The following is a 54,581-nucleotide window of genomic DNA, read 5'->3' on the forward strand; positions in this document are numbered from 1 at the left end:
GGCAGGGGTAGATCTCGATGCCTGGATAGCGCTCAATCTTCGCCTGCCAGCGGCCAATGGCGAGCATGGCCTCATCCCGATCCTTGGCCTCGGGCACGCCCGGCACGTCGTATTGCCGCGAAAACGGCGGGCGCGACCGCCCGCAGGCCTCGACACAATTCTTGCCCAGAACCCACTTGGTGGCGGAGGCGATGACCAGTGCGCCCTTTGGCGGGAGCCCCCAGGTCACATGGCCGTCCGACTGGACGGCGATAAGGGTTGCGGCGTTCATACTGCACCCCCGCGGATCAACCGAAGGCGCGTCGACACCCGACTGCGGATCTCGGCCATGCTGGTGACCTTCGCGTCGAGCGCCAGCAGCGCAGGCGGCATGGGCGACTCCAGCGCCTGCACCTGGTCGGCCCAATAGGTCATGATCTCGACCAGGGTGATGGCGGTTTCCAGGCGCATCCCTGCGCCGTACTGCGACGGGTGCTTCGGGTCGAGAAATCCTGCAACCTTACGGATATCGTCACTTAGCGACATTGCTACCTCCCTGCTTGCGGTTGGGGCATGTGGGGCACCGGCGCGACAGCTTGACCTCGGTCGTATTGACTGGGCGGCGGGTGCGGTTCTGGTGGGACAGGCACTTGTCGCCGGCGATCTCGCCCAGCACGGGGCAGATCACGGTGTCGCGCATCAGCGCGGCACGCACGGCGCTCTCGACGTTGGGATAACTGCCCTTGTAGTCGCGGCGGATGACCTGCCAGACGACAGAGGCGGCATAGCCGATGCGGATGGCCGTCGCCTTCTCGGTGGTGGCGTCTGCCTCCGCCGCCAGGACCTGGACCCAGCGGGGCAGTTCGGTGCCCCAGGCCTCGCGCGCGGCCTGGGCGGCCGAGATCTTCACGCGGGCGGTCACGGCGCCACCTCGATCGCGTCCTGGCCGACAATCGGCCAGACGACTTCGCCGACGTTCGGGTCGAACACGACCTTGATGCTGGTCACCTGGGGCGCCTTCGGCCCGGTGAAGCGGCTCTCGATGAAGGCCAGCCTGGACACCTGGCCGGCGTGCTTGCTCTTGAGCCGATAAGCGAGAAAGCCTGCCTTCACCAGGTAGTTGATGTAGCTCTTGGCGTCGGTTTCAGAGATCCCGCTGGTGACATGCAGATCGCGGATGGTGAACACCTTGAGCGAGCGCATTGCCCGCCAAGCCGCGGCACGCAGATCACCCTGGGTGACGCGCTCACCGTCCTTGCCAATGCGCGGCACGGCGGCGCCGGCGTCCTTGGCAAGCTGGAAGCGCAGTTCCTTGGTGTCGGGGTTAGGGTCAAGCCGAACGAGATAGCCCGCCTTCTCCAGGCCGAACACGAAGGTGCGGGCCGACGAGCGGTCTACGCGAGCCGGCGTCGCAACCTGGTCGATGGTGAAGGTCTGCAGCTGGCGGATCTTTGCCCAGATGATCTCCCTCGGCGGTCGACGATCGTTCGCCGCCAGGGCCGCTGGGCTCTTCCGGCCGCGAAGATTGACGCGCTTGAGCGCCATGGGTGTCGTCTTCGCCATCACAGCCGCCTGGTCGGGGCTTCGCCGGTGTCGAGGCTGCGGTCGGCCCACCACGCGCGGGTGGCCTTGGTAACGCGCTCCCGGTCGGCCGTGATCTGGATCTGTTCCAGGTTCGTGACGATCTTGCGGATGCGGCCCCGGCGCTCGGTGACGATGTAACTCAGCAGATCGTCGGCGACCTCGATCCCGTCGACATACATCTCGGCCAATTGGCGGGCATCGGCCAGATTGGCGGGCTGTGCGGGTACCCAGGCCAGCACCCGGTTGTGGACGCGCTCGAACCGCTTCAGCTTGTTGGGAAGGGCCTCCTCGCCGACCAGGATGATCGGCGTCTCGCTGACCATGTGCAGTTCGCGCACCAGCTCGATCATGCCTTTCTCAACGAGGATATCGGCCTCGTCCATCAGCAGCACCGGCTGGTATTCGCGCAGGTGGTCTCCGACCGCTTGGGCCGTCCTCGCGATGGTCCTTCCCGGCATGACGCCGAGAGACAGGGCAACGGTTTCCAGAAACTCGCGCTTGCCCCAGGACGAGCGGGCCTCGATATGGATCGCGCCCTTGTTCGCCGCCGCGGTCGCGCAGGCTACAGTCTTACCAAAGCCGCTGGGGGCAAACATGCAGCCCAGGCCCGGCAGGTGTTCGGCGCGGCCCTGAAGGCGCTCGATCGCCTCAAGCAGGGCGCCTACGTTGTGCAGCATCGCTGCCGCCGGCTTGCCAATATTCGCGTGTCGTGTCACGTTCTGATCTCCTGAGTTGAATACCTGACCCCGTCCGACTGCCATCGGGCGGGGTTGTTCATGCCGACCGGCTGCCGGTTACCTTCCCCTCCGCTTCGAGACGCTCGATCAAGACCAGGGCTCTGCACTCGGCGTCGCGGCCGTAGCGCAGGTGCCACCGGGCATCGCCTTCGTTGAGTTCCTCGCCGGCCGCGATCCGCGCGCTAAGGGCCTTCCACTCCGCATAGCGGCGGTGCTTGGCGTCCTGCTCGGCATCGATCGCCGTGGGCGACCGGCCGAGGCTGATGATCTGGGCGGGCGCCAGGGGTTGCACGGCAACGACCGGGGCCGGTGCCGGCGCTTCGCCCGCCGCGTCAGCCGCGGCGGCCAGTGCCGGGGTGGTGTAGGTTTCGGTCGGGCGCGGGAAGGCCACGACTGGGGCCATCCGTTCGCGAGCGGCGTCGAGGGTGGCTTCCAGCAGATCCTTCTTGAAGCCCGCCTTGGAGCGACGTAGGGCGGCACGTTCCAGCTTGATTTTCTCGGCCTGTACGGCCTTGGCGCGGGCCGCCATCTTGGCCCTGTCGATGCCCAGGCGTTCGGGGTTCTCGGCCACGCAGACGAAGGCGTCGTCGTCGGCCGTGTAGACGTAGACCCGGCCCATATCGACCGGATCCAGGCGGACTCGAACCTTGTGGCCGACTTCCAGCCCTGGCCCCCAGAAGGAGGCGTTTTCCAGGCGAATGCCCTTTTTGCTGACCTTGCGGAAGCCCTCGCCGCCCGGCAGCTCCATCAACAGCATGTCGAGGGCGCGCTCGCTCTCGACCCGCCGCACGGTACCGGTGTAACTCGCGGCCTGCGCAAAGGGAGACAGGCCGTTCAAGCCGCCATGTTCGTCGCGGTCGTAGTAGATCTCGACCCAGTCGTTGATCCGGCCCTGCAGGCGCGCCTGGTCGAGTTCGACGCAGAAGGTCTCTTCGGGGGTTTCGCCCAGGCGGGCGGCGAAGCTCTTGCGGTTCTCGATCGCGGTGCGGTCGGTCACGTTGTGCCCGATGAAGCCGGGCAACTGAGGCATCAGATTGTGCTGCAGGGTGCCGATCGCGCGCTCGACATGGGCCTTGTCTTCGGGGGTGTAGGCCCGCGCGACGTCGTGCTCGATCTTGAGCATGCGAAGCACGCCCCGCACCCGCATGGCCAGGAAGTCCGACCCGTTGTCGGTCCTCACCTCGTTGGGAACGCCCCAGGCCAGGATCGCCGCCCGCAGCAGCGCGACGACGGCCTCGGCCCGCGGTGTCTTGGTCACCAACACCATCATTCGCCGCGACCACAGGTCGAGCAGCACATAGACCGAGTGACGGCCGTCGAGCAGTAGGATGTCGGCCGGACTGGCGTCGATCAGCCAGATATCGTTGAGGCCCTTTCCGGTCGGCTGTGTGCCGAAGGCGAAGCGATTGCGGCCCTTCCAGGCGTCGGGGTTGGTCTCGCGCAGGATCAGGCCGGCATGGTCTTCCTTCAGACGGTCGACGTACCGCTGAAACTGGCGCAGGCCCGGCAACGGCGCCCGTTTGGTCAGCTCGCCCTGGTTGGTGGCCCATTCGACTTCGATCCCGAACCGGGCGACGATCTGGGTGCGCAGGGTCTCGATCGACAGGTGCGGCTGCATCGTGATCATGGCCAGGATGGCGGTCTTGATCTCGCCGGCGGCACCCCGATCCAGCACGCCGCTGCCGGCGCGGTTGCGATAGGCGCCAGCCAGGCGCGCGACCTGGCCCTTGCGGATGTGTTCGCAGATGCGCCGGATCGTGGCCGCGGACATCTTCGGATGGGCTTCGAAGACCCATTTAGGCAGCTTTGAGATCGCCTCGGGGCCATCGACCGCTAAAGTCATTTTAACGGCCGCCACGGCATGGATGTAGAAGGCGGCGAACACCGGCCAAGCCTTGCGATCGGTATAGCCCAGGCTCGCCCGGAACCGCTCATAGGCTTCGAAGATCGCGACCTTCACGTCGCGCCGCTGCGCCGCCTTCGGCCCGGCGGAGAGTTCGCCTAGAACCGCGGCTGGGACCGGCGGGGCCAGCTTAAGGGCCAGATCGGCCCCCACCCGCCGCAGCGCCGCCGACGTGAGGGCGTCACGCACATCTGCGGGCAGAGCCTTTACGTCGTAAATACGGCGCCGGTTGCCGGTGGGAAGGGTCTGTTCGGAATAGGCCCAACCTGCTTCAGCCCGGATCTCGGCCGCACGCTTGCTAAGCCCGAGCGCCGATGCGATTTCGCCGATCGTTACCCAGGCTTTCATACGCCGCCCCCGAGGAGGTCGCGCAGGCGCTGCTTGTCGGCGCGGATCTCGCGTTGCAGGCGGCCGATCTCCGCGTCGCGGCCATCGCGTGGGGTCATGATCAGCGTGCCGCGCTTGCGGGCGAGGAGCAGTTGCAGGCACTGGCTGCCGGTCGCCACCTCAAAGGCAGGCGCAAACTCGAACGGGAACCGCCAGCCGTCATGGGCCTTGCTGGTCCAGGAATTCAGCATCGCCTCGGTGATCGCCTTGCCCGTCAGGTCGGACATGCGGGCGGCGATCTCCGCCCGGCTCAGCGGGCAATCCTTGATCGCCCGAGCCAGCGCTGCGCACAGCTCGGCCGCGATATCCAGGCTGCCCTCGGCCGGCCCGGGCGGCTGCCCGACAGCCTCGAATTCCACGAGCAGGCTGCCCTGTCTGGTATCGGCAGAACGAGCGCGTGGGGCCATGGTCAGGCCACTTCGCCGAAATTTCGCGGGGACTCCGCGAGGTTGCTCGAATCAGCTACACTAATATCTCTAGTCGTAGAGGGCGCTGAAACACCATGGTCCTGACCGAAATCGCAACTGGATTGAGCGTCGTGAATGGCGCCGTGACGGCCTTCAAGGCTGGCCGAGAGACCATTAAAGCCATCGGCGGCAAGCTCGATCGGGAGAACCGGCTCAAGATCGAGGCGATGATCGACGACATGACCGATAGGTTGAGAGAGGCGCAGGAGGCGGTTCTGGCGCTCACGGATCGATGCCGAGAGCTTGAGCAAGAGAACAACCGCTTGGTTCAGTTTAAGATCGATGCTCAAAACTATGAGCTTCGGCAGATTGCCCCGAACTCGTTTGCATACGCGGTAAAACCGGACGTCGAGCATCTTCAGCGCGACGCCCACCTCTGTGCAAATTGCTTCGACCAGTCCCAGAAATCGATACTCCAGCTTGAGAAGCAGGGGCCATTTGGGATGGACACGTTGAAGTGCCCGCGCTGCGAGACGCGCGTCATGTTCGACAGCGGGCGTTCGGGCGCGGCCGGCGTCACTATTGCGACAGTCAAGAGGTCCAGCAGGTTTGACGGCGACTGGTAGGTAGCGCGCGTCCTCATTGCCCGCCATGATCAGCGCTCTTCGCTGGCATGGTTGGCGGCGCCGGCCAACAGTATGTCCATCGTTTCGCCCATGGTCCGGATACCCACCCCCGCCATCGGCAGCGTGTTCGCGATATTGAAGGCGATCAGGTACCGAATTTCGCGCAGTAGGGTGATCACCTCGCCCTCGCTTTCTCGCTCAGCCGCAGTCTGCTTTGAGCGCCTTACCTGCGCCCTCTGGCCCTCGACCTTTTCGCGCTGGCGGTGAAGCACTTCGGCGCGGGCTTTGCCGGCCATGTCCCACGGCTTCTGGTTGTCTTCCATGTCAGGCGGCCTCCGTCTTTTCGACATTGTGTTGCGCCGCAGGGCGGCTACCCTTGCCAATGCGTTCGGTTGAACGTGCAAGCGGAAGCCGCCGGCCATTTTTGTCGTAGTGCTCGGGGAAGAGTTCCTGTTGGCGCACGCCAATTCTGGCTGCCAGGGCTAGCTCGATATGGCGCGACGGCATGCCGCCGGCGGCGATCGAGATGGCTTGGTGGCTGCACCCTAACTCCCGTGCCAGGGCACGGAAGTTCGAGCCCTTGCACTTCAGTCGGTAAAGGATCCACGCCCGCCTTTCGGCGGGATTTTTTGGGATGTCTAAAGTTGACGTTGCGATTGCCATGTCGGCGACGATAACAGGACAAAAACGGCTAAACAAGCCGGATTTGTCATTTCGCGATGCTTAGGCGCGCGAAGATGGCTGGACCCTTGCCTATCTCATTGCCAGATATGGCAAATCCGGGGCGGCGGGAGCATTGCGAAACGAGGTGGCATTGCGAAACATTTTTTCGCAATGCCGGTGGGGCCGACACATGACCGTGGGTGCGCGCCTAAAGCAATTTCGGGAGAGCAAGGGACTCTCGCAGGAGGAATTCGCCGACGCGATTGGCACTACCCAACGGTCGTTGAGCCGATACGAGGCCGACGAGACAGAACTCAAGGTTTCAGCCGTCCAGCGGCTAGCCGAAATTGGCTGCGACACGGCTTGGCTAGTCACCGGCGCCACGCCTTTGAGCCATCCGTCAGAGGTGTCGGCGGTGGGCTTGTTGTTGATCGAGATACCGCACTATGCGGTTGCATTCTCTGCCGGCAACGGGCGCTCAGCGGCGCCAGAGGATGAGGCTTTTCATAGCCTTACGGTACCGGAGGAGTGGGCGAGGAGAGTTACGCGGCGCAATCCAAAGCACCTGATCATGGCCCTGGCCGAAGGCAATTCGATGGAGCCGACGATCGGCGACGGCGCCACCCTTCTGATCGACAAGACCGACCAAGCCCTGTCCAATGGGCGTATCTACGCCTTGGTCGTGGATGACACGCTGTTCGTGAAAAGGGTCAGGCGCACCCTCAAGGGCGAGATCTTCCTAACCTCCGACAACAAGTCATTTCCTGAAGAGCAATTAGACAATGACGAGACCCGCGATATCCGCATAATCGGTCAGGTAGTGTGGAGCGGAGGGGCTCTAGCGTGACCAAGTCTCTAGTAGCAACAGCCTCACTTTTAGGCGTGATAGCCTTGTCCGGTTGCCAACTGGATGGCGGCGTTTCTGAATGCAAAGAGAAGGTCCGCCAAATGGCGGTCTCTCCTTCGTCGGTTGACTTTATTTCCGTCAAGCAGACCGCGGATGACCGATGGGCTCTGGGTCGAGATCTCCTCTACGAGATCACCTTCGACGCCAGCAACAGGATGGGCGTTCCGCTGCGGGCAATCGCTACATGCAAAGCGGCCCTCTATGACGACGGCCAGGTAAAGGTCTACGTCACTAAGATGGTCGACCATCAAGGCAACCCTATTTAGGTGCACCCCTAAACGTCGCGTCGCCCCTCTGCTCGTCGGGAATTCGCGGACCAATTTTTATTGATTGTCTATGTTTTCTGCGGGTTTAGGTCCCGCCTGGTCCCGTTATATCCCGGATAATCCCGGATCCCTGAGTGTGTTCATCCTATCGTTCACCTCACAACATGGCCATGCCGCGAAAAGCAAAAGGCCGCCTTGCGGCGGCCCAGTGCGTCGATCCAAAGGATCGATGTTGGTCGGAGTGAGAGGATTCGAACCTCCGGCCCCTAGCTCCCGAAGCTAGTGCTCTACCAGGCTGAGCTACACTCCGACCGGGAGGCGCGCCTTGTAGCATCGGCATGGGGCCGGTTCAAGCACTCACTTTGCCCATCCTGCCAAACAGCGCTTGCCCGATACGGCAGGGCGCCCTAAAGAACGCCCGCGACAGGGCATTGCCCGGTCGCCTTCAGCAATGGGAGGCCATCGTGTGCAAGGACAAATTCGAAGCCCGCTTCTGCTTTTGAGCCGCTGAGCAAGCGCCGGAGGGGCTTTCAACTCGGAAACCCGGGTCAAGCGGGGCATCCGCATCGTCCACGGCGATAAGGAACTCGTCGAGAAACTGGGCCGCAACGATCCCTGCCCGTGCGGCTCGGGACGCCGGTTTCAAGCGCTGCTGCCTGGCCAGTGGCCGGCGTGACGGCGTGATGCGCGACGACTATTTCCGTGATTGAGCCGGCGAAAAGCCATCCGCCCGCGCGGGCGGATGGCTGATCCGGGCGGAAGCCTCAGTAAGCCCGCTCGATGCAGAAATCGATGATGCCTTCCAGGGCCCGGCGATAGGCGCTGTCGGGGAAGATTTGCAGTGCCGCGCGGGCAAGGTCGCCATAGTGTCGCGCCCGGGCGATGGTCTCGGCCAGGGTGCCGTGGCGGGCCATCAGGGTGGTAGCCCGCACCAGATCGTCCTCGGTCTGCTCGCGGTCTTCCATGCAGCGGCGCCAGAACGCCTGCTCTTCCGCATCGGCGCGGGCAAAGGCCAGTACCACCGGCAGGGTGATCTTGCCTTCGCGGAAATCGTCGCCCACCGACTTGCCCAGGGTCTTCTCGTCCGCCTGATAGTCGAGCGCATCGTCGACCAGTTGGAAGGCGATGCCCAGGTTGTCGCCATAGGCTTGAAGCGCTGCTTCCTCGCGCTCGTCCCGGTCGGCCACCACGGCGCCCACCCGCGTCGCCGCGGCGAACAGGGCGGCGGTCTTGGCCGCGATCACCTTGAGGTAGGACTCTTCGGTGGTGGCGAGGTTGTTGGCGGTGGTGAGCTGCATCACCTCGCCCTCGGCGATCACGGCGGCGGCCTCGCACAGGATCGAGAGCACCTTGAGCGAGCCGTCCTCGGTCATGATCTGGAACGAACGGGTGAACAGGAAGTCGCCCACCAGCACGCTGGCCTGGTTACCCCAGACCACATTGGCGGTGGCCTTGCCCCGGCGCAGGGCCGATTCGTCGACCACGTCGTCATGGAGCAGGGTCGCGGTATGAATGAATTCGACGCAGGCGGCGAGGCGAATATGGCGGATCCCGCCGCCATAGCCGCACATCCGGGCCGCCGCCAGCAGCAGCACCGGGCGCAGGCGCTTGCCGCCCGAGGCGATGATATGGCCCGCCAATTCGGGGATCAGCGCCACTTCCGAGACCATGCGGGTGCGGATCTCGTGATCCACCGCGGCAAAATCGGCGGCGACCAGGGCAAGCAAGGTGTCGAGCGCGTTGGCAGATGGCGCATTGGCAGACGACGCCGCCGCCGGCCGGGCTGCCTGCCCGTCCTTGTTGCGCCCGTCTTCGAGTGTTACGACCACGGCCAAGCCCATACTCCTGCCGGCATAGAGTTGCGCGCAGCATATTGGCCCGGTCCAAGGCCGGTCAACCTAACCGATTGCGGCTCTCCGCCGCGTCACCGGCGCAACTGGGAGAATACCGACGTGGAAGAACTGATCCGGACCAACGATCTCGTGCTGATTTCCTTCGTCGAATCGATGCTGAAGGCCGAGGGAATCGTGGTCGCGGTGCTGGACGGCCACACCAGCGCCGTGGACGGGTCGCTGGGCCTGCTGCCCCGGCGGATCATGGTCGATGTCGACGACAAGGACCGGGCCCGCTGGCTGCTGGCCCAGGCCGGCGTCGGCCACGAACTGCGGCCATGAGCGATTTCAGCGTCACCGAGAATACCCTGCTGGGCGGCCGCGTCCGCCTGCTGCAGCCCGCCCAGGGCTATCGCGCCGCGATCGACCCGATCCTGCTGGCCGCCTTCGTCGCCGCGCCCAAGGGCGCCAAGGTGCTGGACATGGGCTGCGGCACCGGCGCCGCCCTGTTCTGCCTGGCCGCCCGCCGGCCCGACCTGCGCCTGACAGGTCTCGACGCCAATCCCGCCGCGCTGGAACTCGCCGCCCGCTCCACCGCCCTGAACGGCATGGCGGAGCGGGTGCAGTGGCAGCAGCGCGCGATCGAGGACGGCGTCCCCCGCCAGGGCTTCGACGCGGTCATGACCAACCCGCCCTATCTGGAGGCCGGCCGCGGCACCGTGCCGGCCGAGGACCTGCGCGACGCCCATATGGAAGGTGGTGCCGACTTGGGCACCTGGATCGACGAGGCGATCAAGGCGCTGAAGCCCAAGGGTCGCCTGCACCTGATCCACCGGGCCGACCGCCTGCCCGAAATCCTCTACCGCATCGAAGGCCGCCTGGGCGCCATCACCATCCTGCCCCTGTGGCCCAAGGCGGGTGCCGAGGCCAAGCGGGTGCTGGTGGCCGGCACCATGGGCCGCAACACCCCGGCCAGCCTCCTGCCCGGCCTGGTCCTGCACCAGGCCGACGGCGCCTTCACCGCCGCCGCCCAGGCTGTGCTGCGCGACGGCGGCCCCTTGCCGGCTCAATAGGGCTGGTCGCCCCGCACCGCCGCCTCGATCTGCGAGCGGTGCAACCCGATGTCGCGCAGCAGGTGGGCATCCATGTTCTGGAGGGCCCGCCGCGCCCGGCGCCGCTCCAGGAAAGCGGCCAGGGCAGGCCACAGGTGCTGCAACACCCCCGCGCGGGGCAGAGACGGCGACGAGACGGTACTCGACGGCGAACGCATGATTCCTCCTTCAGGCCCGCCTGAGCGCGCCCGCTGAACAGCACTGTCATGTCGATGAGTTCGACAAGGCGCAGTGAACCACATCCTGATTAATTGAAAAATTTTATTGTTTTTATGAAAACCATATTCAATTTTTATATATGCGAGATTTCAACCTGGACCAGCTCCGCAGCTTCCTTGCCGTAATCGAGCTGGGCAATTTCTCGGCCGCGGCCCGGCAGTTGAACCTCAGCCAGCCGGCGGTCAGCATCCAGGTCCGCGAACTCGAATCCCGGGTCGGCCTGCGCCTGATCGAGCGCCTGGGCAAGCGGGCCTTCCCCACCGCTGCCGGCACCGATCTCGCCGCCCACGCCCGCCGCATCCAGGCGGAGGTCGAACAGGCCGACCTGACCATGCACCGCCATCGCGACGGCTACCTGGGCAAGGTGCGCATCGGCAGCGGGGCGGCGACCTTGACCTACCTGCTGCCGCCGGTGTTGCGGCGCCTGCGCGACAGCCACCCCAACGTCGAGGTTTCGGTGGTCACCGGCACCACCTCAGGCATCGTCGAACAATTGCTGGCCAACCGGCTGGACCTGGGGGTGGTCACCCTGCCGGCCCAGCATCCGCTGATCGAGATCACCCCGATCAATACCAAGCAACTCGTTGCCATCCTCCCCGGCGACCGGCCGAACCTGCCCGACCGCCCGCGCCCGGCCGACCTGGCCAACATGCCCCTGGTGATCGAGGAACGCGGTTCCAACCTCACCGCCCTGATCCTGGAATGGCTGGCGGCCGGCGGCGTCCGCCCCCAGCCGATCCTGGAATACAACGGCCTGGAGGCGGTGAAGGCGATCGTCGGCGCCGGCCTGGGCTACACCATCATCCAGACCGAGGCGGCGATGGACGGCGTCGCCCGCGACCGCTTCGTGGTCCGCCCGCTCGACCCGCCGCTCAGCCGCGTCATCGCCCTGGCCCAGCGCCGCGACAAGCCCGACAGCCTGGCCCTGCGCCTGGTGCGCGACGCGGTGATGACGCTCGGCGCCGCCCCGCCGACGCTTAAGGCTTGAGACGCGGCCACCGCTACCCCATCTTGTGCCTCATCATGTCCTTCATCGATCGTCTTCGCCGCCTGCTGCCCGCCGCCCTCGGCGGCCAGCGTCCCCCTGTCGTCGCGGTGCTGCGCCTGGAAGGCGTGATCGGGGGGCTGGGCGGGTTGCGCCAGGGCCTGACTATTTCCAGCACCGCCGAACTGATCGAGCGCGCCTTCAGGGTGAAGCCGCTGTCGGCCGTGGCCCTGGTGATCAACTCGCCCGGCGGCGCCGCGGCCCAATCGGCCCTGATCTACCAGCGCATCCGGGCGCTGGCCGAGGAGAAGAACATCCCCGTCTTCGCCTTCTGCGAGGATGTGGCGGCCTCGGGCGGCTATATGCTGGCGATCGCAGCCGACCGCATCTATGCCCATCCCATGTCGATCGTCGGCTCGATCGGCGTGGTCTCGGGCGGTTTCGGCTTCGAGAAGGCGATCGAGAAGCTAGGGATAGAGCGCCGCCTCTATACCGCCGGCGAGAACAAGCGGCGCCTCGACCCGTTCCTGCCGGAAAAGGCAGAAGACATCGAGCGGCTGAAGGAATTGCAGGCCGACGTGCATACCGGCTTCAAGGACATGGTCACCGGCCGGCGCGGCGGCAAGCTGACCGCCGGGGCCGACGTCCTGTTCAACGGCGATGTCTGGATCGGCCAGCGCGCTGTGGACCTGGGGCTGATCGACGGTGTCGGCGAAATCCGCACCACGCTCAAGGCCGAATACGGCCCCAAGGTGCGCCTGGTGCCGATCGCCCATCGCGGCCGCCGGCTGTTCCCCTTCGGGCCTCGCATCGGTGCCGAAAGCGCCCCCGGCCTGGGCGAAGGCCTGGCCGGCGGCCTGATCGCCACGGTCGAAGCGCGCGGCCTGTGGTCGCGTTTCGGCCTCTGAGGAACCGGCGGTGGGCCTGCTCCTCAAAATCGCGGCGATCCTGATCGGCCTGGGCCTGCTCTATGTCTCGATCAAGCGGCTGATCCTGGGCAACGCCCCCAGGAAGCCCGAAGTGCCGCCGGCCAAGCCCAGCCGCCCGGAAAGCCTGACCGCCGAGGACCTGGAACGCTGCCCCCGCTGCGGCGCCTACGTGCCCAAGAACCACGTCTGCGAGCGGTCCTGACCAAACCCCTCTCCGCCGCTTGCGGGGGAGAGGGCGAGGCCCGACGCGCAAGCGGCGGGAGGGTGAGGTGGTGGACCGGGCGAAAGCCTGCTTTACGCCGTCAACCCACCTCACCCAACCCTCTCCCCCTGAAGGGCGGAGAGGGCTCTTAGCGACTCAAAGCGCCGGAATGCGCAGGTTCTGGCCGGGATAGATCTTGTCGGGATCCTTCAGCATCGGCTTGTTGGCCTCGAAGATCACCGTGTACTTGCCGCCCTTGCCCTTGCCGTAGTGGCTCTCGGCGATCTTCCACAGGGTGTCGCCCTTGACCACGGTATAGAAGGTCGACGCCGCCTCGCCGTCGGGCGTCGTGATGCTTTCGCTGACCCGGGCCACCCCGGCGATGTTGCCGGCGGCCAGAATCGCCTTCTCCCGCGCCTCGTTGGACGCGGCCGTGCCGGACACCTCGACCGTGTCGCCGTTCAGCTTCACCTGAATGTCGTCGACCGCCAGGTTCAGCTTGGCCACCAGCGCCTGGACCTGTTCGGCCGTCGGCGGCGGGGTCACTTCCTTGCTTTCCGAGGTCGCCGGCGCCCCGCCGATCCCCAAACGCTCGCCCGCGGCCTTGATGAAGTCGAAAACGCCCATTGCTGCTCTCCTGAACCAGTTGCGAATCCCGGTAAGCCATACAGGGCCCACTCTAGCCACCGGCGGTGACAGCACAAAGTCCAATGACCCTGCGGCAGGCGGCGGGGTTGACCCGACCGGGGCCGGCTTCTACTTTCGCGGCCACCTTCACGCCTTGGCCCAGGTAGTACAGTCTCATGTCGGCGCAATCGGCGGCGAAAGCCCCGCCCTTCCAAGAACTGATCCTCACGCTTCAAACCTATTGGGCTCGCCAGGGCTGCGTGCTGATGCAGCCCTATGACATGGAAGTGGGCGCCGGCACCTTCCACCCCGCCACCACCCTGCGCTCGCTGGGCCCCAAGCCGTGGAACGCGGCCTATGTCCAGCCGTCGCGCCGGCCCAAGGACGGCCGCTATGGCGAGAACCCCAACCGCCTCCAGCACTACTACCAGTTCCAGGTGATCCTGAAGCCCAGCCCGGCCGACGTGCTGGACCTCTACCTGGGCAGCCTGAAGGCCTTAGGGATCGATATCGACAACCACGACATCCGCTTCGTCGAGGACGACTGGGAAAGCCCGACTCTGGGCGCCTGGGGCCTGGGCTGGGAAGTCTGGTGCGACGGCATGGAGGTGAGCCAGTTCACCTATTTCCAGCAGGTCGGCGGCATCGATTGCGATCCGGTCAGCGCCGAGATCACCTATGGCCTGGAGCGCCTGGCCATGTATGTCCAGGGCGTGGACAGCATCTACGACATCGAGTGGAACGGCAAAGGCGTCAAATACCGCGACGTCTACCACCAGGCCGAACGCGAATTCTCCGCCTTCAATTTCGAACACGCCAACACCGATCGCCTGTTCCAGCACTTCAAGGACGCGGAGGCGGAGTGTCAGTCGCTCCTCGCCGTGCCGCTGGCCCTGCCCGCCTATGACCAGTGCATGAAGGCCAGCCACCTGTTCAACCTGCTCGATGCCCGCGGCGTCATCTCGGTGACCGAGCGCGCCGCCTATATCGGCCGCGTGCGCACGCTGGCCAAGGGCTGCTGCGAAGCCTGGGTTGCCTCTCAAGTGGAGGCCCAGTGATGCCCGAGTTGCTGATCGAGATCCGCTGCGAGGAAATTCCGGCCCGCATGCAGCCCCGCGCCGTCGAAGACTTCAAGCGTCTCATCACCGACGGCCTCAAGGCCGTGGGCCTGAACTTCACCCAGGCCCGCGCCTTCGTCACCCCGCGCCGCCTGGCCCTGGTGATCGACGGCCTGGACGCCGCCCAGGCGGATCTCAAGGAAGAACGCCGCGGCCCGCGCGTCGGCGCGCCCGAGCAGGCGATTGCCGGCTTCTGCACCTCGGCGGGTATCGCCCGCGAGGCGCTGGAAGTGCGCGAGACCGACAAGGGCAGCTTCTATATGGCGACGATCGAGCGGCGCGGCCGCCCGACCACCGATGTGATCGCCGAGCTGCTGCCCCAGGTCATGTGGAGCTTCCCATGGCCTAAGTCGCTTCGTTGGGGCGGCTCGGAGAACGGTTTGAGTTCGAAATTTAAGTGGGTCCGCCCCATCCATTCGATGATCGTCCTTTTCGATGGATCAGCGGTGCCTGTGAAGACCTCGCCAGGGATCGGTCAAGCGGCCATTGGATCTTCCATGGTGGTGGGCGATACCGGTCACAATATATCCTCGGGCAGTGTCACGGCCGGCCACCGCTTCATGGGCGGCGCGCCGTTCGAGGTCTCGTCCTTCGCCGATTACGAGGCCAAGCTTCGCCGCGCCTATGTCATGCTGGACCCGGAGGAGCGCAAGCGCGCGATCTGGCAGGACGCGGCCCTGATCGCGGGTCAAGCGGGCCTTGAAGTGACGCCCGATCCGGACCTGCTGGACGAGGTCGCCGGCCTGGTCGAATGGCCGGTGCCCCTGATGGGCAGGATCGACGACGAATTCATGACCGTCCCGGCCGAGGTCCTGACCTCGACCATGCGCGCCAACCAGAAATACTTCGCCCTGCGCGACCCGCAGACGGGCAAGATGGCCCCGCGCTTCCTGACCGTCGCCAACCTGCTGGCCAAGGACGGCGGCACCGCCATCGTGGCTGGTAACGAGCGCGTGCTCCGCGCCAGGCTGTCGGACGCCAAGTTCTTCTGGGACAACGACCTGAAGGTGCGCCTGGAAGACCGTGTGGCGTCGCTCGATGGCATCGTGTTCCACGCCAAGCTTGGCACCGTAGGCGCCAAGGTCGCCCGTGTCCGCAACTTGGCACATGCAATTGCCCGTGAGATCGAGGCCGATCTCGCCTTGACCGATCGCGCGGCCCTCCTCGCCAAGGCGGATCTGGTTTCGGGTGTCGTCGGCGAATTCCCCGAAGTCCAGGGTGTCATGGGTCGTTACCTGGCCGAGAACGACGGCGAACCCGGTGAGGTCGCTGCCGCCATCGCCGACCATTGGAAGCCGCAAGGTCCAGGCGACGATTGCCCGGTGGCGCTGGTCTCCATCGCGGTAGCGCTTGCAGACAAGATCGACACGTTGACGGGCTTCTATTTTATCGGGGAAAGGCCAACCGGATCTAAAGATCCATTTGCACTCCGCCGCGCGGCCCTTGGCGTTATTCGGTTAGTGCTCGAGAACAAAATTCGAATCAATCTTGGGACAGTGATCAGAGAGGCATTTGTGCCTTTCAATGAAACAATGGTTTCCCCAGATACGCGGTCATCGGAGACATTCACCCTGAGTCAGAGTGGGGCAACCGGTTCGCAACACATTACCGTTCCACCAGCTTCAATAGTCGCAATCAGATCTCAACTCCTGCAGTTCTTAACTGACAGGCTGAAGGTTTCCTTGAAAGAACAGGGCACTGCGCACGACCTTATCAACGCTGCCTTGGGCGACGGCACGGAAGATGACCTGACGCGCCTAGTGGCGAAGGTCGAGGCGCTGAAATCCTTCCTCGACACCGAGGACGGCAAGAACGTGCTGGCCGCCTATCGTCGGGCGTCCAACATCCTCCGCATCGAGGAGAAGAAGGACGGCACCGCTTACGCCGGACCGGCTGATCGCGCCCTGTTCGCCGCCGATGAGGAGCGCGCTCTGGGCGCCCGGCTGGACGAGGTGCTGCCACTGGCCCGTGCCGCCCTGGCCAAGGAAGGCTTTGCCGAGACGATGCAGGCACTGGCCCTGCTGCGCAAGCCGGTCGATGCCTTCTTCGAGAAGGTCACCGTCAATGCCGACGATGCGGCCCTCAGGGTCAATCGTCTGAAACTTTTGGCCGAGATCCGCGCAACCTTGAGCGAAGTCGCGGATTTCTCGCGTATCGAGGGATAGGAGTGGCGTCATGACCAAGTGGGTCTACACCTTCGGCGACGGCAAGGCCGACGGCCGCGCCGACATGAAGAACCTGCTGGGGGGCAAAGGCGCCAACCTGGCCGAGATGAGCCACCTGGGCCTGCCGGTGCCGCCGGGCTTCACGATCACGACCGAACTCTGCACCCATTACTACGACCACGGCAAAACTTACCCTCAGGAACTGGCCGGCGACGTGGCCCAGGCGGTGGCCGACATCGGCACCAAGGTCGGCGCCAGCTTCGGCGATGCCGCCAATCCGCTGCTGGTCTCCGTCCGTTCCGGCGCCCGTGCCTCCATGCCCGGCATGATGGACACGGTGCTGAACCTCGGCCTCAACGACGAGACCGTGGTGGGCCTCGCGGCCCAGGCCGGCGACGAGCGCTTCGCCTATGACAGCTATCGCCGCTTCATCCAGATGTATTCCGACGTGGTGCTCGACGTCGGCCATCACCATTTCGAGGAAATCCTCGAGATCCAGAAGGAAGAAAAAGGTTACACCCTCGACACCCAACTGACCCCCGACGACCTGAAAGCCCTGATCGCCGCCTACAAGGCGCGTGTCGAGGAGGAACTGGGCCGTCCCTTCCCGGCCGATGTGAACGAGCAGTTGTGGGGCGCCATCGGCGCCGTCTTCGGCTCGTGGCGCAACGCCCGGGCCGAGACCTATCGCCGCCTGAACGACATCCCCGAGAGCTGGGGCACCGCGGTCAATGTCCAGGCCATGGTCTTCGGCAACATGGGCGAGACCAGTGCCACCGGTGTGGCCTTCACCCGCAACCCGTCGACCGGCGAGGCCGAGATCTACGGCGAATACCTGATCAACGCCCAGGGCGAGGATGTGGTCGCCGGCATCCGCACGCCGCAATATCTCTCCAAGGTGGCGCGGGTCGCTGCGGGCGACGACAAGCCGTCGATGGAAGAGTCGCTTCCCGAGGTTTACGGGCAACTGGTCGAGGTCTTCGGCAAGCTCGAGACCCACTACCGCGACATGCAGGATATCGAATTCACGGTCCAGCGCGGCAAGCTGTGGATGCTGCAGACCCGCTCGGGCAAGCGCACCGCCAAGGCCGCCCTGAAGATCGCGGTCGAACTGGCGGCGGAAGGCCTGATCGACCGCGAGACCGCGATCGGCCGCGTCGACCCCGCCATGCTGGACCAGTTGCTGCACCCCACGCTGGACCCCAAGGCCAGGCGCGAGATCCTCACCCGCGGCCTGCCCGCCTCGCCGGGTGCCGCCAGCGGCATGATCTGCTTCACCGCCGACGATGCCGAGCAGATGGCCGGTGAAGGCCGCAAGGTGATCCTGGTCCGCGCCGAAACCTCGCCGGAAGACATCCACGGCATGCACGCGGCCCAGGGCGTGCTCACCTCGCGCGGCGGCATGACCAGCCACGCGGCGGTGGTCGCCCGCGGCATGGGCCGGCCCTGCGTCTCGGGTGCCGGCGCCCTGAAGATCGATGCGGCGGCGCAGACGCTGAGCGTGATGGGCACCAAGCTGAAACGCGGCGACATCATCACCATCGACGGCTCCAACGGCGAGGTGATGCTGGGTGCCGTGCCCACGGTGCAGCCGGAACTCTCGGGCGACTTCTCCACCCTGATGGGCTGGGCCGACGCGGTGCGACGCCTGAAGGTGCGCACCAATGCCGAAACCCCGCTGGACGCCGAAACCGCCCGGCGCTTCGGTGCCGAGGGCATCGGCCTGTGCCGGACCGAGCACATGTTCTTCGAGGCCGACCGGATCCTGGCCGTGCGCGAGATGATCCTGGCGGGTGACGAGAAGGGTCGCAAGGTGGCGCTGGCCAAGCTCCTGCCCGTTCAGCGCGGCGACTTCGTCCGCCTGTTCGAGATCATGGCCGGCCTGCCCGTCACCATCCGCCTGCTCGATCCGCCCTTGCACGAATTCCTGCCCCACACCGATGCCGAGCTGGCGGACGTGGCGGCGGCAGCCGGCGTGCCGGCCAGCGTGATCAAGACCCGCGCCCATGAACTGGCCGAGTCCAACCCCATGCTGGGCCATCGCGGCTGCCGCTTGGGGATAACCTATCCCGAGATCTACGAGATGCAGGCCCGGGCGATCTTCGAGGCGGCGGTCGAGGCGGGCACCAAGGCGGGCTCCACGGTGGTGCCCGAGATCATGATCCCGCTGGTCGCGACCAAGGCCGAGCTGGATATCCTGAAAGCCAAGATCGCCAATATCGCCGCCGCGGTGACCAGGGAGAAGGGCCGCGCGATCCCCTACCTGGTCGGCACCATGATCGAACTGCCCCGCGCCGCCCTGCGCGCGGCCGAGATCGCGGAATCGGCGGAATTCTTCTCCTTCGGCACCAACGACCTGACCCAGACCACCTTCGGCATCAGCCGCGACGACGCCGCCCACTTCCTCGACGCCTACCTGCGCGCCGGCATCTTCCAGAAGGACCCCTTCGTTTCGATCGACGAGGAAGGCGTGGGCGAGTTGGTCACCATCGCAGTGGAACGCGGCCGCAAGACCCGGCCGGCCCTGAAGCTCGGCATCTGCGGCGAACACGGCGGCGACCCCGCCTCGATCGCCTTCTGCGAAAAGGTCGGGCTCGATTACGTCTCCTGCTCGCCCTACCGCGTGCCGATCGCCAAGCTGGCCGCGGCCCAGGCAGCGCTGAAGAAGGGGTAATCCCACCACGGCCGTCATCCCGGCGCAGGCCGGGATCCATCGTGGTGGCACGCATGGTGTGGCAAACGGGGCAAGATCTCGCCCCGCGGCGCAATGGATCCCGGCCTTCGCCGGGATGACGAGGTGGCAGGCATGACCCAGATCGATTTCATCTTCGCCATCGGCAGCCGCTATTCCTACCTGGCGCATCGCCAGCTCGACGGCATCGCCCGCGACCACGGCGTCAGCTTCCGCTGGCGGCCCGTCACCTCGATCGCGCTGATGCGCCAGGCCCGCGGCGGCACCTCGCCCTTCGATGGCCCGCCGCCGGCCAAGCAGTATGATTTCACCTGGCGCAAGCAGGATGCGGAAGCCTGGGCCGAGCTCTACGGCATTCCCTTCCGCGACCCCCACCACCGCCTGAAATACGACAGCGCCAAGGCGAACCACGCCTGCGTCGCGGCCGACCGCCTGGGCAGGGGCGAGGCCTATGCCCGTGCCCTGTTTCCGGAAATCTTCGTGGCCGACAACCCCTCGCTGGACCGCGACGATTACATCGCCTTGGGCGAAAAGCTCGGCATCGACGGCTTCGCCGCCGCGCTCGACGACCCGCAGACCGCCGCGACGGCCCAGGCGATCCAGGACGAGGCCGTGGCGCGCGGCAGCTTCGGCGTACCCACCTTCCTGATCGACGACCGCATCTTCTGGGGCAACGACCGGCTGGTCCTGCTCCGCCACTATCTCGCGGGCCGCGCCTGATGGACCTCGCGGCCCTGCGCAGCGGCGGCAAGGCGGCCATGGCACGCGCGCTCGCCCGGATCGAGCGCGATCCCCATGGTGCCCAGACCATCGCCCTGCTCGATGCCGCCTGGAATGACCCGCGCGCCCAGGTCATCGGCCTGACCGGCCCGCCGGGGGTGGGCAAATCCACCCTGACCTCGGCCCTGCTGGCCCGCTGGCGCGCGGCTGGCCTGAGCGTGGGGGTGATCGCGGTCGATCCGTCGTCCCGGCGTACCGGCGGTGCCCTGCTGGGCGACCGCACCCGCCTGGTGCTCGACCCGGAAGACCAAGGCATCTTCGTGCGTTCCATGGCAGCGCGTGATCGGCTGGGTGGCCTCGCCGCCCTGACCTTCCCCGCCATGGTGCTGATGCGCGCGGCCTATGACCGGGTGCTGATCGAGACCGTGGGCGTCGGCCAGTCCGAGACGGATGTAACCCAGGTCGCCGATACGGTGGTGTTCTGTGTCCAGCCGGCGTCGGGCGACTCGCTGCAGTTCATGAAGGCCGGCATCGTCGAGATCCCCCACATCGCCGTGGTCACCAAGGCGGACCTCGGCATGCCCGCGATCCGCGCCCGTGCCGACCTTGCCGGCGCCTTGAGCCTGGCCGAGGATCACACCGGCTGGAAAGTGCCCGTCATCCTGGTCTCCTCCACCGCCGGCGACGGCATGGACAGGCTGATGGAAGCGCTCGACTCTCACGCCGCCCACCTGGCGACCGGCGCCGGCACCGCCCAGCGCGCCGAACAGGGCAGCGCCTGGCTGGCCGAGGCGGTGCGCGACGAATTCGGCAAGCAGGGCTTCGCCCGCGCCGGCAACGCCATCCTCCTGCCCCCGGCACCTCCCCCTTCGGCCACGCCGCCGGCGTGCTGGAGATGCTCAGCAGGCCTTGACGATTATACATCTAAAGATATAATTTTTAGCGATGCCTGAGACCAGCTTGGTTGCGTGGTTCGACAGGCTCACCATGAGGAAAGTCTTTTTGCTACAAAGATTCTCCTCATCCTGTGCCTGTCGAAGGACGCAGGATGGCTCTGCCAGCATCGCCGCTTGGCATAGGCCCGCGGTGAGGGCGTGGGGATGACACAGACATGCGCGATATGACGAAAGGTGAAGCAGGGCTGCTCGGCGAGCGTTTCGGCAATGTGTGGGATGCCATCTGCAAAACCCCGAGGAAGCCGCCGTGATGACCCTGCGCAGCAATCTCATGACCGCCCTGCGCCATGAGGTGAAGCGTTGGAATGTAACCCAGGCCGAAGCGGCTGCCCGGCTGGGCATTTCGCAGCCGCGCCTGAACAAGCTGGTCAAGGGGCGCTTCAACGAATTCCGCCTCGACACGCTGGCGGAACTTGCCAGCAAGGCAGGGCTGACCCTGCGCATGACGATCGCCGCGCCGAAACCGCCGCCGAAAAAGAAGCGGGCTGCCGAGAAGACCCCGGTTGCAGCGTAACCCTGTTCAGCGCAGGGCGTTGATCACCGCGCCGACGCCGATCGCGGCCAGGACAAACAGCGCGACGCGGCGATAGTGGGCGGAGCCGTGGCGCTCGAACAGGCCAAAGCCGATCCAGTCGCCCAGCAGCAGGCAGGGCAGCGCCCAGACGAACAGGACCAGGGAGGTTCCGTCGACCAGCCCGGCCACGACATAGCCGGCGATCGACAGGAGCGAGGTCAGGGTGAAGAAGGCCATCAAGGTCGCCCGCGCCCGCTTGGGGTCGCGTTCCGTGCCCAGCAGGAAGACAATGATCGGCGGCCCGGGGATCGCCAGCGCACCGCCCAGCAGGCCGGCAGAGAAGCCCACCGGCAGGGCATAGAGGCGCCGCACCCCTTCCATGATGCCGGTCCGCCACAGCAGCACGGCCGAGCCCAGCACGCCGAAGCCGATCAGGAATTTCATGGTATCGGCGGGCAGGTGATCGAGCAGGGCGATGCCGATCGGGGTCCCGATCAGGCTGCCGATCAGCAGGGGCTTGAGCAGGCCGCGGTCGCAGTGGGCCATGGAATTGCGGGCCGAGCGCAGGCCGCCGGCGACCGACAGGAAGCCGCACAGCACCACCGCGTGCACCGGCTCGATCACCAGCACCAGCAGGGGCATGGCGGCCAAGGCAAAGCCGAAGCCTGAAAAGGCCCGCAGCACCGCCGCCGCCACGATGGTCGCGGCAAAGACACCAAGCCCGACCGCGTCGAGGCCGCCGGCCCAGATACTCAAACCACCGGTGTCGATGTCGGCCCCCTCTAAGCAGCCCGCGTGCCAAGCCTTACCAAACGGCCCGGGCGGGCGCCAGTGAGGCGATCGTCCTCGACCACCACCACGCCGGCTACGATGGTGGCGCGATAGCCCACCGCCTCCTGCAGCAGGCGCTGGCCGCCGGCCGGCAGGTCCTGGACCATGTGCGGTGCCTTCAGGTGCAGATGATCGAAATCGATCACGTTGAGATCGGCCCGCTTGCCGACCGCAATGGTGCCGCGGTCATGGAAGCCGCCATGACCGGCATTGGCCCCGGTCAGCATGTGCACCGCCTGCTCCAGTTGCAGGCGGTCGCCACGCGTGCGGTCGCGGCACCAATAGGTCAGCAGGAAGCTGGAGAAGCTGGCATCGCACACCGTGCCGACATGGGCGCCGCCGTCCGACAGGCCGGCCAGGGCCAGCGGGTGGCGCATCATGGTCAGCACATTGTCGAGCGAGAAGCCGACGTAGTTGGCAAAGGGGAAATAGAGCAGCGCCCGGCCCTCGTCCTCCAGCAGCGCATCATAGACCGCTTCCAGCGGGGTGACACCCTTCTCCTGGGCTTCCGCATAAAGCGAGCGCTCGAACGGCTGTTCGTAATCGGGTGCATCGCCCAGCCGGAACAGCATGGTCGAGACGAAATCGATCATGCCCAGGAATTTGTCGACCATCGGCGGCACCGAGGAACCGTCGGCCGCCAGCTTGTCCGGCGTCTCGGCCAGCAGCCGCGCCTTCATCGCCGGATCGCGCAGCAGCGCCACCCGCTCGCCCAGGCGCAGATGCGCGATCTTCTTGTAGCTGGGATGGCCCATGAACAGGTGGAAGGTGCATTGCAGGCCGACCATGACGCCCACCGCGCGCGGCGCCGTCTGCAGGCGGATGGTCAGGCCCTTGTGCTGCGCGGCTTCCGCCCGGGTCACGATGCGGCGCCATTGTTCGGGCGCCAGCGGCCGTTCCATCAGGGTGATCGAGGTGGGATGGCCAGGGGCCGCGGCGGCATAGGCCTCGATCACGTCGAACTCGCGGTCGAATTCCTCCGGCCCCTGCTCCATGTCGAAATCGGAGACGGCCTGCAACACGCCATGGTTCAGGCCCTGAAGGGCCTTGGCGATGCCGGTCAACTCCTCCACCGCCGCCTCGGCGGCCGGCGTGCGGTCGCCGTCGGCGGTGCGGTGGGTTTCGCTGCGCCCGGTGGCAAAGCCCATGGCACCCGCCTCCATCGCCTCGCGCACCAGGGCGCGCATGGCCGCGATATCCTCGGGCCTCGCCACCTCGCCCGCCGCCGCCCGCTCGCCCATGACATAGACGCGCACGGGGTCGTGGGGGATCTGCACGGCGAAATCGATCGCATGAGGGAAATCGATCGCCTTCATGTAGTCGGGGAAACTCTCCCAGTTCCATTTCAGGCCCTCGGCCAGGGCGACGCCGGGAATGTCCTCGACCCCTTCCATCAGGCGGATCAGCCGGTCGTGGTCGTGCAGGCGCACGGGGGCAAAGCCGACGCCGCAATTGCCCATGACCGCCGTGGTCACGCCGTGATCGACCGAGGGGCGCAGGTCGGCGTCCCAGCTCACCTGGCCGTCGTAATGGGTGTGCAGGTCGACAAAGCCCGGCGTCACGATGCAGCCCTGTGCATCGACGATGCGCAGGGCCCGGCCCGGGCAGGCGCCCACGGCGACGATCACCCCGCCCTTCACCGCGACATCGCCCTTGAAGACGGGCCGGCCGGTGCCGTCGACGATGGTGCCGCCGCTGATCTTCAGGTCGTATTCCATGGCCGCCCTCCTCTTTTGTTCTTGTTCAGTGCATTCCCTTCATCGGCGCCATCATTCGCCGCATCAGCCCAGGGAAGAGTCCGCCCAGGCGCAGGCCCCAGCGCACTTGGGCATTGCCCGGCCAATGGCGCCGGTCGCCGTTCGCCGCCTTCCACACGAGCCCCGCGATCTCGTCGGGCGTGTGCTCGATGCCACCCATCTTGGCGACCGCCTGCTCCGCGGCGGCCCCCTGTGTCTCGACCATGTTGGTGCTCACGAAGCCAGGCAGGACGTCGGAAACCTTGATGCCCAGGGCTTCGAACTCCTGAGACAGCGCCTCCGTCAGTGCGCGCACGGCAAACTTGGTCGCCGAATAGACGGCAAGGCCCGGCGTGCCGTAGGTCGCCGAAGCGGAGCACAGCGACACGATATGGGCACTGGGCGTTTGCTTGAGATAGGGCAGTGCCGCGTGGATCCCGTTGACGACACCGTTGATGTTCACGTCCACAATCTTGGCATGCAGGGCCGGGCTGTTGCCCGTGAAGGGCCCGAATTTGGCGATGCCCGCATTGTTCACCAGGACGTCAAGCCGGCCGGCCGCAGCAATGAAATCGGTCATCACCCGCTCGTAGGCCGCATAATCGGTCACGTCGAGGACGGCGGAGAAGACGCGGTTGGCGCCGATCTCCCCGGCCATCTTGGCCAGATTCGCCGTGTCCACGTCGGTGATGCCGACGAACCACCCCTCGGCCGCGAAACGCCTGGCGATACTGGCGCCGATGCCGCGCCCGGCACCGGTGACAAAGACTGCTTTGGTCATAATGCCTTTTCCCCCCACAGGTTGACCGGCACCTCGAAGGGCTGATTGACCCAGGACGAGCGCGACGGCCCCATTTCGACGACCGCGTCGACCAGCCGCCCGTCCAGCCCCAGCAGCCCGTCGGCCAGTTGGATGATCCGCCGGTTGGGCGAGGCGACCGGCGATTGCAGGCGGATCGCGGCGGCGGCCTGGCGCTCGCGCCCGGGATTGTGCAGGCTGAGCGCGATCAGCGCCGTCGCGGTCGAGCGCGAGATCCCGGCCCAGCAATGGATCAGGATCGGCGTCCGGGCATCCCAGCCGCGCAGAAACTCGATCAGGCCGCGGACATGATCCTCCTCCGGCACCACCAGGCCCGGCACCCGTTCGGCATAGTCGTAGACGCCCACCCGATGGTGGCGCTCCGCCGGCACGCCCGCGGGCGTTTCCGGCCAATCCTCGGGATCGAGCAGCGAGACCACATGGCTGGGCCGAACCCGCCCGGCGACGGCCTTCAACTCGGCCCACGGGCATACATGGACGACCGGCATCACTTCCCCCTAAACGCCCTCTTGGCGGGCCTCCCGCGGCAATCTAAAAGCATGATGGATAAGTAACAAGGTTTGCCCGATCAAAGGGCACAACGCCGGGTGGGGGAGAAAGCCATGGACATGGTGCTGCAGTTCGGCTTGCCGATCGTCGCGACGGCCATCCTGATCGGGGCCATCTATCTGGTCGCCGGCAAGCGCGGTGCCCCGGCCCTGGACGAGGCCCTGGCCCGCCGGCGCCTGCTGGAAGACTGGCAGGATTTCGAACCCGACGAAGTCTGGATCGCCGCCGACCGCCGGGCGGCCCTCGCCACCGACAAAGGCAGCGCGCGCCTGGGCCTCATCTTCGCCTTCGGCGACAAGCTGCCCTCGCGCATCCTGGGGCCAGGCGACGTGGTGCGCGCCGGCCTGGAAGGCGGGCGCCTGATGGTCGAGACCAGGGATTTCACCAGGCCGCGCTTCGCCATGACCTCCACCGGCGAGGTCACCGTGCGCCCCTGGGCCGAGCGATTGACCAAACTGGCCGCCTGACCGCCGCCAATGTGACGATCGGCACGGCGGCACGCGGCCGCCCGTGCCATGGTTTGACCGCCCGCTGCGTCGGGCCACCGCCTTGGGAGATTCGCCTTGCCCGGTCAAACCCGCATCACCTTCCGCAATTTCACCGGCCTCGACCTCAGCAGCGGCCGGCGGATCACCAGGCCGCGCTACAAGTCGCCGGGCTTCGGCGAAGAAACCCTGCTGCGCGGGGCGATCTCGGCCCTGGGGGCGGTGTCGAACGTCGGCAAGCTCCTGGGCGGGGCCGCCGGCATGGCGACCAGCCCGCCCGGCAGCCTCAGCCTGTCGGGCATCATCCCCGGCGTGCGCATCCGGGTGCCCAACCCGGACTTCACCATCACCTATGGCCTGACCGCCAGCGCCGGCGCCTCGGTCGCCGTGGGCGTGGGCGGCGGCGTCTATTTCTGGCGCAAGGCCAGCGGCGGCGAAATCGGCCTCTACGGCAGCGTGGCGGCCGGGCTGATCACCAATGCCGGCGTCGGCGCCGGCTATGCCCTGGGCTTCCTGTTCGACGCCGCGCCGACCGTGCTGGCCGGCGACTGCATCACCCTGTCGGTCGACGTCGGCATCGACATCATCACCGTCAGCGGCCAGTTGATCTTGAACGCGCCGCCCGTCTCGCTGGGCTGGCCGCCCAGCATCACCGGGGTCTGGAACCCCGAGATCGTCGGCATCGGCTTTGCCCTCACCGCGGGGATCAGCGCCCTGCCGGCCAATATCTCGGTCATGCCCAGCCGCACCTGGACCCACCCGGTCGCGACCTTCTAGGTCGCTCGACAAAGACCGTTTCCCGCACTTACAATGCAGGAAACGAGGAGGAGACGGGCGCGCCCATGGAAATGCTCGAACTGCTGCAATTCGCCATTCCGGGCTTTGTCGTGGCGATCCTGGCGGAACTGGCCTGGATGAAGTGGCGCGGCGGCGTGGCCTATGACCTGCGCGACAGCACCGCCAGCCTGACCATGGGCCTGGGCAATCTGGTCGACGGCGCCCTGCTCGCCCTTGCCCTCTATGCCCTGTTCGGCTGGCTCTACGGCTTTCGCCTGGTCGACTGGGGCCCGGCCACCTGGTGGACCCTGCCGCTGGCCATCGTGATCCAGGATTTCTGTTTCTACTGGAGCCACCGGCTCAGCCATGAATGGCGCCTGTGGTGGGCGGCCCATGTCAATCACCACTCGTCGCAGCACTACAATCTCTCGACCGCCCTGCGCCAGCCCTGGACCGGCTTCTTCGCCCTCTCGTGGCTGCCCTACGCCCTGATGCCCCTCGTGGGCATCCCGGTCGAGGTGATCGCGACCGCCCACGGCGTCTCGCTGGCCTACCAGTTCTGGATCCACACCGAGGCGATCGACAAGCTGCCGCGCTGGTTCGAGGCAGTGTTCAACACGCCCTCGCAGCACCGGGTTCACCACGCCACCAACCCGCGCTATCTCGACCGCAACTATGCCGGCACCCTGATGATCTGGGACCGCCTGTTCGGCACCTACCAGGCCGAGCTGGCGGAAGACCCGCCGCGCTACGGCATCATCAAGAACCTGGGCACCTTCAATCCGGTCAAGATCGCCTTCCACGAATGGGTGGGGATCTTCAAGGACCTGCGCACCGCCCGCACCTGGCGCGGCCGCTTCATGGCCCTGTTCGGCCCGCCCGGCTGGCGCGAAGACGGCACCGGTTCCACCTCCGCCACCATCCGCGCCGCCTGGCAAGCCCGGCAGGTGGGCGGCGCGATCCGCGACAAGGGCGCGCTGCCCCAAGCGGCGGAATAGGCTTACCGCGTCCGGTCCTTCTGATACTGGATCAATTGGGCGGCGGTCTGGCGTGTTTCCTCGTTCTCGATCCAGGCAAGATCGTCCGCAGTCAGCGACAAGCCCTCCAGGACTTCCGCCACCAGTGCCTTGATGTCCGAAGCGACAATGTCGGCGCCATCCAGATGGATGTCGGGGCCTTGTGCCCCCAGGTATTTGCGCGCGTGCTCAAGCTCGCGGATCAGCACGATACGATGCGAGGCCAGTTCGAAGAGGCCGCCACGCGCGGTGCCCAGCCCTTCTTCTTCCCATTCATCGAGGTCGAACCCTCTCAGGCGCTCGATCTTCTCGAGCCCGATCTTCAAACCAGCAATGGGAAGCTCAAAGCCGCTGGGGAATCTGTAGTGGCGTATTTGCCGCATTTCATCGCCTGCCCGCACGGTTAGCCACCGGATGCTAGCACAAGCCCTTACTGTTGCAGAACAACACCGATACCCCACGCCGTCATCCCGGCGCAGGCCGGGATCCATCGTCGGGCAGCGCGAGATGTCGCAATGGATCCCGGCCTTCGCCGGGATGATGATAGTGGTTACGCGTGGCTTTCGCTCAATCGCTGCACACTGGCTCCAGCGTACTGTTGCGCCAGTCGCTCGAGGAGATCGGCGCGGTCCGCGTAGACTTCGATCCAGGTCGTATCGAAGGCGTGCAACTCCAACACCGACCCGCCTACCAACTTTTCGGATACACCATCAGCAGTTACATCTCCCATCTCGGGCAGTGCCGAACCGTCCGGCATCGCGATCACGACGCCGCCGAGCAACTGGTTCACTGACCGGATCCTCTCGACCAGATCGGCGATAGCCTCGACAACGTGAAACCGAGGCGTATGCCAGGGCTCCAAGGGTGGGCCGAAAACATCGATCGCCGCGGCATACCAAGTCCAGGCAGCGGCTTCGGGCAGGGTGAGGAGGACGTCCAGCACTGCCGCTATCTGGGTTCCGGTGCACGAGAACCCACTGCCATCTATCTGATCGCCGCCTAATTGCAGCAGGTACACAGGCAAGTCACCGGACATCGAATCCCCCATTTACTCCCGGCTCAACCGCCAGGCCGCGGCGACGCCGATGGCGGCGATGGGCAGCATCAGGATGAACAGCCAGGTGCCGATGACCTGCGCCACCGCGGCCGTGGGGGCATCGCCCATGCCCAAACTGTTGGCGATGATGCCGGCCGCCGCCGCCCCCACGGCATAGCCCATGAGCTGGGTGGTGGGGATCACGGCGGAGGCGAGCGGGCGCTCGGCCTCGCTCACCGCCTGCACCACCCGCCGGGCGATGAAGGCCCAGGACAGGCCGAAGCCCAGGCCCTGCATCACCGCGAAGATCACGATCAGCGCCATCGGGCCCGCCGGCACGGTGAAGGCGAGGCCGGCCACGCCCGTGGCAATGACCAGGGCACCGCCCACGATCAGCCAGGGTTCGTGGCGCGGGCCAGCGCCGGCGACAGCCAGGGCCGCCACGGTCCAGGCGACCGACTCGGTGGCCATGATGTAACCCACGGCGAGCGGCCCCACCCCGTGCAGCAATTCCATGATCAGCGGCGCATAGACCGTGAAGGGCATGGTGGCGATCGACAGGGTCAGCACCATCAGCAAGCCCGCGGCCACCGGCCCGCGCGCGAAGGCGGCGCTGGGCAGGATCGGCTGTGCTGCCCGAGTGTCGAGGCGGATCGCCAGGGCGATCACGCCCAGGCCCCCAGGCCCAGGGGCAGCGCCTGGGCCGCATCCTCGACCACGCCGGCGGCGGCAACGCCCAGCACGCCGAGCGAGACCAGCGCCAGCCGGCCCCAGGGAACCCGGGTGGTGGCCTCGTCGGCGCCGGCGCCATCGGCCTTGGGGAGGTACAGCGCGAAGGCGGCCGCCAGCACGGCCGCCTGTGCGGCAAAGGCCCAGAAGGCGCCGCGCCACAGGTCGGCCTGGGCGAACAGCCCGCCGATCAGCGGCCCGACCAGGGCGGAGGCGCCCCAGATCGCAGCCAGGCAGGCCAACAGCCGCGGCCACAGTTCCGCCGGAAACAGGCGCGACATGGCGACATGGGCCAGCGCCACCAGGGCGCCGCCGCCCGCCCCCTGGAGGGTCCGGCCGACCAGCATCACGGCCATGTCGGGGGCCAGCGCGCTCATGGCGCAGCCAGCGCCATAGACCGCCACGCCGATCAGGATCGATTGCTTCAGCCCCAGGCGCAGGGCGAAGACCCCGGCCCCCGCCCCGGCCACGATCGAGGCCAGAACATAGAGCGCGGTCGCCCAGGCGATATAGGCGACGCCGCCGACCTCGGCGACCACTGCCGGCATCACGGTGGCGGTCAGCAGCGAGTCGGCCGCGTGCAGCCAGATGCCGATGCCCAGCAGCACGAATTGCGGAAAATGCCGCGCCGCCCTGACCTGGGCCCAGCTTGCCGGTTCTGCCTGTTCGACCACGCTCGTCATCGCGACACCAGTTTTCCAAGATTTTTCTTGCAAAACCCTTTTACGATCGCGCCCCTAATTTTGCAATCCAATACTTGCTTAATTCGCTCTATACTCTGCCCCATGCGCACCGCCGCCGACGACATTCTTTTTCACCTGAAGACCCACGGCCCCACCACGACCGAGGGCCTGGCGGCCAAGCTGGGCATCAGCCGGGAGGGCGCCCGCCAGCACCTGGAAAAACTCGCCGCCGACAACCTGATTACCCACCGTGACGAGCGGGCGGGCATCGGCCGGCCCCGCCGCTCGTGGTCGCTGACCCAGGCCGGCCACAGCCGCTTCCCCGACACCCACGCCCAGTTCAGTGTCGAACTGATTGCCACCATCCGCGAGGAATTCGGCGAAGCCGGCCTCGACCGCCTGATCGCCAGGCGCGAGGCCGCGACCCGCAACGCCTATGCCAGTGCCCTGGCCCGGGTCATGGACTGGCGCGAGCGGGTCGAGGCGCTGGCCGCCCAGCGCACGCGCGAGGGCTATATGGCCGCGGTCGAAGCGGGCGAAGACGGCAGCCTGATCCTGATCGAGAATCATTGCCCGGTCTGCGCCGCTGCCCGCACCTGCCAAGGCCTGTGCCGGTCGGAGCTCGCCGTCTTCGAGGACGTCCTGGGGCCGGACTGCACCGTTGAGCGGGTCGAGCACCTGTTGTCCGGCGCCCGGCGCTGTGCCTACAAGATCACGCGCCGCAGCCATTGACCCCGCCCTAGATCGTCATGCCCGGCCCTGTGCCGGGCATCCACGTCGGGACGAGCCACATTCGTTGACGGAAGAGGCAGCTTGCCGACGTGGATGGCCGGGACAAGCCCGGCCATGACGACAAGAAATGCGCTCTGTCATGCAAGATCGAGAAGATGACACTTTGTCGGGTTTCTCGTAAATTCTCCGTCATAAACGGAGGAAACTGAGAGATCATGGCGCTGCCCAACCCGGTCGAATTCGCCATTCCCCTGTTCGGCGTGGCGATCGCCGCCGAACTGTGGTGGATGCGCGCCAAGGGCGGCATTGCCTACGAGCCGCGCGATGCTGCCGCCTCGCTGATCATGGGCCTGGGCAATTTCACCTTCGGCCTGCTCACGGTGGGCTTCGTCTACCTCACCTTCGAATGGGTGCGCCAGTTCGCCCTGTTCGACATCGGTTTCCAATGGTGGGCCTTCGCCCTGATCTTCTTCGCCGAAGACTTTTGCTACTACTGGTTCCACCGCCTGAGCCACGAGCACCGGGTCTGGTGGGCGGCCCATGTCAACCACCACTCGTCCCAGCACTACAATCTCTCGACCGCGCTGCGCCAGAACTGGACCGGCACCATCGCGTTCACCTGGATCTGCTGGCTGCCGCTGTCGCTGGCCGGCTTTCCCACCGAACTGATCTTCTTCCAGATGGGGGTGAGCCTCGTCTATCAGTTCTGGATCCACACCGAGGCGATCGGGCGCATGCCGGCCTGGTTCGAGTATGTTTTCAACACGCCCTCGCACCACCGGGTCCACCACGCGACCAACCCCAAATACCTCGATGCCAACTATGCCGGCATCCTGATCATCTGGGACCGGATGCTGGGCACCCTGGTGCCCGAAGACGCCGCCGAACCCTGCCGCTACGGGATCGTGAAGAACCTGGGCAGCTTCAACCCGCTGAAAATCGCCCTGCACGAATGGGCGGCGATCTTCAAGGACGTCGCCCGCGCCCGCACGGCCAGGGCCAGGTTCATGGCCTTCCTCGCCCCGCCCGGCTGGCGCGAGGATGGCAGGGGTTCGACCTCCGCCGACATCCGCCGGATGTGGCAGGAGAAGCAGGACAAGCCCGACCTGCCGATCGCCGCCGAGTAGCGCATCCGCGAGAGGCGCGGATGGCAGCTATGTCCGCCACGCCCCTTTGCGTTTGTGACAGCGGCCGCCATGATGGCCTTACTTTTCGTGTGATTTCGGATCGGCCAACCCAAATGCTTCAGGGCAACTCCCTCGCCGCGCGCGATGTGGCGAGCTTCATCCATCCCTATACCAATCTGGCGACGCACCTGGACAAGGGGCCGCTGGTGATCGAGCGCGGCCAGGGCGTGTTCGTCTATGACGACACCGGCCGCGACTATCTCGAAGGGATGGCCGGCCTGTGGTGCGCCAGCCTGGGCTTCTCCGAGCCGGAACTGGTCGAAGCGGCGATCCGCCAAATGCGCGCCCTGCCCTTTTACCACACCTTCACCGGCAAGGGTCACGAGCCCTCGATCCTGCTGGCGGAGAAGCTGAAGGCCATGATGCCCTTCCCGGCCTCGAAGGTGTTCTTTGCCAATTCAGGTTCCGAAGCCAACGACACCCAGGTGAAGCTGGCGTGGTACGTGATGAATGCCAGGGGCGAGCCTCGTCGCAAGAAGATCATCTCGCGCAACAAGGCCTATCACGGCGTCACCGTGGCTGCCGCCTCGCTCACCGGCCTGCCCAACAATCACCGCGATTTCGACCTGCCGATCGCCAATATCCTGCACACCGATTGCCCGCATCACTACCGCTTTGCGGAAGCGGGCGAGACCGAGGAGGCCTTCGCCAGCCGCCTGGCCGACAGCCTGGAAGCGATGATCCTGCGCGAAGGGCCCGAGACCATCGCCGCCTTCATCGCCGAGCCGGTGATGGGTGCCGGCGGTGTCCTCACCCCGCCCGCGACCTATTTCGAGAAGGTCCAGAAGGTGCTGTCGAAATACGGCATCCTGCTGATCGACGACGAAGTCATCTGCGGCTTCGGGCGTACCGCCAACATGTTCGCCGCCGAAACCTATGGCATTACGCCCAATTCGATGTCGGTGGCCAAGGCCCTGTCGTCGGCCTATATGCCGATCTCGGCCGTGGTGGTCGACCAGCAGATGTTCGACGGCATGGTCGAGGAATCGCGCAAGATCGGCACCTTCGGCCACGGCTATACCTATTCCGGCCACCCGGTCGCCGCCGCCGTCGCCCTGCGCACCCTGGAACTTTATGAGGAGCGCAACATCCTGGGCCATGTCCGCGATGTGACGCCGCATTTCCAAAAGCGCCTGCGTGGCTTCGCCGATCACCCGCTGGTGGGCGAAGTGCGCGGCGTCGGCCTGCTCGGCGCCATCGAACTGGTCGCCGACAAGAAGTCCAAGCGCAGCTTCGCGCCCGACAAGGGTGTGGGCACCGCCGCCGTCGCCCGGGCGCTGGATCACGGCCTGATCGTGCGCGGCATCGCCGATTCGATCGCCTTCTGCCCGCCGCTGATCATCACGCAAGCCGAGATCGACCTGATGTTCGACCGCTTCGCCATGGCGCTGAGCGACATCGAAGCCTGGGTCGCCAAGGGCAACCTGCGCGCGGCGTAACGGGCCGGCACCGGCATGGTGCGTCCTTCGAGACGCCACGTGCCGTGGCTCCTCAGGATGAGGAGAATCTTTGTGGCAAAAAAGACTCTCCTCATCCTGAGGAGGCCCGCAGGGCCGTCTCGAAGGACGCACCACGGCGATGCAATCCTGTCCGTTACCTGCCGTAACGGCTGAGGAACATGGCGATCGCCTCCTCGATCACCTCCTCGGCCGGCGGCAGGGCGGCCGCTGCGGGGCCGATGGCCATGACATGGGCCAGATCATGAACTCCTGGATCAGGCCCAGAAACTGGTGCGCCGCCAGGACCGGCTTGGGGCAATCGATCGAGCCGGCCGCGTGCATCTGGCGCAGGCAATCGACGAAGGCATCGACCGCGGGGGCCTTGCCCAGGGCGTAGAAATCCTCGGCGATCCAGGGCAGGCGGCGGGATTCGGCGACCACCAGCCGGGTGAAGGCGACCTGATCGGCATGGACGACGAAGGAGCGCACCTTCTCGGCGATCCGCCGTAGGATGACCGCCGGCGTGTCGGTGCGGGGATCGATGCCCGGCCCGGGCAGGAAGGCCCCCTCCTTCAGCAAGGTCCAATGCCGTTCCACCACGGCGCGGAACAACGCCTCCTTGCCGCCGAAACGATTATAGACCGTCTGCCGCGAGACCCCCGCCCGCGCGGCCACGCTGTCCAGGTTGACCCCGTCGAAACCGGCCTCGAGAAACAGCGTCCGGGCGGCAACCAGGATTGCGTCGACCTTGGACGATGCCATCAGATTCTCCTTGCACCCTGAATTTTGGACTGTACTGTAAAGTCAAAATAGCACGAGATCACGGGAAAGGAAACCTCCATGGCCCACTTGAGCTGGCGTGTCGGCGACGTGACCATCACCAAGATCGTCGAATTCGAGGGGCTTTCCCGGGCGGCGGCCCCGGCTCGGCCGTGCCGGAGGGGACACCCGACGCGATCAAACAGATCCCCTGGCTGATCCCCCACTTCGCCACGGAAGACGGCTTCATCCGCATGAGCGTCCACGCCCTGCTGGTGGAGACGCCGACGATGCGCATCGTGGTCGATACCTGCATCGGCAACGACAAGGTGCGCACCTCGCCCCTGTTCAACATGATCAAGACCAACTTCCTGGCCGACCTGGCCGCGGCGGGCTGGTCGCGCGACAGCGTGGACGGCGTGCTGTGCACCCATCTGCATGTCGACCATGTCGGCTGGAACACCATGCTGGAAGACGGCGCCTGGCAGCCGACCTTCCCCAAGGCCCGCTACTATTTTGCCAAGCGCGAATTCGATCATTGGTCGACCGAGGCGACCCGCCCCGAAACCAAGGTGATCTTCGATGATTCCGTGCAGCCGATCATGGACGCCGGCCTCGCCACCCTGGTCGAGATGGACGCGGTGATCGCGCCCGAGATCCGCCTGATCCCCACGCCCGGCCACACCCCGGGCCATGTCAGCGTGGTGATCGAATCCAGGGGCGAACGGGCGGTGATCACGGGTGACATCATGCATCACCCCTGCCAGGTCGCCCATCCCCACTGGTCGTCCGATTTCGACAGCGACAAGGATACCTCGCGCATCACGCGCAAGGCTTTCCTGTGCGACTATGCCGACAACGGCACCCTGGTCATCGGCACCCACTTCGCCGGCCCCACCGCCGGCCGCGTGGTCCGCGACGGCGACGCCTATCGGCTCGAGGTCCAAGCATGAGCAGCCCGTTCCTGCCCGACTATGCCGAGGCCCGCGCCCGCTTCCTCGACCGGGCCCAAGCGGCCAATGCCGCCATCGCCTCGCACCAGCACCCACTGCGCGGGCCCAAGGGCGAGAAGCTGTTCATGGATGCCGCGGTGATCGGCCCGGCGGACGCCCGCAATGCCCTGGTCCTGCTCAGCGCCACCCATGGGGTCGAGGGTATCTGCGGCTCGGGCATCCAGTCGCAATTCCTGGCCGACCGTGTGGCCCTGCCGCCCGACACGCTGCTGCTGTTGGTCCATGCGGTGAACCCCCATGGCTTCGCCTGGAGCCGGCGGGTGACCGAAGACGGTGTCGACCTCAACCGCAACTTCATCGATTTCACCAGGCCCCTGCCGGAAAATCCCGACTACGACCGGGCGGTGGCCGATGCCCTGGTCCCGCCCGACTGGTTCGGCGAGGCCAAGGGCCAGGCGGATACCTGGCTGCTGAACTGGGCCATGGAACGCGGCGGGATTCAGGCCCTGGCGACCGCCGTGCCGCGCGGCCAGTATGTCCATCCCTTCGCCCCCTTCTTCGGCGGCCATGGGGCGGGGTGGTCGAACCGCACGGTGCGGCAGGTCCTGAAGGAAACGCTGGCGGGCTGCAGCGGGCTGGTCGCCATGATCGACTATCACACCGGCCTGGGCGAGAACGGCACGGGCCAGTTGATCGGCGCCGGCCGCGCCGGCAGTTCACTGGCGATGCTGGGCCGGCAAGCCTGGGGCGAGGCCTTCGTGCTGCCGTCCGATGCCGGCACCGTATCCTACGAAATGACCGGCGCCCTGCTCGATGCCGCCGCGGACTCGCTGCCCGCCGGCGCCCGCATGATCGGCGGCGCCCACGAATTCGGCACCCTGTCCGGCCCGGAAGTGCTGGAAGCCCTGCGCGCCGACCATTGGCTGCACACCCACGGCGATTTCGCAGCCGACTATGCCGCCGGCATCAAGCACCAGATGCGCACCGCCTTCTTCGACGACAGCGCGGCATGGCGCGACAGCATCCTGGAGCGGGCGCGGGCGATTCAGGCGCAGGCGATCACGGCGCTTCGTAACGCCTAGAGTTCTCTTTCCTCAATTCCCGACGTGGATGGCCGGGACTTCGCCCGGCCATGACGCAAGGGGGCACGTTCAGACGTGCTGGCCGCCGTTGATGTGGAGTTCGGCACCGGAGATGTAGGACGAGGTCTCGGTGCACAGGAAATAGATCGCCTTGGCCACTTCGGCCGTGGTGCCCAGCCGGCGCAACGGAATCTGGTCGACCAGCTTCTCGGTCCCCGGCGACAGGATCGCGGTTTCGATCTCGCCCGGCGAAATCGCATTCACGCGAATGCCCAGCGGCCCGAAGTCCGCCGCCATTTCGCGCGTCAGGGCCGCCAGCGCCGCCTTGGAGGTGGCATAGGCCGAGCCGGCGAAGGGATGCACGCGCACGCCCGCAATCGAGGTCACGTTGACGATCGAGCCCTGCGCCGCCTTCAGCTCGTGCATGAGGCCGCGGGCCAGCAGCACGGGGGCGAAGAAATTCACGCGGAACACCCGGTCCCAGGTCTCGTAATCGGTCTCGATGGTGCCCAGGCGGCTACCGCCGGGGCCCTTGGGCGAAATCCCGGCATTGTTCACCAGGGCGTCGAGCCGGCCGTCGGGCAGGCGGCTGCGCATCTCGTCCAACACCCGCGGCAGGGCGTCGACATCGGCCAGGTCGATCTGCACATGGTCCTCGGGCCCGGCGGCCCAGGGGCAGTTTTCCGGAAAGGCGTGGCGCGAGCAGGTGATGACGCGCCAGCCGGCGGAAGAAAAGCGTTTCACGGTCGCATGGCCGATGCCACGGCTGGCACCGGTCAGGATCAGGGTACGGCGGTCATTTTCGATTACGGGCATGGCGGGCACGTTAGTGGAAAGCACTGCAAACCGGAAGGGCGGTCACACCGGCAATGACGCCGCGCGGCCATCGTTTTCCACGATATCGTCGGGATCCTCGTGAATGATCACCTCGGCGCCCGGAAAGGCCTGCATGATCGCAAGTTCAACGGCATCGGCGATGACATGGGCCTCGCGCAGCTTCATGTCACCGTCCAGTTCCAGGTGAAGCTGGATGAAGGTTGCCAAACCCGACCGGCGGGTACGCAAATCGTGCATGGCTTTGACCCGCGGCTCGGCCAGGACGATCGCCTTGATCTGCTCGCGCTCCTCGTCCGGCAATTCCCGGTCCATCAGCATGTCGTAGGCGCCGCTGCCGATGCCCCAGGCACCCCACAGCAGGATCACCGCGACCCCGAAGGCGATCACGCCGTCGGCCTCGACCAGGCCGAACTGCCCGGCCAGCACCAGGGCGACGATCACGCCGGCGTTGGACAGGAGGTCGCTGAGATAGTGCAACCGATCGCCGGCCACGGCGAGCGAGTCCGCCCGCGCCAGGACATGGCGCTGGAACAGCACCAGCAGGATGGTCAGCAGGATCGAGACGATCATGACCGCGATGCCGACCAGGCCCTGCTCGACGGCGACCGGATCGATCACCCGGCGCACCGACTCAAACAGCAGAAACAGCCCGGAACCGGCAACGATCGCCGCCTGCAGCAGCCCGGCCAGGGCTTCCGCCTTGCCGTGGCCGAAGCGGTGCTCGCGGTCGGCCGGGGTCGTGGCCTGGCGTACCGCCAGCAGGGTGACCAGCGAGGCCGCGGCATCCAGGCCCGAATCGACCAGGCTGGCCAGCATCGAGACCGACCCGGTCATGATCCAGGCCACCGCCTTGATGCCGATCAGCACCACCGCCACCGCGACCGAGGCCATGGTCGCCCGGCGCATCAGCCGGGCGGCATCGGCAAGCTCTGACGCCTGGGCATTGGCTGTCGTCTGCGCGGTCATGGATAGAGCCGGTGAACCTTCCATACGTCACCGCCGGCGGGCGTGAACACCACGCGGTCGTGCAGGCGGAACGCCCTATCCTGCCAGAATTCCATGACAGATGGGGTAAGACGAAAGCCCGACCAGTGCGGCGGCCGGGGCACGGGGCCGCCCTCGAAGCGGGCCGAGACCTCGGCCACCGCCTGGTCGAAGGTGGCGCGGGCATCCAGCGGGCGGGACTGGGCGCTGGCCCAGGCCCCGATCTGCGAATCGCGCGGGCGCGAGGCGAAATAGGCATCGGCCTCGGCGTCGCTGACCACCGAAATCACCCCTTCGGCCCGCACCTGGCGCTTCAGGCTCTTCCAGTGAAAATCGATCGCCGCATAGGGATTTTCCAACAATTCCAAGCCCTTGCGGCTTTCGAAATTGGTGTAGAAGACGAAGCCGCGCGAATCGTAGCCCTTCATCAGCAAGATCCGCACCGAGGGCCGGCCGGCCGTCGTGGTGGCCACCGACATCGCATTGGCGTCATTGGGCTCGGCTGCCTCCGCTTCCGCGAACCAGGCAGCGAACAGGGCATAGGGGCCACGCTGCGCCAGAATCGCGTCGCTGGACGACGACAAGAGATCAGACATGAAGAAAACCTCGATTATCGGGAGACAACGGACCACAGGGTGGGCTAAGAGGCAAGGCGGGCGCATGCCCCCGTGATCATGGCAGCCGATCGGCAGCCATGGCTTGAGGGGCAGACGCAGACCGCTATAATCCGCGCGCTTTGCATGATCGACCTTGAGGGGGATCAACGTATGTCGACTGGCGCCGGCCTGATGGCCGGAAAACGTGGTGTGGTGATGGGCGTCGCCAACGACCGTTCCATCGCCTGGGGCATTGCCCAGGCCATCCATGCCCAGGGCGGGCAGCTTGCGTTCACCTATCTGGGCGAGGCGCTGGAGAAGCGCGTGCGCCCGCTGGCGGCCGAAGTGGGCACGCCGGATGCCCTGATCCTGCCGTGCGATGTCGCAGACCTCGCTTCGATCGATTCGGTGTTCGAGGCCGTGAAGGCGCAATGGGGCACGATCGATTTCGTGATCCATGCCATCGCCTATTCCGACAAGGACGAGCTCAAGGGCCGCTACGTCGACACCTCCCCTGAGAACTTCAAGCAGAGCCTCTATATCTCCTGCTATTCCTTCACCTATATCGCCAAGGTCGCCGAGCCGCTGATGCCCGACGGCGGCTCGCTGCTCACCCTGTCCTACTACGGGGCGGAAAAGGTGATGCCGCACTACAACGTCATGGGCGTCGCCAAGGCGGCGCTCGAGGCCTCGGTGCGCTACCTGGCGGAAGACCTGGGCAAGAACCGCATCCGGGTCAACGCGATCTCGGCCGGGCCGATCAAGACGCTCGCCGCCTCGGCGATCGGCGACTTCCGCCTGATCTTGAAGTGGAACGAGTACAACTCGCCCCTGCGCCGCAACGTCTCGACCGAGGATGTCGGCGGCGCCGGGCTCTACCTGGTGTCCGACCTCTCGCGCGGCGTGACCGGCGAGGTGCACCATGTCGACTCCGGCTATCATGTCGTGGGCATGAAGGCGGCCGACGCGCCCGACATCGCGGTGGTGTGATTTGTCCCATAACAGCTTCGGTCATCTCTTCCGCGTCACCACCTGGGGCGAAAGCCACGGGCCGGCGCTGGGCTGCGTCGTCGATGGCGTGCCCCCCGCCTGCCCCTGACCGAGGCTGACATCCAGGGTTTTCTCGACAAGCGCAAGCCGGGTCAAAGCCGCTTCACCACCCAGCGGCGCGAAGACGACGCGGTGAAGATCCTCTCCGGCACCTACGAGGGCCAGACGACGGGCACGCCGATCAGCCTGCTGATCGAGAACACCGACCAGCGCTCGAAGGATTACACCGAGATCGCGCAGAAATTCCGCCCCGGCCATGCCGACTTCACCTATCAGGTGAAATACGGCATCCGCGACCCGCGCGGCGGCGGCCGTTCGTCGGCGCGCGAAACCGCGGCCCGGGTCGCTGCCGGCGCCGTCGCCCGCAAGGTCCTGGGGCCGAACATCATGGTGCGCGGCGCCCTGATCCAGGTCGGCAGCCGGCTCATCGACCGGGCGCGCTGGGATTGGGACGAAGTCGATCGCAATCCCTTCTTCTGCCCTGATGCGCAGACCGCGGCACTGTGGGCCGAGGATCTGGACGCGGTGCGCAAGGCCGGTTCCTCGGTCGGCGCCGTGATCGAGGTGATCGCCTCGGGCGTGCCGGCCGGGCTCGGCGCGCCGCTCTACGGCAAGCTCGATTCAGATCTCGCCGGTGCCTTGATGTCGATCAACGCGGTCAAGGGTGTCGAGATCGGTGCGGGCTTCGGCGCCGCCGCCCTCACCGGCGAGGAGAACGCCGACGAGATGCGCATGGAGAACGGCCGCGTTACCTTCAAGTCGAACAAGGCCGGCGGCGTCCTGGGCGGCATTTCGACCGGGCAGGAGGTGATCGCCCGCTTCGCGGTGAAGCCGACTTCCTCGATTCTCACGTCCCGCGAAAGCGTCACCGTATCGGGCGACAACACCGATGTCTCGACCAAGGGCCGCCACGACCCCTGCGTCGGCATCCGCGCCGTACCGGTGGGCGAGGCCATGGTCGCCTGCGTCCTGGCCGACCACCTGCTGCGCCACCGCGCCCAGGTGGGGTGATCTCAGGCCGCCAGTTCGACGAGCCGGATCGCCTTCTCAGGACAGGCGACGACGCATAAGCCGCAAGCCTGGCAGGCATCGGCGCGCGGGGTGAAGGCCGTCTTGCGGCCGTGCGCGGTCATTTTCAGGCGGATGAAGAACGACATGGCGCGGAATTCGTCATCGGGAATGCGGCCGATCTCGAAGACGTCATGGGGGCACACCGCGATGCAGTCCGATTTGCCCTCGCATTTGTTGCGATCGACCACGGGCTTGTAGCTGGCCGGTTCGGCCCGGCACAGCTTGCCCGGCCGCTTGGGATCGGCGGCCGCCTTGCGCGCCTTCTCAAGGTCCCTGCTCGCTCCAGCCATCGACGCCCCCTCTGCGGTTCGCCTGGACGCTATCACTCGCCCAGGGTGATCGTCTCGGCGATTTCGATGCCGAAGCCAGAGAGCCCGACATAGGCGAAGGCCGAAGCGGAGGCGGAGGCCGAGATCAGGTTGCGGATCGAGACCACGCCCAGGTCCTTCAGGATCTGGGCGCCCAGACCGATCTCCCGCCACTGATGGGTGCGCTGCGCTTCCGAGCCGCCTTCGGCCGATGCCAGGGCGGTCGCCGGGACGCCGGCGGTGCCATCGCGCAGATAGAGCAGGACGCCGCGCCCTTCCTTGGCGAAGTGTTCCAGCGCCTGGTTCAGCAGCGGGGCGCCGCCGAAGATGTCGGCGATGACATTGGCCCGGTGCAGGCGCGCCGGCACGCCCCGGCCGTCACCCAGGTCGCCGCGGACGAAGGCGAAGTGCTGTACCGGGTCGAAGGGCGTCACATAGGCATAGCCGGTCAGGGCGCCATGGGGATTGGCGACGGGGAAGGTTGCCACCCGCTCGACCAGTTTCTCGCGCGACTGGCGATAGGCGATGAGGTCGGCGACCGAGATGCGTTTCAGCTTGTGTTTCTCGGCGAAGGCCTCGATCTGCTTGCCCTTCATCACCGTGCCGTCGTCATTGGCCAGCTCGCAGATGACGCCCACCGGCGGCAGGCCCGCCAGCCGGCACAGGTCGACCGCGGCTTCCGTGTGGCCCGAGCGCATCAGCACGCCGCCGTCACGCGCGATCAGCGGGAAGACATGGCCGGGACGGACGAAATCGCCCGGCCCCATGTTGTTGTTGGCCAAGGCGCGGACCGTGTTGGCGCGCTGCTCGGCCGAAATGCCGGTGGTGAGGCCGTGGCGGGTGTCGACGGTGATGGTGAAATTGGTCCCCAGCGGCGCATCGTTGGCCGAGACCATGGGATCGAGCCGCAAGCGTCGCGCCTCGCCCGCGGGCAGGGGCGCGCAGACGATGCCGCAGGTATTGCGAATGATGAAGGCCATCTTCTCCGGCGTGCACAGGGAGGCGGCACAGATCAGGTCGCCCTCGTTCTCGCGGTCGTCGTCGTCGGTCACGATGACGATCTCGCCCCGGGCGATCGCCGCGATGGCCTCGGTCACGGTGTGCGCCATGAAGATCTCCTGCGCGGCGCCGATGAAATCGTTCGGCGTCACGGCCCCGTTGGTGACGCGGAGGATCAGCGCCGCGGTCTCCCGCGACATCCAGGCCGCCTCGTTGTTGCATAGCTGCGTCACCGCCGCCGGCGAAACGCCCAGGCGCCGCGCCAGTTCGACCCGTGTCAGTCCCTCACGGTCCAGCCATTCCGTCAGCTTCATGATCGCATCATAGCAAAGAAGAATTTAAGTTAAACTAAAATCTATAAGACAATGCGCGGGATTTTTCTCTGCTCGAATTTGTCATCCCGGCGAAGGCCGGGATCCATGCCGATATAGATCGAGCTGTTCAGACGAAAGCACGCCCGCGCCGCCAATGGATCCCGGCCTTCGCCGGGATGACGACAGAAGACTACCCCCACGGGCCGCGCACCGGCCGTAGCCGGGCGCGGAAGGGGCGGATCAGCAGGGCGCCGACCAGGAAGCCGCCGACATGGGCCGCCCAGGCGATGCTGTCGGCCGCCGCCGCCCCCGAAATCCCGTCGAGGATCTGGATGGCGAACCACAGGCCGATCACCAGGAAGGCCGGCAAGGGCAGCGGGAAGAAGCCGACCAGCACCACCACCCGCTGGTGCGGATAGAGCATGAGATAGGCGCCCAGCACGCCGGAAATCGCGCCCGACGCGCCGATCACCGGCGCCAGCGAGGTGGGATCGATCAGCCCCTCGGCCAGGGCCGCCGCGGCGGCGCAGAACAGGTAGAAGCCGAGGTAGAGCACCGGCCCCAGGGCATCCTCGACATTGTTGCCGAAGATCCACAGGAACAGCATGTTGCCGGCCAGATGCCAGAAGTCGCCATGCAGGAAGGCATAGGTCAGCAGCGAGGCGCCCGCCGGCACGGCACCGATGTCATAGCTGGCCGGCACCTCCTGGAACAGGAAGAACGGCACGAAGCCGTAACGCACGGCGTCCACCTCGACATGCCCCAGCACCTGCTGCAGGGCCCAGACCGCGATGCAGGCGATCATCAGGCCGTAGTTGACGATGGGCGCCTTGCGCGTCGGCAGGCCGTCATAGACCGGGAAAACCAAGCTCAATCCCTCGTGAAGCGCATGGCCTTGGACAGGAAGGCCGGCGCCGCCGCCGCCAGCCGCAGGCCGGCCGCGGCGAAGAGTGCGCCCAGGTCGGCCTGGGCGTAGGTGCTGAAGTAGGGCTCGTGAAAGGCGCGGGGAAAGAAGTCGAGCAGCCCGTCGAATGGCGGCACGTCGCCCGCCTGCAAGGCATCGACCAGGACGACGCCGCCGCCCGGCTTCACCACCCGGGCGAATTCCGCGGCGACACCCTCGCGGATTTTCGGCGGCAGTTCGTGGAACAGGTAGACGCAGGTGATCGCATCCAGGCTCGCATCGGCAAAGGGCAGCGCCTCCGCCTTGGCCTGCACGAAGTGCATCCGGCCCCGGCCCTCGAGGCGGCGCTGGGCCTTGCGCAGGTAGGCGGGGCTGAGATCGACGGCGGTTACATCCAGCCGCGGCCAGGTCGCCTTCATGTCGGCGATCAGGCCGCCGGTGCCGCAGGCGACATCGGCCACCCGGACGGCGCGAAGATCGCGCCCGGCCAGGATCGTGCGCAGGTGCGGCAGGGCCTGGCGGCGCATCGCCCCGCCGGTGCCGGTGAACAGCACCTCCACCTGGTGGTCGTAGAGCGCGGCGGAACGGTCGCTGAGCCAGCCATCGGTCTGGAAATGGAAATTCTGCAGATAGTAACGCGGATAGATGCGCCGGATCTCGTCGTCCAGAACTTCCGCATGGGCGCCCTCGCGGCGCCGGCGCGCCACCTGGGGCAGATCCTGGAAAAAGCGCACGGCGTTGCGCAGGGCCGGTCCCGGCCGCAGCGCCAGATCGTCGGGCATGGCATAGAGCCCGGCCTCGATATTGGCGAGGTCGCGGGCGAACAGGTCCTCGATCGCCGCCAGCAAGGGGCGCCAGCCGGTGCCCTGGCCCTTGTTGCTGCGGTCGATTGCCCCGCGCGAGGCCCGGGTCAACCGCTCCGCCGCCAGGTACTGCCCGGCGAACCACGCGACGCGCATGGCCCGGGCGGTGCCGTAAGCCAGCCGTCTGCCGCGCGATGCCGCCATGACCCTACCTCTCGAAGCTCGCCACCAGTTCGATATGGGACGACCAGGCAAACTGGTCCACCGGCTGAACGTCGCTCAAATGGAAACCGGCGTCGACCAGGATACGCGCATCCCGCGCAAAGGTCGCGGGGTTGCAGGAGACGGCGACGATGCGGCGGACGGGCGAGTCGGCCAGGGTCCGGCTCTGCGCCTCCGCCCCGTCGCGCGGCGGGTCGATCACCACCGTGTCGCCGGCATCGAATTCCACCGCTTCCACCGGCCGGCGATAGAGGTCGCGGCGCAGGGCGGTGATGGCCTTCAGGCCCTTGGCACCGCGCGCGCCCCGGGACAGGGCATCGATCGCCGGCTGGTCGCCCTCGATCGCCCAGACCGGCGCCAGCTTCGCCAGGGGGAAGGTGAAGGTGCCGCAACCGGCAAACAGGTCGACCACGCGTTTAGGGCTGCCGATCCGCGCCAGCACCTGCTCGCGCAGGGCCGCCTCGCCGGCGGCGCTGGGCTGCAGGAAGCCGGCCGGCGGCGGGGTGACCAGGGTGCCGCCGAAATCCAGGCTGGGCGCTGCCCGCTCCAGGATGGTCTCGCCCGCCGCCGTCAGGCGGGCGATATTATGCGTCCCGGCGAAATCGGCCAGCGCCTCGCGTATCCCTAAATCGATGCGCAGCTTGCCGTCCAGCACCAGGTCCATGCCGCCGGTCGCCACCGTCACCGTCGCCGCCTCGAACCGCACCTGCTTCGCCAGTTCGCGCAGGGGCGCGATCAGGCGGCCGATGGCCGCCAGCACGGCGGGGCAAGCCGCCAGATCGACCAGCCGGTGATTGCGCCGCTCGTGAAAGCCCAGCAGCACCCGCTTGCCGATGCGCAGCACAGCAAAGCGCGCGCGCCGCCGCTCGCCCGGCGGCAGCATGATGGTGGGCAGCACGGCCGCCGCGTCGAAGCCGCGATGGGCCAGTGCCACGGCGACCTGCTCGCGCTTGAACGCGGCCACGGCCTCGGGCGCCAGGTGCTGCATCTGGCAGCCGCCGCAGGTACCGAAATGATTACAGGCGGGCTCGATCCGCTGGGGCGAAGGGACGAGGATCGCATCCAAGCTCGCACTCTTGCCGTCGACCGCCAGGCGCACCCGTTCGCCCGCCAGGGTGAAGGGGACATGGAACTGCGCTCGTTCCGTCTGCGCAACGCCATCGCCCTGGGCGCCGATGCGGGCGATGGTGGCCTCGACCAATTCAGGCATCGCGCACCGCCCCGATCAGGAATTCGACATTGCCCTCGGGCCCGCGGATCGGGCTCTCGGTGACGCCCAGCACGCGCCAGCCCGGCAGGCTGCCCACCCAGGCCTCGATCCGGTCGCACACTTCCTTGTGCAATTCCGGCTCGCGCACCACGCCGCCCTTGCCCACCCGGCCCTTGCCGACCTCGAACTGCGGCTTGATCAGGGCGACCAGATGGGCGCCGGGCCGGGTCAGGGCCAGCGGCGCCGGCAGCACGGTCTCCAGCCCGATGAAGCTGGCGTCGCACACCACCAGATCGATGGCATCGGGCACCAGGGTCGCGTCCAGCCGGCGGGCGTTGGTGCGTTCCATCACCACCACGCGCGGGTCGTTGCGCAGCTTCCACGCCAGTTGGCCGTGCCCGACATCGACGGCATAGACCTTGGCCGCGCCGCGGGTGAGCAGGACATCGGTGAAGCCGCCGGTCGAGGCGCCGACATCGAGCGCGATCAGCCCCGCGGGATCGATGGCGAAGCTGGCCAGGCCCTTTTCCAGCTTCAGCCCGCCGCGCGAGACCCAAGGGTGGGCCTGGCCCTTCACCTCGATAGCGATGTCCTCGGCCACCTTGTCGCCGGCCTTGTCCAGGCGCCTGGTGCCGGCGAAGACCTGGCCCGCCATGATCACGGCCTGGGCCCGCGCCCGGCTTTCCGCCAGGCCGCGATCGACGAGCAACTGGTCGAGGCGGATCTTGGTCATGACCGGCCGATCATGCCGCAAGGCCGAAGGCGGCGCGATAGGCAGGGATCGCCCGCCGCCCGGCAAAACGCCGGACCATCAGCCCGGCGACAAGGCCCAGTGCCAGCACGAAGCCCCACCAGACGCCGATGCCGCCCATCTTTAACGGGAAGGCCAGGGCCCACGAGGTCGTGAAGCCGATCACCCAATAACCGACCAGGGCATAGATCATGGGGACGCGCGTATCCTTGATCCCGCGCAGCAGGTTGGCACCCACCACCTGGCCCGCGTCGACCACCTGGAACAGCGCGGCCAGCATCATGAAATCCCGCGCATAGGCGAAGACCACCGACGTCTCCGGCCCGGTGATGTCGGTCAGGAAGATGCCGACCAGCGTCTGCGGGAACAGCACGAAGCTCAGGCCCAACAGGCCCATCACGCTGCAGCCCAGGGCCAGGGCGGTCCACCCGGTGAGTGCGACGCCCGACTGGTCGCGCGCACCCGCGGCGATGCCGATGCGGATGCCCGCCGCCTGGGCGATACCCAGCGCAAACATGAAGGTGATGGCGCAGAACTGGATCGACAATTGATGCGCCGCCAGCGCCAGCGGGCTGATCAGGCCCATCAACTGTGCGGCACCGGCAAACAGCAGCACCTCGAAGGTCAGGGTCAGGCCGATCGGCGTGCCCAGCCGCAGCACCTCGACAAAACGGCGCCGGTCGGCCCGCCAGAACCGGCCGAACAGGTGGAAGCGGCGGAAGTGGCCGAAGACGATCACCAGGGCCAGTGCAATCAAGCCCATCAGGCCGGTCACGCTGGAACCGATGCCGGCCCCGACCAGCCCTAGGGGCGGGGCGCCCCAGTTGCCGAAGATCAGGGCATAGTTGATCAGGCCGTTCACCGGCACCTGGGCCAGCGCAATGACCAGGGCCGCCCGCGGCCGGTCATAGGTTGCCATGAAGCTGCGCAGCACGATGAACCAGGTGCCGGTCAGCAAGGTGGGCAACAGCGAGCGGACATAGTCCGCCGCCTGGGCGGCCAGCCGGGGCTCGTGCCCGATCAGGGAAAACAGCGCATCGCTGTGCCACAGCCCCGCGAACACGGGCACGCAGACCAGGCCCGTCACCCACAGGGCCTGGCGCACCGTGCGGCGCACCTCGCGCACATGATGGCGCCGGGCGCCGACAGCGAAGGCCATCATCGGCGTCGCCCCTTGCGCCACGCCCATCAGGTACATCATCGGCACGATCAGCACGGAAAAGCCCAGCGAGGCCGCGGCCAGCGCCTCCGGCCCGACATGGCCCAGCAGGATGGTGTCGGTGGTCAGCATGGCAATGCCGGCCAGCTGCCCGAAGGCCAGCGGCACGCCCAGCGTGGACAAGGCGCGGGCCTCGCCGGCCCAAGCCCGCCATCCACCGCCCGTCGCCCGGGTCATCTCCACCGCCGCGGTCATCGCGAACGCCTCCCAAAACAGCCGGCCAATATGGCGGCGGTCGCCGGCGATGGAAAGGGCCAGGGTGGCAGGGCAGCCCTGCACCCGTCCGCGCCGCGCTTGGACAGCCACTGTGCGTCCTTCGAGACGCCACGCTGCGCGCGGCTCCTCAGGATGAGGCAAGTCTTTTTGCCATAAAGATTTTCCTCATCCTGAGGAGGCCCGCAGGGCCGTCTCGAAGGACGCACAATGTCGATGCCGCGAAGTACAATCCGAAAGGCGCCATTGTCGCCGCCTTCGCACTTGCGCCAACATGGGCTTCTGCGCGGCCAAGTGGCGTTGCCGCGAACCCGAGGAGACCCAGGCCCGTGAAGCGCACCCCTTTCGTCATGGTGGTCTATAGCGATTTTGCCGGCCAGGTCCGGGGCAAGGGCTTTCCCGCCGCCGAACTGCCCGGCCGCTGGCATCAGGGTGTCGGCTGGACGCCGACCAACATCATGATCAACTGCTTCGGCGCCATCCCCGCCACCCCTTTCGGCCCGCGCGGCGACCTCCTGCTGGTGCCCGACCCGGAGGGCCAGGTCCTGGTCGATTTCGCGGACGGCAGCGTTCCCGAACACTTCATCCTGGGCGACGTGCTGGAAATGGACCGCACGCCCTGGGCCTGCTGCCCGCGCAACTATCTCAAACAGGCGATCGACCGGCTGCGCGACGACCACGGCCTGCACCTGCGCGTGGCCTTCGAACACGAGCTTTATCACGGCGGGGTGCAGGCGCGGCCGGGCGGCGCCTATGGCCTCGACGCGGTGCGCCGCGCCGGCGACTTTCCCCACGCCCTGCTCGCCGCCCTCGATGCGGCCAAGCTGGAACCCGAGACATTCCTGCCCGAATACGGCCCCTGCCAGCTCGAGGTGACGGTGCGCCCGGCCCTGGCGCTGGAGGCGGCCGACCGGGCGGTGAAACTGCGCCAGATTGCGCAGGGCCTGGCCTGGCGCCAGGGCAGTTGGGTCAGCTTCTCGCCGGTGGTCACCCCCGGCATCGTCGGCAACGGCGTGCACATTCATTTCAGCCTGGAGACGGTGGCGGGACAGCCCCTGTCCCACGATCCCGCCGCCCCCGACGGCATCGGCGACATCGCCTCCCGGTTTCTCGCCGGCATCATCGCCCATGGGCCGGCCTTGAGCGCCTTGACCGCGCCCAGCGTGCTGTCCTACGAGCGGCTGAAGCCCAATTCCTGGAGCACCCACGTCACCAACATCGGCCGGCGCGACCGCGAGGCCTTCATCCGCATCTGCCCGGTTTCGGATGTGCCCGGCGCCGATGTCGCCAAGAGCTTCAATTTCGAGTATCGCGCGGCCGACGGCGCCGCCAGCCCTTACCTCGCCTTAGGGGGATTGATCCGTGCCGGGCTCGACGGCCTTACCCGCGGCGAACGCGCCCCGGCCGCGACGCAGGAGGGGCCGGGCGCCCTGTCACCGCAGGAGTGGCAGCAACGGCAGATCCGGCCCCTGCCGGCCAGCCTGGCCGCCGCCCTCGACGCGCTGGAACAGGAGGGCGACGTGCTCATGGAAAACACCGTGATGCGCGGCGCCTACGTCCTGCACAAGCGCGGCGAGATCGCCCATGTGCGGGACCTGGACGTGCCCGCCCTCGCCGCCCTCTATGCCCGCGTCTATTGAAGTGAAGGCTTGATCGATGGCCAAACCCTACCGCACCCGCGACCTGCCCCTGGTGCCCGAACGCACCGCCATCATCGTGATCGACGCGCAGAACAGCCTGATCACGCAAGACACGCCCAGGACCCAGCCCTATCTCTACGACCAGGTCACCCGCATCGCCCTGCCCAACATCGCCCGGCTGATCGCTGCCGGCCGCCAGGCGGGTGTCGAGGTCATGTACACGGTGATCGAAAGCCTGACGCTCGACGGGCGCGACCGCAGCCTCGACTACAAGGTCAGCAACTTCAACTACCCCAAGGGCGGCTGGCAATCCAAGGTGCTGGAGGCGATCGCACCGGTGGGCGACGAGATCGTCCTGCCCAAGACCTCGTCCAGCCTGTTCAATTCGACCATCTTCGACTATCTGCTGCGGAACTTGAGTGTCGACGCGGTGATCGCCGTGGGCTTCCTGACCGACCAGTGCGTGGACACGGCGGTGCGCGACGGCGCCGACCGCGGCTATGAGATGATCTGCGCCGTGGACGCCTGCGCCACCGAAAGCCAGGACCGCCACGACTGGGCCCTGCGCCTCAACAAGGGCTATTGCCGCCAGGCCACGACCGACGCCTTGATCGCGGAGATGGGGGGAGGGGTTTAAGGTAGTTCCCGAAACGGGAAAACCCTCTTGTTCCCAATACGGGAATGGCGTATAAGTGCCCATGAGGATCATCGCCACCAGCAACCTCGCCAAATACGCGGAAAAGCATCCCGAGACGCTGACCGCGCTGGTTCATTGGCAGACGGTGGCGAAGGCGGCGAATTGGAAGTCGACGCAGGAAGTCCTCGGCTTCTTCACCAAGGCCAAGGTTCTGAATGCCGAGCGCGTGCGCTTCGAGATCGCCGGCGGCAATTACCGACTGATCGTTTCGTTCAATTTCGTGGTCGGCATCGCCTTCATCAAGTTCATCGGCACTCATGCCGAATACGACAAGATCAACGCGCTGACCGTCTCGCAGTTTTAGGAGGCCGCCGTGAAAATCCGCCCCATCCGTACCGACGCCGATCATGAAGCCGCCCTCAGGGAGGTAGAGCGCCTGTGGAACGCGGCCCCCGGTTCGCCGGACGCCGACAAGCTCGATATCCTCGCCACCCTGATCGAGGCCTACGAGGCCAAGCGTTACCCCCTTCCCGCGGTCGACCCGATCGACTTCCTCAAGGCCCACATGGAAGCGACGGGGCGCCAGCAAAGCGACCTCGCCGCGCTCCTGGGCTCCAAGCCCCGCGCCTCCGAGATCCTCAACCGCAAGCGTGTGCTCACCGTCGAGATGATCTACAAGCTCCACTCGGCCTGGGACATTCCGGCGGAAGCGCTGGTGCGCCCGTATCACGACGCGGCCTGAAGATGCTGACCGACCGTTTCGACGAAGCCCTGGCCTATGCCAGCCGACTGCACCGCGCCCAGGTGCGCAAGGGTACGAGCATCCCCTACGTCTCGCACCTGATGTCGGTCTGCGCCCTGGTGCTGGAGCATGGCGGCACCGAGGACCAGGCCATCGCCGCCCTGCTGCACGACGCGGCGGAGGACCAGGGCGGCGCGCAGACCCTGGCCGAAATCGAAGGGCGCTTCGGCAAGGCCGTCGCCGCCATCGTCGCCGACTGCACCGACTCCTGGGTCGAGCCCAAGCCGCCCTGGCGCGCCCGCAAGGAAGCCTATCTCGCTGCCCTGCCCCACAAGCCGCCCGCCTCGCTCCTGGTCTCGCTCGCCGACAAGACCCACAACGCCCGGGCGATCCTGGCCGACTACCGCACCATCGGCCCGGCGATCTGGGACCGCTTCACCGGCGGCCGCGACGGCACACTTTGGTACTATGGGGCGCTGCGGGATGTTTTTGGGGTCGCCTGCCCGGGGCCGCTGGCGGCGGAACTGGGGCGGACAATCGGCGCGCTAGGCTCGTCGTTTGCCACCGCTGACCTGCCGCACGAGAAAGGTGAAGCGATCGCCAAGGGACGAATGGCGCCTGAGCATGATCATCTGAATGCCCTGCTGGAAGACGAATAACCTGACGTGCCATGCCCATCCCCTTGCCACAGTTGGGCCTGGTCATTTCCTACACCTATCTGTGGCACCATGAGCATCAGGTGGGACGCGAAGAGGGACGGGAGAATCGCCCTTGCGTTATCGTCCTGGCCCTCGAACACACTGACGATGGAACCACGATGGTGGCGGTGCTCCCCATCACCCATGCAGCACCGCGAGATCCGGCACTAGCCGTCGAGTTGCCTCGTCTCGTCAAGCAGCACCTTGGCCTTGATGGCGAACGCTCCTGGGTTCTGCTGCATGAAGGCAACGAATTCACTTGGCCGGGATACGACCTGAAGCCTCTGCCCGGCGCCAGGGACCGCTTCGATTGCGAAGGGGGTCTGCCGCCGTTTCGCAGTGACCCCGCAATATTCTGTCAGTAGAGCGGCACGCCGCAGCACTTTGACGCGAAAGTACTTATAGTGCTTTGATAAGGGCTCCTGCCCCTTGGCACGGTCAGGCTGGCGAGGTGGGGGATGTGCATCAGAAGACTAACCACGATTCTCTGGCTGACCGTGGCCACGGCACTGCTCCCCACTTCAGGTGCCAAGGCAGACCTCGTTAAGACGCTCGGACCAGTCTCCATACAGGGCAAATTCGGAAATTTTCAGATTCTGGTGAACGGTCAGGTGGTCGCAACCGACAGGGAAGTATCCACCCTGTTCATCGACGACGCCTTTCCCAGCCATGACCATCCCGAATGGGTATTACTTAGTTATGGTAGGGGCGGGAATTTTTGCGACGCCGCCTACAAGATATTGAATCTCCGAACCTCGCCACCGGCGCTCAGTTCAGCGGCCGATAACTGCCGTGCCTTGACCTATATGGTCACCCCAACACAACTCATCATCACTGATGGTGCAGGTGATATCTGGTTCTATACAGACAGCGGCGGTATGGAGAAGGCGCCCAAGCTAACGATCGAAGACGACGTCCGGCGTGGTACCGATGCCTATAAGTCTGGTGATTTCGATTTGGCACTCCGCTACCTATGGCCTTCCGCCGCCAGCAAAGACCCCCAGGCACCTTATCTGCTGGGTTTGATGTGGCACCTTGGTAAGGGGGTCGATCGAGACTACAAGCGCGCCAAAGAATTCTACGAGGCGGCAGCTGCACTTGGATATGCGCCCGCCATGTTCCGTGTCGGCACCCTTTACGCCAATGGTCGCGGGGTAGCCGTTGATTTTGTCACCGCGAACAGTTGGTATCGGAGAGCGGCCGACCTCGGCGATGGTAGCGCCCAATACAACCTGGGCCTCAACATTCTTGCTGGGCGAGGGGCAGCGAAGAGCGCGAAAGAAGCCTGTTTCTGGTTTCTCCTAGCAACCGAGAGGCTTGTGGATCCACATGACCTTGAGGCCGTCAAAAAAAATCTCGAAAGGACCCTGCCACAACTGAGCGATACGGAACTCGCAGAGGTGCGAAGGCAGGCACTCGAGTGGCAACCCGGCACGTTCTCCTTGTTCACCAAAGCCGCAGATTTGAAGGCGTGGATTGGAAAGCATCCGTTCAGCAAAGTGAATGGCTTCCAAATGTCGGAGGTGCCGGAGTTGGCCGTTCGACTCAAACTGGTCTTTGGTGACAAGGCAGCCCAGAGCTTTCCGATGATGGACGGGCCGGGTAGTGTCGCGGAGCAAGACGGATGGCTCGTCGTAAATACCTGCCAAGCTCATTTTTGCGACAAAGTACATTTCGATTTTGCGGTGGAGCTTCAGTCCTACGAGATTGTTGGATGTATCAGGTATGGGGATTTTGATAGGCAGACCGAAGTCTGGAGTGGCACTAACTTTACGCCGGTGTCACGTGAGCTGGTAACGCTGAATGAAGATCAGTGCGATATCCATAGGCTTGGCCCAGAAGGAATACTCGCTACGCTTGAGCGCCTTGCTCTTCGCGATAACGCCCCTTCCGTGACGAAACCGCCTAAGCCTGTCCCGCCGCCTCAGGGTGAGAGAACCGTTGGCACTGGGTATGTCATAGATCACATGACATCAATAGTTACCAATGCCCACGTGGTAAAGGAGTGTAGGGCGATTTCTGTTCGCCGCAGCCAAACGGCCGCAAAGGGAACGATCATTGCGTCGGATACCCGCAATGACCTAGCCCTCATTCGCGCAGACCTGCCGGATCTTACGCCGATCTATTTTCGCGAGGGACGCGGGATACGGCCTGCCGAGAGCGTTGTCGCTCTGGGATATCCCTATGCTGGCCTCCTCTCGACAATGCCGCAATCATCAACAGGCACGGTGACAGCCCTTGCGGGAATTGGCGATGACACAAGGCTTATGCAGATCAGCGCACCAATACAACCTGGCAATTCGGGTGGCCCGATCTTTGATCTTTCGGGCAACGTCGTCGGGACGGTCGTATCGACTCTTGATGCGATAGCAATCGCGGAGCTTACGGGCTCGGTTCCACAGAATGTGAACTTTGGTATCAAGGCATCTGTCGTTCGAGATTTTCTCGATTCCAATGGCGTGATCTACGCGACACGCGCCTCCACCGAAAAACTCGATCCCGCTGACGTCAGCGAACAGGGAATGCGGTCGGTCGTCATGATCGAGTGTACAAAATAGGTATCGCTCTTCGCGGCAAGGCTTGACGGCACAAGCTAGCAGCCGCGGCCCCGGACAGCTCCGGGGACACAACCTTGCACTTGCGGAGCGACAGCACCCGACAGCTCAGGCCCGCAGCACCTTCGCTGCCGCCGCGTCGCCCAGCGCGGCCAGCACTTCCGCCACGATGTGCCGCGCGTTCAGCCCGGCCGCGTCGTACATGGCGCCCGGCGCATCCTGGTCGAGGAACACGTCGGGTAGCACCATCGGGCGAACCTTGAGGCCGCGGTCGAGCAGGCCGCTCTTGGCGAGGTAATGCAGGACGTGGCTGCCGAAACCGCCGATCGAGCCTTCCTCGATGGTGATCAGGATCTCGTGCTCGGTCGCCAGGCGGCGGATCAGGGCTTCGTCCAGGGGCTTGGCGAAGCGGGCATCGGCGACCGTCGCGGGGAAGCCGCGGCCGGCCAGCTCGTCGGCGGCTTTCAGGGCCTCGGCGAGGCGG

The 54,581-nt window shown here is 66.3% G+C and carries 63 protein-coding genes, 1 tRNA gene and 1 pseudogene (2 of these 65 only partly in view); 32 read left to right on the forward strand and 33 right to left on the reverse strand.

What is annotated here, in order from left to right:
* The 7 genes from D3874_RS03190 to D3874_RS03220 form a co-directional block, all read right to left on the reverse strand.
* Positions 1–271: the 5' portion of a hypothetical protein gene (locus D3874_RS03190; protein ID WP_119776407.1), read on the reverse strand. Its footprint begins 29 nt before the window's first position; the window shows 271 of its 300 coding nt (coding positions 1–271); the start codon lies at positions 269–271; its stop codon lies off the left edge, out of view.
* Entirely contained in the window at positions 268–525 is a 258-nt protein-coding gene (locus D3874_RS03195; protein ID WP_147385500.1) for a hypothetical protein, read from the reverse strand. Before D3874_RS03195 ends, D3874_RS03190 begins: the two co-directional genes overlap by 4 nt.
* Positions 512–901, reverse strand: coding sequence for a transcriptional regulator (locus tag D3874_RS03200; protein ID WP_119776412.1), 390 nt, complete (start codon positions 899–901; stop codon positions 512–514). Before D3874_RS03200 ends, D3874_RS03195 begins: the two co-directional genes overlap by 14 nt.
* Positions 898–1,542, reverse strand: coding sequence for a hypothetical protein (locus D3874_RS03205; protein ID WP_147385501.1), 645 nt, complete (start codon positions 1,540–1,542; stop codon positions 898–900). The genes D3874_RS03200 and D3874_RS03205 overlap by 4 nt, the downstream gene beginning before the upstream one ends.
* Positions 1,542–2,279 (reverse strand): AAA family ATPase, encoded by a 738-nt coding sequence (locus D3874_RS03210; RefSeq protein ID WP_158595804.1) that lies wholly within the window; start codon positions 2,277–2,279, stop codon positions 1,542–1,544. Before D3874_RS03210 ends, D3874_RS03205 begins: the two co-directional genes overlap by 1 nt.
* Positions 2,280–2,337: 58 nt before the next feature.
* On the reverse strand, positions 2,338–4,392 hold the full coding sequence (locus tag D3874_RS03215) for a Mu transposase C-terminal domain-containing protein (protein WP_158595805.1): 2,055 nt from the start codon (positions 4,390–4,392) through the stop codon (positions 2,338–2,340).
* Between the two features lie 155 nt (positions 4,393–4,547).
* Positions 4,548–4,997: a hypothetical protein gene (locus D3874_RS03220; RefSeq protein ID WP_158595806.1), complete on the reverse strand. Its 450-nt coding sequence runs from the start codon at positions 4,995–4,997 to the stop codon at positions 4,548–4,550.
* A 95-nt stretch (positions 4,998–5,092) separates the two neighbouring features.
* On the opposite strand from D3874_RS03220, the gene D3874_RS03225 reads away from it, so the two are divergent.
* Positions 5,093–5,623 (forward strand): hypothetical protein, encoded by a 531-nt coding sequence (locus D3874_RS03225; protein ID WP_119776426.1) that lies wholly within the window; start codon positions 5,093–5,095, stop codon positions 5,621–5,623.
* A gap of 29 nt (positions 5,624–5,652) precedes the next feature.
* Here D3874_RS03225 and D3874_RS03230 read toward each other — a convergent pair whose 3' ends face one another.
* Entirely contained in the window at positions 5,653–5,946 is a 294-nt protein-coding gene (locus D3874_RS03230; RefSeq protein WP_119776428.1) for a hypothetical protein, read from the reverse strand.
* Position 5,947: 1 nt separating this feature from the next.
* Complete coding sequence (locus D3874_RS03235; RefSeq protein WP_147385502.1) at positions 5,948–6,322, reverse strand: helix-turn-helix domain-containing protein; 375 nt, start codon at positions 6,320–6,322, stop codon at positions 5,948–5,950.
* 154 nt (positions 6,323–6,476) lie between these two features.
* On the opposite strand from D3874_RS03235, the gene D3874_RS03240 reads away from it, so the two are divergent.
* Both D3874_RS03240 and D3874_RS03245 read left to right on the forward strand, forming a co-directional pair.
* Positions 6,477–7,133, forward strand: a complete 657-nt coding sequence (locus tag D3874_RS03240; RefSeq protein ID WP_119776433.1) for an XRE family transcriptional regulator — start codon at positions 6,477–6,479, stop codon at positions 7,131–7,133.
* On the forward strand, positions 7,130–7,459 hold the full coding sequence (locus tag D3874_RS03245) for a hypothetical protein (protein WP_147385503.1): 330 nt from the start codon (positions 7,130–7,132) through the stop codon (positions 7,457–7,459). Before D3874_RS03240 ends, D3874_RS03245 begins: the two co-directional genes overlap by 4 nt.
* A gap of 233 nt (positions 7,460–7,692) precedes the next feature.
* Here D3874_RS03245 and D3874_RS03250 read toward each other — a convergent pair.
* Positions 7,693–7,769, reverse strand: a tRNA-Pro gene (locus D3874_RS03250).
* Positions 7,770–8,057: 288 nt separating this feature from the next.
* On the opposite strand from D3874_RS03250, the gene D3874_RS31825 reads away from it, so the two are divergent.
* A complete protein-coding gene (locus tag D3874_RS31825) occupies positions 8,058–8,135 on the forward strand; it encodes an SEC-C metal-binding domain-containing protein (RefSeq protein WP_408899956.1) in 78 nt (25 codons plus the stop codon).
* Positions 8,136–8,223: 88 nt separating this feature from the next.
* Here the strand turns inward: D3874_RS31825 and D3874_RS03260 are convergent, their stop codons facing one another.
* Positions 8,224–9,300 (reverse strand): polyprenyl synthetase family protein, encoded by a 1,077-nt coding sequence (locus D3874_RS03260; protein WP_119776439.1) that lies wholly within the window; start codon positions 9,298–9,300, stop codon positions 8,224–8,226.
* 111 nt (positions 9,301–9,411) lie between these two features.
* On the opposite strand from D3874_RS03260, the gene D3874_RS03265 reads away from it, so the two are divergent.
* Both D3874_RS03265 and D3874_RS03270 read left to right on the forward strand, forming a co-directional pair.
* A complete protein-coding gene (locus D3874_RS03265) occupies positions 9,412–9,633 on the forward strand; it encodes a putative signal transducing protein (protein WP_119776442.1) in 222 nt (73 codons plus the stop codon).
* A complete protein-coding gene (locus D3874_RS03270; RefSeq protein WP_119776445.1) occupies positions 9,630–10,364 on the forward strand; it encodes a tRNA1(Val) (adenine(37)-N6)-methyltransferase in 735 nt (244 codons plus the stop codon). The genes D3874_RS03265 and D3874_RS03270 overlap by 4 nt, the downstream gene beginning before the upstream one ends.
* Here D3874_RS03270 and D3874_RS03275 read toward each other — a convergent pair.
* Positions 10,358–10,561 carry a DUF1127 domain-containing protein gene (locus D3874_RS03275; protein WP_119776447.1) on the reverse strand — a complete coding sequence of 68 codons (204 nt, stop codon included), beginning with the start codon at positions 10,559–10,561 and terminating at the stop codon, positions 10,358–10,360. The genes D3874_RS03270 and D3874_RS03275 overlap by 7 nt on opposite strands.
* 140 nt (positions 10,562–10,701) lie before the next feature.
* Between D3874_RS03275 and D3874_RS03280 the strand changes: the two genes are divergently transcribed.
* From D3874_RS03280 to D3874_RS03290, 3 genes are read left to right on the forward strand one after another with little or no spacing between them, the layout of a single operon-like run.
* The gene (locus D3874_RS03280) at positions 10,702–11,610 is read left to right on the forward strand and encodes a LysR family transcriptional regulator (RefSeq protein ID WP_119776450.1); all 909 of its coding nucleotides are present in this window, start codon (positions 10,702–10,704) and stop codon (positions 11,608–11,610) included.
* Between the two features lie 35 nt (positions 11,611–11,645).
* Positions 11,646–12,515 (forward strand): S49 family peptidase, encoded by an 870-nt coding sequence (locus D3874_RS03285; RefSeq protein ID WP_119776453.1) that lies wholly within the window; start codon positions 11,646–11,648, stop codon positions 12,513–12,515.
* Between the two features lie 10 nt (positions 12,516–12,525).
* On the forward strand, positions 12,526–12,738 hold the full coding sequence (locus D3874_RS03290) for a hypothetical protein (protein WP_119776456.1): 213 nt from the start codon (positions 12,526–12,528) through the stop codon (positions 12,736–12,738).
* A 156-nt stretch (positions 12,739–12,894) separates the two neighbouring features.
* On the opposite strand, the gene lysM is transcribed toward D3874_RS03290, so the two are convergent.
* Positions 12,895–13,365, reverse strand: coding sequence for a peptidoglycan-binding protein LysM (gene lysM, locus D3874_RS03295; RefSeq protein WP_119776458.1), 471 nt, complete (start codon positions 13,363–13,365; stop codon positions 12,895–12,897).
* 176 nt (positions 13,366–13,541) lie between these two features.
* Between lysM and D3874_RS03300 the strand changes: the two genes are divergently transcribed.
* The 6 genes from D3874_RS03300 to D3874_RS03325 all read left to right on the forward strand — a co-directional run bounded on the left by D3874_RS03300 (position 13,542) and on the right by D3874_RS03325 (position 21,530).
* Positions 13,542–14,423, forward strand: coding sequence for a glycine--tRNA ligase subunit alpha (locus D3874_RS03300; protein WP_119776461.1), 882 nt, complete (start codon positions 13,542–13,544; stop codon positions 14,421–14,423).
* Entirely contained in the window at positions 14,423–16,648 is a 2,226-nt protein-coding gene (glyS, locus tag D3874_RS03305) for a glycine--tRNA ligase subunit beta (protein ID WP_119776463.1), read from the forward strand. The genes D3874_RS03300 and glyS overlap by 1 nt, the downstream gene beginning before the upstream one ends.
* Positions 16,649–16,658: 10 nt before the next feature.
* Positions 16,659–19,322 carry a pyruvate, phosphate dikinase gene (gene ppdK, locus D3874_RS03310; protein WP_119776466.1) on the forward strand — a complete coding sequence of 888 codons (2,664 nt, stop codon included), beginning with the start codon at positions 16,659–16,661 and terminating at the stop codon, positions 19,320–19,322.
* A gap of 132 nt (positions 19,323–19,454) precedes the next feature.
* Entirely contained in the window at positions 19,455–20,060 is a 606-nt protein-coding gene (locus D3874_RS03315; RefSeq protein WP_158595807.1) for a 2-hydroxychromene-2-carboxylate isomerase, read from the forward strand.
* Complete coding sequence (locus D3874_RS03320) at positions 20,060–21,013, forward strand: ArgK/MeaB family GTPase (protein WP_119776471.1); 954 nt, start codon at positions 20,060–20,062, stop codon at positions 21,011–21,013. Before D3874_RS03315 ends, D3874_RS03320 begins: the two co-directional genes overlap by 1 nt.
* A gap of 253 nt (positions 21,014–21,266) precedes the next feature.
* Entirely contained in the window at positions 21,267–21,530 is a 264-nt protein-coding gene (locus D3874_RS03325) for a helix-turn-helix domain-containing protein (protein ID WP_119776474.1), read from the forward strand.
* 6 nt (positions 21,531–21,536) lie between these two features.
* On the opposite strand, the gene D3874_RS03330 is transcribed toward D3874_RS03325, so the two are convergent.
* From D3874_RS03330 to D3874_RS28350, 4 genes are read right to left on the reverse strand one after another with little or no spacing between them, the layout of a single operon-like run.
* Positions 21,537–22,286, reverse strand: coding sequence for a sulfite exporter TauE/SafE family protein (locus D3874_RS03330; protein WP_158595808.1), 750 nt, complete (start codon positions 22,284–22,286; stop codon positions 21,537–21,539).
* A 26-nt stretch (positions 22,287–22,312) separates the two neighbouring features.
* Positions 22,313–24,079, reverse strand: coding sequence for an N-acyl-D-amino-acid deacylase family protein (locus tag D3874_RS03335; protein ID WP_119776479.1), 1,767 nt, complete (start codon positions 24,077–24,079; stop codon positions 22,313–22,315).
* 25 nt (positions 24,080–24,104) lie between these two features.
* Positions 24,105–24,896, reverse strand: a complete 792-nt coding sequence (locus tag D3874_RS28345; RefSeq protein ID WP_158595809.1) for an SDR family oxidoreductase — start codon at positions 24,894–24,896, stop codon at positions 24,105–24,107.
* Complete coding sequence (locus D3874_RS28350; protein WP_158595810.1) at positions 24,875–25,405, reverse strand: tyrosine phosphatase family protein; 531 nt, start codon at positions 25,403–25,405, stop codon at positions 24,875–24,877. Before D3874_RS28350 ends, D3874_RS28345 begins: the two co-directional genes overlap by 22 nt.
* Before the next feature lie 114 nt (positions 25,406–25,519).
* Between D3874_RS28350 and D3874_RS03345 the strand changes: the two genes are divergently transcribed.
* From D3874_RS03345 to D3874_RS03355, 3 genes are all read left to right on the forward strand, one after another.
* Positions 25,520–25,933 carry a hypothetical protein gene (locus tag D3874_RS03345; protein ID WP_119776484.1) on the forward strand — a complete coding sequence of 138 codons (414 nt, stop codon included), beginning with the start codon at positions 25,520–25,522 and terminating at the stop codon, positions 25,931–25,933.
* 96 nt (positions 25,934–26,029) lie between these two features.
* Positions 26,030–26,728: a hypothetical protein gene (locus D3874_RS03350; RefSeq protein WP_119776486.1), complete on the forward strand. Its 699-nt coding sequence runs from the start codon at positions 26,030–26,032 to the stop codon at positions 26,726–26,728.
* 65 nt (positions 26,729–26,793) lie between these two features.
* Positions 26,794–27,726 carry a sterol desaturase family protein gene (locus D3874_RS03355; protein ID WP_199698899.1) on the forward strand — a complete coding sequence of 311 codons (933 nt, stop codon included), beginning with the start codon at positions 26,794–26,796 and terminating at the stop codon, positions 27,724–27,726.
* 2 nt (positions 27,727–27,728) lie between these two features.
* Here the strand turns inward: D3874_RS03355 and D3874_RS03360 are convergent, their stop codons facing one another.
* The 4 genes from D3874_RS03360 to D3874_RS03375 form a co-directional block, all read right to left on the reverse strand.
* Positions 27,729–28,145, reverse strand: coding sequence for a hypothetical protein (locus D3874_RS03360; protein WP_147385504.1), 417 nt, complete (start codon positions 28,143–28,145; stop codon positions 27,729–27,731).
* Between the two features lie 149 nt (positions 28,146–28,294).
* Positions 28,295–28,780 carry a hypothetical protein gene (locus D3874_RS03365; RefSeq protein ID WP_147385505.1) on the reverse strand — a complete coding sequence of 162 codons (486 nt, stop codon included), beginning with the start codon at positions 28,778–28,780 and terminating at the stop codon, positions 28,295–28,297.
* Positions 28,781–28,792: 12 nt separating this feature from the next.
* The gene (locus D3874_RS03370; RefSeq protein WP_119776493.1) at positions 28,793–29,449 is read right to left on the reverse strand and encodes an MFS transporter; all 657 of its coding nucleotides are present in this window, start codon (positions 29,447–29,449) and stop codon (positions 28,793–28,795) included.
* Entirely contained in the window at positions 29,446–30,192 is a 747-nt protein-coding gene (locus D3874_RS03375; protein ID WP_119776495.1) for an MFS transporter, read from the reverse strand. The genes D3874_RS03370 and D3874_RS03375 overlap by 4 nt, the downstream gene beginning before the upstream one ends.
* A 102-nt stretch (positions 30,193–30,294) precedes the next feature.
* Here D3874_RS03375 and D3874_RS03380 point away from each other — a divergent pair, with 102 nt between their 5' ends.
* The 3 genes from D3874_RS03380 to D3874_RS03390 all read left to right on the forward strand — a co-directional run bounded on the left by D3874_RS03380 (position 30,295) and on the right by D3874_RS03390 (position 33,550).
* On the forward strand, positions 30,295–30,924 hold the full coding sequence (locus D3874_RS03380; RefSeq protein WP_119776498.1) for a helix-turn-helix transcriptional regulator: 630 nt from the start codon (positions 30,295–30,297) through the stop codon (positions 30,922–30,924).
* 215 nt (positions 30,925–31,139) lie between these two features.
* A complete protein-coding gene (locus D3874_RS03385) occupies positions 31,140–32,051 on the forward strand; it encodes a sterol desaturase family protein (protein ID WP_119776500.1) in 912 nt (303 codons plus the stop codon).
* Positions 32,052–32,164: 113 nt separating this feature from the next.
* Positions 32,165–33,550, forward strand: coding sequence for an aspartate aminotransferase family protein (locus D3874_RS03390; protein ID WP_119776503.1), 1,386 nt, complete (start codon positions 32,165–32,167; stop codon positions 33,548–33,550).
* 198 nt (positions 33,551–33,748) lie between these two features.
* Here D3874_RS03390 and D3874_RS03395 read toward each other — a convergent pair whose 3' ends face one another.
* Positions 33,749–34,312: a TetR/AcrR family transcriptional regulator gene (locus D3874_RS03395; RefSeq protein ID WP_119776505.1), complete on the reverse strand. Its 564-nt coding sequence runs from the start codon at positions 34,310–34,312 to the stop codon at positions 33,749–33,751.
* 170 nt (positions 34,313–34,482) lie between these two features.
* Here D3874_RS03395 and D3874_RS03400 point away from each other — a divergent pair, with 170 nt between their 5' ends.
* Both D3874_RS03400 and D3874_RS03405 read left to right on the forward strand, forming a co-directional pair.
* Complete coding sequence (locus D3874_RS03400) at positions 34,483–35,262, forward strand: MBL fold metallo-hydrolase (protein WP_199698900.1); 780 nt, start codon at positions 34,483–34,485, stop codon at positions 35,260–35,262.
* Positions 35,259–36,344, forward strand: a complete 1,086-nt coding sequence (locus D3874_RS03405) for a DUF2817 domain-containing protein (protein WP_119776508.1) — start codon at positions 35,259–35,261, stop codon at positions 36,342–36,344. The genes D3874_RS03400 and D3874_RS03405 overlap by 4 nt, the downstream gene beginning before the upstream one ends.
* A 69-nt stretch (positions 36,345–36,413) precedes the next feature.
* Here the strand turns inward: D3874_RS03405 and D3874_RS03410 are convergent, their stop codons facing one another.
* The 3 genes from D3874_RS03410 to pdxH are packed head-to-tail and all read right to left on the reverse strand — an operon-like array spanning position 36,414 to position 38,761.
* Entirely contained in the window at positions 36,414–37,160 is a 747-nt protein-coding gene (locus D3874_RS03410; RefSeq protein WP_119776510.1) for an SDR family NAD(P)-dependent oxidoreductase, read from the reverse strand.
* A gap of 42 nt (positions 37,161–37,202) precedes the next feature.
* A complete protein-coding gene (locus tag D3874_RS03415; RefSeq protein WP_147385506.1) occupies positions 37,203–38,147 on the reverse strand; it encodes a cation diffusion facilitator family transporter in 945 nt (314 codons plus the stop codon).
* The gene (gene pdxH / locus D3874_RS03420; protein ID WP_119776512.1) at positions 38,144–38,761 is read right to left on the reverse strand and encodes a pyridoxamine 5'-phosphate oxidase; all 618 of its coding nucleotides are present in this window, start codon (positions 38,759–38,761) and stop codon (positions 38,144–38,146) included. Before pdxH ends, D3874_RS03415 begins: the two co-directional genes overlap by 4 nt.
* Before the next feature lie 171 nt (positions 38,762–38,932).
* On the opposite strand from pdxH, the gene fabI reads away from it, so the two are divergent.
* Together fabI and aroC are read left to right on the forward strand one after the other, a co-directional pair.
* Positions 38,933–39,751 carry an enoyl-ACP reductase FabI gene (fabI, locus tag D3874_RS03425; RefSeq protein WP_119776514.1) on the forward strand — a complete coding sequence of 273 codons (819 nt, stop codon included), beginning with the start codon at positions 38,933–38,935 and terminating at the stop codon, positions 39,749–39,751.
* A 1-nt stretch (position 39,752) separates the two neighbouring features.
* Positions 39,753–40,822: pseudogene (gene aroC / locus D3874_RS03430) on the forward strand (chorismate synthase).
* A gap of 2 nt (positions 40,823–40,824) precedes the next feature.
* On the opposite strand, the gene D3874_RS03435 reads toward aroC, so the two are convergent.
* The 7 genes from D3874_RS03435 to D3874_RS03465 all read right to left on the reverse strand — a co-directional run bounded on the left by D3874_RS03435 (position 40,825) and on the right by D3874_RS03465 (position 47,807).
* Positions 40,825–41,172 carry a 4Fe-4S dicluster domain-containing protein gene (locus D3874_RS03435; protein ID WP_119776516.1) on the reverse strand — a complete coding sequence of 116 codons (348 nt, stop codon included), beginning with the start codon at positions 41,170–41,172 and terminating at the stop codon, positions 40,825–40,827.
* A gap of 32 nt (positions 41,173–41,204) precedes the next feature.
* On the reverse strand, positions 41,205–42,503 hold the full coding sequence (gene ribB, locus D3874_RS03440) for a 3,4-dihydroxy-2-butanone-4-phosphate synthase (RefSeq protein WP_119776519.1): 1,299 nt from the start codon (positions 42,501–42,503) through the stop codon (positions 41,205–41,207).
* 190 nt (positions 42,504–42,693) lie between these two features.
* On the reverse strand, positions 42,694–43,371 hold the full coding sequence (locus tag D3874_RS03445) for a rhomboid family intramembrane serine protease (protein ID WP_119776522.1): 678 nt from the start codon (positions 43,369–43,371) through the stop codon (positions 42,694–42,696).
* Between the two features lie 2 nt (positions 43,372–43,373).
* Complete coding sequence (locus D3874_RS03450) at positions 43,374–44,414, reverse strand: class I SAM-dependent methyltransferase (RefSeq protein WP_119776524.1); 1,041 nt, start codon at positions 44,412–44,414, stop codon at positions 43,374–43,376.
* Positions 44,415–44,418: 4 nt separating this feature from the next.
* The gene (locus tag D3874_RS03455) at positions 44,419–45,642 is read right to left on the reverse strand and encodes a class I SAM-dependent RNA methyltransferase (RefSeq protein ID WP_147385507.1); all 1,224 of its coding nucleotides are present in this window, start codon (positions 45,640–45,642) and stop codon (positions 44,419–44,421) included.
* On the reverse strand, positions 45,635–46,375 hold the full coding sequence (locus D3874_RS03460; RefSeq protein ID WP_119776529.1) for a TlyA family RNA methyltransferase: 741 nt from the start codon (positions 46,373–46,375) through the stop codon (positions 45,635–45,637). Before D3874_RS03460 ends, D3874_RS03455 begins: the two co-directional genes overlap by 8 nt.
* Before the next feature lie 10 nt (positions 46,376–46,385).
* The gene (locus tag D3874_RS03465; protein WP_147385508.1) at positions 46,386–47,807 is read right to left on the reverse strand and encodes an MATE family efflux transporter; all 1,422 of its coding nucleotides are present in this window, start codon (positions 47,805–47,807) and stop codon (positions 46,386–46,388) included.
* A gap of 347 nt (positions 47,808–48,154) precedes the next feature.
* Here D3874_RS03465 and D3874_RS03470 point away from each other — a divergent pair, with 347 nt between their 5' ends.
* From D3874_RS03470 to D3874_RS03500, 7 genes are all read left to right on the forward strand, one after another.
* Entirely contained in the window at positions 48,155–49,465 is a 1,311-nt protein-coding gene (locus tag D3874_RS03470; RefSeq protein ID WP_147385509.1) for a type I glutamate--ammonia ligase, read from the forward strand.
* A gap of 16 nt (positions 49,466–49,481) precedes the next feature.
* On the forward strand, positions 49,482–50,102 hold the full coding sequence (locus tag D3874_RS03475) for an isochorismatase family cysteine hydrolase (protein ID WP_119776537.1): 621 nt from the start codon (positions 49,482–49,484) through the stop codon (positions 50,100–50,102).
* A 61-nt stretch (positions 50,103–50,163) separates the two neighbouring features.
* A complete protein-coding gene (locus D3874_RS03480) occupies positions 50,164–50,466 on the forward strand; it encodes a type II toxin-antitoxin system HigB family toxin (protein ID WP_119776539.1) in 303 nt (100 codons plus the stop codon).
* Between the two features lie 9 nt (positions 50,467–50,475).
* The gene (locus tag D3874_RS03485; protein WP_119776542.1) at positions 50,476–50,844 is read left to right on the forward strand and encodes a helix-turn-helix domain-containing protein; all 369 of its coding nucleotides are present in this window, start codon (positions 50,476–50,478) and stop codon (positions 50,842–50,844) included.
* A 2-nt stretch (positions 50,845–50,846) separates the two neighbouring features.
* The gene (locus D3874_RS03490) at positions 50,847–51,503 is read left to right on the forward strand and encodes an HD domain-containing protein (RefSeq protein ID WP_119776544.1); all 657 of its coding nucleotides are present in this window, start codon (positions 50,847–50,849) and stop codon (positions 51,501–51,503) included.
* A gap of 11 nt (positions 51,504–51,514) precedes the next feature.
* Complete coding sequence (locus D3874_RS27800; RefSeq protein WP_147385510.1) at positions 51,515–51,907, forward strand: growth inhibitor PemK; 393 nt, start codon at positions 51,515–51,517, stop codon at positions 51,905–51,907.
* Between the two features lie 132 nt (positions 51,908–52,039).
* Positions 52,040–54,100, forward strand: coding sequence for a tetratricopeptide repeat-containing serine protease family protein (locus tag D3874_RS03500; RefSeq protein ID WP_158595811.1), 2,061 nt, complete (start codon positions 52,040–52,042; stop codon positions 54,098–54,100).
* Between the two features lie 105 nt (positions 54,101–54,205).
* Here D3874_RS03500 and dxs read toward each other — a convergent pair whose 3' ends face one another.
* A protein-coding gene (gene dxs / locus D3874_RS03505; RefSeq protein WP_119776551.1) for a 1-deoxy-D-xylulose-5-phosphate synthase crosses the window boundary here: on the reverse strand, positions 54,206–54,581 show its 3' end. The gene runs 1,559 nt beyond the window's last position; only the last 376 of its 1,935 coding nucleotides appear in the window; the start codon falls outside the window, past its right edge — the gene reads right to left on this strand; its stop codon occupies positions 54,206–54,208.

The organism is Oleomonas cavernae, from assembly GCF_003590945.1.
GTDB classification, from domain to species: domain Bacteria; phylum Pseudomonadota; class Alphaproteobacteria; order Zavarziniales; family Zavarziniaceae; genus Zavarzinia; species Zavarzinia cavernae.

Coding starts and splice junctions, on each gene's coding strand:
- D3874_RS03195 (WP_147385500.1), bottom strand. CDS start 525: ATGTCGCTAAGTGACGATATCCGTAAGGTTGCAGGATTTCTCGACCCG.
- D3874_RS03205 (WP_147385501.1), bottom strand. CDS start 1,542: ATGGCGAAGACGACACCCATGGCGCTCAAGCGCGTCAATCTTCGCGGC.
- D3874_RS03220 (WP_158595806.1), bottom strand. CDS start 4,997: ATGGCCCCACGCGCTCGTTCTGCCGATACCAGACAGGGCAGCCTGCTC.
- D3874_RS03225 (WP_119776426.1), top strand. CDS start 5,093: ATGGTCCTGACCGAAATCGCAACTGGATTGAGCGTCGTGAATGGCGCC.
- D3874_RS03230 (WP_119776428.1), bottom strand. CDS start 5,946: ATGGAAGACAACCAGAAGCCGTGGGACATGGCCGGCAAAGCCCGCGCC.
- D3874_RS03240 (WP_119776433.1), top strand. CDS start 6,477: ATGACCGTGGGTGCGCGCCTAAAGCAATTTCGGGAGAGCAAGGGACTC.
- D3874_RS03260 (WP_119776439.1), bottom strand. CDS start 9,300: ATGGGCTTGGCCGTGGTCGTAACACTCGAAGACGGGCGCAACAAGGAC.
- D3874_RS03270 (WP_119776445.1), top strand. CDS start 9,630: ATGAGCGATTTCAGCGTCACCGAGAATACCCTGCTGGGCGGCCGCGTC.
- D3874_RS03275 (WP_119776447.1), bottom strand. CDS start 10,561: ATGCGTTCGCCGTCGAGTACCGTCTCGTCGCCGTCTCTGCCCCGCGCG.
- D3874_RS03280 (WP_119776450.1), top strand. CDS start 10,702: ATGCGAGATTTCAACCTGGACCAGCTCCGCAGCTTCCTTGCCGTAATC.
- D3874_RS03285 (WP_119776453.1), top strand. CDS start 11,646: ATGTCCTTCATCGATCGTCTTCGCCGCCTGCTGCCCGCCGCCCTCGGC.
- lysM (WP_119776458.1), bottom strand. CDS start 13,365: ATGGGCGTTTTCGACTTCATCAAGGCCGCGGGCGAGCGTTTGGGGATC.
- D3874_RS03300 (WP_119776461.1), top strand. CDS start 13,542: ATGTCGGCGCAATCGGCGGCGAAAGCCCCGCCCTTCCAAGAACTGATC.
- glyS (WP_119776463.1), top strand. CDS start 14,423: ATGCCCGAGTTGCTGATCGAGATCCGCTGCGAGGAAATTCCGGCCCGC.
- ppdK (WP_119776466.1), top strand. CDS start 16,659: ATGACCAAGTGGGTCTACACCTTCGGCGACGGCAAGGCCGACGGCCGC.
- D3874_RS03315 (WP_158595807.1), top strand. CDS start 19,455: ATGACCCAGATCGATTTCATCTTCGCCATCGGCAGCCGCTATTCCTAC.
- D3874_RS03320 (WP_119776471.1), top strand. CDS start 20,060: ATGGACCTCGCGGCCCTGCGCAGCGGCGGCAAGGCGGCCATGGCACGC.
- D3874_RS03325 (WP_119776474.1), top strand. CDS start 21,267: ATGACCCTGCGCAGCAATCTCATGACCGCCCTGCGCCATGAGGTGAAG.
- D3874_RS03335 (WP_119776479.1), bottom strand. CDS start 24,079: ATGGAATACGACCTGAAGATCAGCGGCGGCACCATCGTCGACGGCACC.
- D3874_RS28350 (WP_158595810.1), bottom strand. CDS start 25,405: ATGCCGGTCGTCCATGTATGCCCGTGGGCCGAGTTGAAGGCCGTCGCC.
- D3874_RS03345 (WP_119776484.1), top strand. CDS start 25,520: ATGGACATGGTGCTGCAGTTCGGCTTGCCGATCGTCGCGACGGCCATC.
- D3874_RS03355 (WP_199698899.1), top strand. CDS start 26,794: ATGGAAATGCTCGAACTGCTGCAATTCGCCATTCCGGGCTTTGTCGTG.
- D3874_RS03365 (WP_147385505.1), bottom strand. CDS start 28,780: ATGTCCGGTGACTTGCCTGTGTACCTGCTGCAATTAGGCGGCGATCAG.
- D3874_RS03375 (WP_119776495.1), bottom strand. CDS start 30,192: ATGACGAGCGTGGTCGAACAGGCAGAACCGGCAAGCTGGGCCCAGGTC.
- D3874_RS03380 (WP_119776498.1), top strand. CDS start 30,295: ATGCGCACCGCCGCCGACGACATTCTTTTTCACCTGAAGACCCACGGC.
- D3874_RS03385 (WP_119776500.1), top strand. CDS start 31,140: ATGGCGCTGCCCAACCCGGTCGAATTCGCCATTCCCCTGTTCGGCGTG.
- D3874_RS03390 (WP_119776503.1), top strand. CDS start 32,165: ATGCTTCAGGGCAACTCCCTCGCCGCGCGCGATGTGGCGAGCTTCATC.
- D3874_RS03395 (WP_119776505.1), bottom strand. CDS start 34,312: ATGGCATCGTCCAAGGTCGACGCAATCCTGGTTGCCGCCCGGACGCTG.
- D3874_RS03405 (WP_119776508.1), top strand. CDS start 35,259: ATGAGCAGCCCGTTCCTGCCCGACTATGCCGAGGCCCGCGCCCGCTTC.
- D3874_RS03410 (WP_119776510.1), bottom strand. CDS start 37,160: ATGCCCGTAATCGAAAATGACCGCCGTACCCTGATCCTGACCGGTGCC.
- D3874_RS03415 (WP_147385506.1), bottom strand. CDS start 38,147: ATGACCGCGCAGACGACAGCCAATGCCCAGGCGTCAGAGCTTGCCGAT.
- pdxH (WP_119776512.1), bottom strand. CDS start 38,761: ATGTCTGATCTCTTGTCGTCGTCCAGCGACGCGATTCTGGCGCAGCGT.
- fabI (WP_119776514.1), top strand. CDS start 38,933: ATGTCGACTGGCGCCGGCCTGATGGCCGGAAAACGTGGTGTGGTGATG.
- D3874_RS03435 (WP_119776516.1), bottom strand. CDS start 41,172: ATGGCTGGAGCGAGCAGGGACCTTGAGAAGGCGCGCAAGGCGGCCGCC.
- ribB (WP_119776519.1), bottom strand. CDS start 42,503: ATGAAGCTGACGGAATGGCTGGACCGTGAGGGACTGACACGGGTCGAA.
- D3874_RS03450 (WP_119776524.1), bottom strand. CDS start 44,414: ATGGCGGCATCGCGCGGCAGACGGCTGGCTTACGGCACCGCCCGGGCC.
- D3874_RS03455 (WP_147385507.1), bottom strand. CDS start 45,642: ATGCCTGAATTGGTCGAGGCCACCATCGCCCGCATCGGCGCCCAGGGC.
- D3874_RS03460 (WP_119776529.1), bottom strand. CDS start 46,375: ATGACCAAGATCCGCCTCGACCAGTTGCTCGTCGATCGCGGCCTGGCG.
- D3874_RS03465 (WP_147385508.1), bottom strand. CDS start 47,807: ATGACCGCGGCGGTGGAGATGACCCGGGCGACGGGCGGTGGATGGCGG.
- D3874_RS03475 (WP_119776537.1), top strand. CDS start 49,482: ATGGCCAAACCCTACCGCACCCGCGACCTGCCCCTGGTGCCCGAACGC.
- D3874_RS03480 (WP_119776539.1), top strand. CDS start 50,164: ATGAGGATCATCGCCACCAGCAACCTCGCCAAATACGCGGAAAAGCAT.
- D3874_RS03490 (WP_119776544.1), top strand. CDS start 50,847: ATGCTGACCGACCGTTTCGACGAAGCCCTGGCCTATGCCAGCCGACTG.
- D3874_RS27800 (WP_147385510.1), top strand. CDS start 51,515: ATGCCCATCCCCTTGCCACAGTTGGGCCTGGTCATTTCCTACACCTAT.